This window comes from uncultured Campylobacter sp. (assembly GCF_937997595.1).
Lineage (GTDB): Bacteria > Campylobacterota > Campylobacteria > Campylobacterales > Campylobacteraceae > Campylobacter_B.
Window position 1 is genome coordinate 1 of the sequence record NZ_CALKTS010000149.1, and the last position, 46291, is coordinate 46291.

A 46291-nucleotide genomic window follows, 5' to 3' on the forward strand; every position below is an offset into this window, starting at 1 on the left:
CGTTCTCGTCAAAACGAGGCAGGAAAGCGAGCCGCTTAGACGCGATGAAATTTTAACGTCCTTGACGCGTTCGCCTAAAATTTCTTTGATCTTCGCGGCGATCTCTTTGGCTTGCGGCGTCGCGGCATCGTCGCTCGCAGCTTCTTGCTTGATCGAAGTTGCGTTTTTAACCGGCGTCTTATCAAACTCAAAAACGCCCGGCATCACTATCGTATCGATCTCATCGTCGCAGAGCAGCACCTCCGTGCCCTCGGCGTTAAATTTCTCGATCAGAGGCGAGCTTTTAAGCATCGCGGCGCTGTTTCCCGCGATGTAATAGATCTCTTTTTGCTCCGCGCCCATTTTTTCCTTATACTCGCTAAGCGTGATGAGACCGTCTCGCAGGTTTGATTTGAAAAGACAAAGCTTTAAAATTTCCTCTTTGTTTGCGCCGAAGCCGTAAAGCCCCTCTTTCAAAACCTTGCCGAATAATTCGTAAAATTTTATGTATTTTTCCCGATCGTCCTGCAAAAGTTTCTGTAGCTCGGATAGAATTTTTTTGACGCTCTGTTCGCGGACGTAGGCAAGAATTCGATTTTCTTGCAGAATTTCGCGGCTTACGTTTAGCGGCAGATCCTCGACGTCCATTATGCCGCGTACGAAGCGCAGATAGCTAGGCAGCAGCTCTTTGGCATCGTCGGTGATGAAAACGCGCTTGACGTAGAGCTTCACGCCGCTTTGATAATCGACGCGATATAGATCGAAGGGCTCGCTGCTCGGCACGTAAAAAAGCGTCGTGTACTCGTGCGTGCCCTCGGCCTTGGTGTGGATGTAAAACAGCGGATCGCCGCTATCGTGGCTGATCTGCTTATAAAATTCATTGTAATCGCTCGGCTTTAGGCTGTTTTTTGGCAGCTGCCAAAGCGCGCTCGCGCGGTTGATCTGGACGTTTTTAACTTCGCTATGTCCCTGCTCGCCCTCTTTTTGCGCAGGAATGTATTCTTCTTTATCCATAAAGATCGGATAGGGGATGTGGTTGGAGTATTTTTTGATGATGCCTTCGAGCCTATATTCGTCCAAAAACTCCTCATCTTTCATATGTAGGATTATCGTCGTGCCGAAGTCCTCTTTTTGCGCCTTTTCGATAGCGTAGTTGCTCGCATCGCTGCTCCATTTAAAAGCGTCCTGCGAGAGCGGCTTGCGGCTGATAACATCGATACGGTCCGCTACCATAAACGCCGAATAAAACCCGACGCCGAACTGCCCGATGAGGTTACTGTCCTTCGCCGCATCGCCGCTAAGGCTCGCCATAAAGCCCTTCGTGCCGCTGCGCGCGATGGTGCCTAGATTGCTCTCGAGCTCGGCTTCGTCCATGCCTATGCCGTTGTCGCCGATGCTTAGCGTTTTGGCCTCTTTGTCGATCTTTATATCGATGCGCGGCACATACGAAAGCGCCTTGTAATCGTCATTCGTAAGGCTTAGATAGTTTAATTTATCCAGCGCGTCGCTTGCGTTTGAGATCAGCTCGCGCAAAAAAATCTCCTTGTTTGAATAAAGCGAATGGATCATCAAATTTAGCAGATCATTCACTTCGGTCTTAAATTTTTTCTTTGCCATTATGCGGTCCTTTTTAAAAATTTTGGCAGATTATATCATGGAGTGCTAATCTTGTCAAGAGTAGAATAAATAAACTTGATATGAATCCTATCAAGTTTTGGAAATTTACGCGCGCCCGAAGTATATGAAATTTAAACCCGGCTGCGGATTATACAGCGAGAACCGATCCGAATTTAACGGCGCATCTGCGCTAAATTTACAAATTCTTTTTAGTCGTCGTTTTTTGAAAAATTCAAAACAAAATGATATAATTCCTCTCGATTCCGATGCGATTTTTATGATAAAAACGGGCGTTTGACTAAAACAAAATTTATCGAGCAAAAAAAGGATTTCATTTGAATAACGAAGAAATTATACAACGCATAAATGAGCTGAGAGAAAAGCGAGGCAAAAATTTAAAAAGCCCAAGTGAAAATGTCTGCGAGACAAGTTCTAATGCAGATATGGATACGGATGCTGCCGCAAATTTGGCCGAAAAATCAGGCGCAGGTTCGGCCGCAAATTTAAGCAAAAAACCGAGCCCTAAGCCCTCCGTCGCTACCGCAAGAAACGAACAATCGATCAAAGACGCGGACCTCCGTACTCCACGCAATAATCGATCTACGCCGAAAATACTCCCTCTCGTTGTCATATGTATAATCGCGATCTTTATAGCGATAAAAGCGCCTTTTCGCACAGAAATTTTGAACGAAACCCGAATTCCTATCAATCAAGCAAACGAAGACGCAAATAAAAATCCTAAAGAAATTTCTATTCGCACCAAAGACGGCACTTTAAAAATGAAAAATCCCGTAAGATTTCGCGAAGATTGCGACAGCGGGGATGGCGATGCCTGCGCCGTACTTTCGAGCCTGCTGCTATTAAATGGCGAAATTTCGCAAGATGGCGCCAAAGATCTGCTTAAAAAAGGCTGCTACGATCTTAACGGCGGCGAAAGCTGCACGAGACTCGCAGGCTACGAGGATAGAGATTCGCAAGAGGGCAGAAAATTGTACAAAAAAGCATGCAAGCTCGGTAACGGCGAGGGTTGCTTTATGTTCGGTTACGTCGCGTATTTTGACGACGATGACAAAGAAGCGGGTACGCAATGCTTTGAGCGATCGTGCGAGTTACGATTTGCGGAGGCATGCTATTTTCTAGTGGGAATTTATTCAAATGATCCGGCAAAATCGCAAAGATATCAGGCTCTGTTTGAAAAATATCAACAAGAAAACAACGATGCGATAATCAGCTTTAGGCGCAGATAATTTTATGGCTCAATGCACTTTTGCGCACTTTGTTTGCGCGCTTAAATTTGCGCAAATCAAAAAAACGTCCGTCACCTGCAAGCATGCAAATTTAAAATTTTTACTCAAACCGAAGCGCCGCGTAAAATTTACGCAAACGCAAAAGTCAAATTTAATCGGTTTATAAATTTAAAGCCTCGTGCAGAGGTCGTCTCAAATTTACACACAAAGTACGGGCATAAAAAAAACGGAGGCGCCTTAAATTTTACTCATCACGTCGTCGATTATCGCTTGTACACCGTTTCGATCCGCGAGCTCAAGCAGCCCTTTACTTGCGCGCGCCACGTCAAAGCTCTCAATCAAGCTCAAAATCCGCTCGCCGCTCGCGTCCTGCTGGCGTAAAATTTCGCAAAGTCCGCGCTCTTTAAGAAATTTCGCGTTATAAAACTGATGATCCGCCGCCGCGAACGGAAACGGCACAAATATCGCGGGCAGGCCGTTTGCGCAGAGCTCCCACAGCGTGCTGGCACCGCTGCGTCCGACGCAAAGATCGGCGCTTGCGATGAGCTCGTGCATATTTTTGCAAAAGCCCACGAGCTGTACATCCAGGCCCTGCTGCGCGTAGGTCTGCGAGATGCGCTCAAACTCGCGCTCGCCGCACTGATGGATCACGCCGTAGCCGAGGCTCAAAAGCTTGGGCGCAAGCTCCACGGCAAGCGAGTTGATAAAGCTCGCTCCCTGTGAGCCGCCCAAAAAGATGACCCTCTTAAGCGCCGTGCGCGCCCGCGCCGTCTCGAAAAAAATATCCGCGATCGGATAGGCAAACGCGGGCTTTTCATAGGAGCTGTAAAATGCGCGCGCAAAGGGCTTCAGCAAGCGGTTGAGCCTCCCGCAAACGGCGTTTTGCTCGTGGATAAAAAACGGCACGCGAGAAAGGATCGCCGCGATGGATGCGGGCGCAGAGCTGTATCCGCCCACGCTGATGAGCGCGCGGACGCCGTTTTGCTTTAAAATTTTACGCGCCGCAAGCGAGAGGCGCAGGATATTTAGCAGCGAGGCTAGCTTGGCAAAGCCCTTTTTATCGACGACGCCCGAACTTTGCAAAAAATAGGTGCGCGCAAAAAGCTCGCTATTTTCAAACCACGCGCGATCCTGCCCGCGGTTTGAGCCGATAAAGATCGCCCTGATGCCCTGCTTTGCAAGGCGGGCGGCTAAATTTTTAGCGATTATCAGATGCCCGCCGGTGCCGCCGCCGCTGATTGCTATGACCATACTTTTCCTTTAAATTTATAAAATTTCGCGCTTAAATTTAAGCCGCGGCGCGCTTCGGCGTAGAATTTTAAGCACAAATTCGGCTTTAAATTTACGTCTAAATTTAAACTACGCTCGCCCAAAACCCGCAAAAGCCTTAAAATTTAGCCCTTTTCGACGCCATCAAAACGAGCCCCACCGCAAACGACGCCGCGAGCAGATGGCTGCCGCCGTAGCTTAGAAACGGTACGGCGATGCCCTTAACCGGCGAGATTGACGTGATGCCGTAGGAGTTGATGATGAACGAAAAGAAAAACATAAAGCCGATACCCAGGCAAAAGAGGAAATTTACGTTACTCGGCGACTTGCTCGCGGTCTGAAAGATGCGAAATAGCATCGCATAAAATAGCGCCACGATGAGCAAAATCCCGATAAATCCCCACTCCTCGGCGATGCCTGCGAGCACGAAGTCGGTATGCACCTCGCTCAGATAGCCTAGCTTAAAACTTCCAAGCCCAAGCCCCTGCCCGAAAAACTCGCCGTTGTTTATCGCATTTAGCGAGTGTCCGACCTGATACGGCGCGCTAGCGTCCTCTATACGCAGCCCGGCGGCGGTCTCCGGCGACATAAACGACAGCACGAAATCCTGCACGCCGCCCCACCACGAGCGCACGCGATCGACCCTGTGCGCGCTCGTGACGATAAAAACGTAAGCAAGCCCCAAAATCCCCATAAAGCTAAAGCCGATGAGCTTAAAGCTAGTGCCTGCGAAAAGCGACATAAAAATCATCGTAAGCCCCAGCACCGCGACCTGTCCCAGATCGTTTTGCACGATGGCGACTAGGATTACGACGAAGCCGAAAAGCGCTACGTAAGGAAGCAGCGTCGCGATCTCGCGCCCGATGCTTTTTTTGGAGTGATCGAGTTTGCGCGAGAAGCTCCACGCCAAAAAGTAGATGAAGCCCACCTTGAAAAATTCCACCGGCGCGAGGTTAAAAAACGGCAGCCTGATCCAGCGCGCTGCGCCGTTTACGTCGGCGACCAAGGATTTGGGCAAAAAGCCCATCGCGAGCATCAAAATCCCCATGATCGCAAAAAGCGACATGCACACCGGCGTTAGGCATTTATCGGGATCGGCGCGCGAGACGATCCACATCACCGCGATGCAGGCGATCCCCACCGCGCACTGGCGATAAAAAAAATGTAGCGGCGTAGTGCCCAGCAGAAGCACCGTATAGGAGCTCAGCGACAGCGAAAATATCATGCCGATCGTAATGAGCGCGCAGGTGAAGTAATATAGCCATTTATCGGTTCTCAATCATCTCTCCGTTTTAAAATTTATTCGCATTTATGTGCGCCGTGCACGCTTCGTCTGCCGCGCGAGCTCAAACCTCGCATCGCGCCCGTGCCGCACGGCGCCGATCGTGGCACCGCCTTTTAAAAAGCGTACGGCACGACCACGTATTGTCTTTTGGCACGCAGCACGATCGTGCATCTTTGATGCATAGCGCAAATTTTATTCTCGCACATAAGGCGGCTTTGCGGCGTACGCTGCGGGGCAACACGCCACAAGGTACGATCTCGCGCTATCCCGCAAGCGCGTATTGCGTACGCTCTATTCTAACATATCGCGGCGACTTTCGACGCACGCTGCCGCGCCGTAGAGCGCAACCTCGCACTATCTTTTAATACACAGGCGGGTGCATTTTACTCTGGCAGGCGTATCGCGGCGGCTTTTAGCACGCGGTAGCTGCAAAATTTTAAGCCGCAACATCATTGCAAACGCGCTCACATGCCGATCGATTTTCAGCGCACGGACAACGTAAAACGCACCGCATCTTACAATAAGCGACTTCGCCGTAAAACGCGCTTGTACCGCAGGCGGTACGAAATTTCGTTTTAAATTTATTCGCCGCTACGTCGCAAATTTTATTAAATTTATGCGTACGGCGATAAATTTTCCGTTCTAAAATTTTACGCCGCAGAGCATGTAAGCACATTCGTATCGCAAAACATACCGCATGCAGCCGCACTGCGAATTATAACCCACACAAAACACCGCGCGCCAAACAGCTTTGTCGCGCCGTTCACGATCTATCGGCTTTTGGCGTGTGACACGGGTACTCGCACTGGAAATCAGCCGCTGTGAACGACAACCTCAGTACTCTGTGCATCGACCTTCAAAGTATGAAATCTTTCCGCCAATATACTCGCGCGCGGGCAAGCCAGTCTGCAGCAACTTCTTCCGCTTGCGCAGTCGCAAGACGTTTCATATCGGCGTAGCGAGATTTAAAATTCAGGTCCGCTGCGGCAAATTTTAAAATTTCAAAATGCAAGAAAACGGCGAAATTTTAAAATCAAAATTTGCGCCGCCTGTCATCCCCGTATGCAGCAGTTTCGGATAAAATTTCAAATTTACGTCGCGGATTGCCGCGGCGCCTTGAACGAAATTTATCCGCCGCAGAGCGCCTATCGCTCACGTATCGGCAGCACAGCAAGCTCTCAATTCTGCGTCGCAGATGAAATTTAAATATCGCCTAGCGTTAAAATTTAAATCTCAAAGCTCTTTCGCTCAAATTTTAGAATTTTAAATCCTGTGCTTTTTTAGCTCCGCTTGCGCCTTATAAAATTCAGACAACTCGCACGTCGCAAACGCAAGCTGCAAAACGTGCTGTTTATACCCGCCGAGCACTACTTTTAAACGCCTCCCGCACCGCAAAGAACTTTGACACATCCGCGCATCCATGTAAACCGTCCGCCTTGCTACAGCCACAGAAGCACAAGCGCGAGCTGCAAAACGCACAAATTTTAAAATTTAAAATCCGCCATGTAGATTAAAAAATTTTAAAATTCCACCGCTTCAAATCCGATCAATTTTAGAATTTTACCGACGCAGATCGATTAAATTTTAAAAATTCTAGCACCCGCAAATCCAATAAATTTCAAAATTTCGCCGCTTAAATTTTATCGAAATTTTAAAGCTTACTTGATTATGTCGCGCTGGCCTTTGGCGTTGATCTCGCTCAAAACACCCATCTGTTCGAGCTGTTCGATGATCGTCGCGGCGCGGTTATACCCGATACGCAAGCGGCGCTGCAGGTAGCTGATCGAGGTTTTCTCCTCCTCCAAGACTATCGCCTTCGCCTCGTCGTAAAGCTCGTCAAGCACGATATTTTGCGGATTGATTATACCGCCTTCTTGCTTGGCGCCCTCGTTTTCGATCAAAAATCTCTCGTCATAAACGACGCTTTCTTGCGCTTTTAAAAATTCTGCGATTTTGTTGATCTCATTCTCGGTCGTAAACGGCGCATGCAGGCGGATGAGCCCTGGCGCGGTAGGCGGCGTAAACAGCATATCGCCACGCCCAAGTAGGCTGTCCGCGCCCATCTGATCCAAAATCACCTTGCTATCGACCTTTGAGCCCACGCGGAAGCTGATGCGGCTAGGCAAATTCGCCTTTATCAGCCCCGTGACGACGTCCACGCTAGGGCGCTGCGTCGCTACGATGAGATGGATGCCGCTAGCGCGCGCCATCTGCGCCAAACGCGCGATATAGTGCTCCACATCCTTGCCGCTCGTCATCATCAGATCCGCGAGCTCGTCGATGATAACGACGATGTAAGGCAAAATTTCGCCGCCCTCGCGCAGCATCTTTTCGTTGTAGTTGTCGATATTTTTCGTCCTGTTTTGTGCCATGAGCGAGTAGCGCTGCTCCATCTCTGAAACAAGATTACTTAGTGCGATGATCGCCTGCTTAGGTTGCGTGATGACGGGCGTCAGCAGGTGCGGGATGTCGTTGTAGATGCTAAACTCGAGCATCTTGGGATCGATCATTATAAGGCGCAGGCTTTTGGGCGAGTTGCGATACAAAAGGCTAAGCAGCATGGCGTTGATGCCCACGCTCTTGCCGCTTCCCGTGGTGCCTGCGATGAGAAGGTGCGGCAGCTTCTTAAGATCGGTGACGAAAGGCTGCCCCACGATATCCTTGCCAAGTACGATGGTAAGCGGGCTGGAAGCGCTTTTAAACACGTCGCTTTCTAAAATTTCGCGCAGATATATCGTATCGATATTTTGATTCGGGATCTCGATGCCCACGACGTCTTTGCCCGGAACCGGCGCTTGGATGCGGATGGTCTGCGCCCGAAGAGCCATCGCGAGATCATCTTGCAGCGTTAGAATTTTACTTACTTTGATGTGCGCGGCGGGGCGAAACTCAAAGGTCGTAACGACCGGGCCCGAGTAGGTCCGCACCACATCGCCGTCGATCTTAAATTTACGCAGCTTATCGAGCAGGTCGTAAATTTTACGATCGATCTCGCTCTCATCGATATTGCTTTTCTTTTTCGGCGGCGGGTTTAAAAAATCAAGCGGCGGCAGCTTAAAATCCTTGGGCTTAGCCACCCTGCCCTTATCGAGCTGATCCAAAAGCCTTTTGTTTTCGGCGACCTCGCTTAGGCGCTCGACCCTTTTTAGTCTGCTCGGCTTTCCCTTTTGCGGCATTTTAAGCTCGCGTTCAGCGGAAGCCTGCAGACCCTGCGCGTCACTGAAATTCTGCTCATTCTCGGGCTCGCGAGCATCGTTTAAATTTTGTAAATTTTGCCCGCTTTCAAAACCGCGTCCGCTTGCGCCCTGCTCCGCAAAATTACCCTGTTTTGCCGAATTGTCCTCTGTGCTCAAAGCGTCATTCAAAGCGTTAAAATTTTCCGTACCTCTCAAGCCCTGCGCAGACGAATACCTTGCAAGCCCGCCCCTTTGCGCTGCATCCGCATCGCTAGCGAAATCGTCCTCAATTTCATCCTGCGAGCTTTCATCTCTTGAGCCAATGAAGCAGTTTTTGATGATGTCGGTAAAACGATCTTCGAATATAAGCACTAGCGAAAGCACAAAAATCGTAATATTAAAAATCCACACGCCGACGCTTCCAATCATTCGCCTAAGTCCGTCCACCGCGAAGCTGCCAACTGTTCCACCGCTAGCGCCAAAGAGACTCGACTGCACCATCAAAATGGTAAAAAACAGCAAAATCGCGCCGATGCTAAACTCAAAAAATCTAAAGTCAAAACCGCGAAAATGCTTATAGGCTACGTATGCTAAGGCGAGCAAAAATAGCGGATAGATGTATGCAAAATAGCCGAATAGCTGGGTATTAAATGAGCGGATGGCATTGCCTGCGCTGCCCACAAGCGCGGAATCGGGCGCAATAGTAGCAAGCCCAAAAAATATTATGATGGCCGATACGACGATAAAATATACTTCTTTGATTATGATAGATCCTTAAATTTAAAGCGGTATTTTAGCCAAATGAAGGTTAAAATTTTATTTGAAGGATGAAATTTGATGATTTGATAAAATTCCGCGCCCTCGCAGGCGCGGAATTAAAGGGGTTAGTTTTTGACGGCTTTGCCCAGATCCCACATAGGCATAAAGATACCAAGAGCCAAAAGAAGAACCATGCCCGCCATAAAAAATAGCATGATCGGCTCGACGTAGCTTGAGATATTATCGATGATATCGTCAAATTTCTCTTTATAATAATCCGTGACGTTGCCAAGCATCTTATCGAGGTTACCGGCCTGCTCGCCCGCGCTGATCATCTGAATAAGCATACTCTCGTAAAGCCCTGTATTGTTAAACGCCTCGGTTAGGCTCACGCCTTGCTGCACGGCGATTTTAACGGTAGAGAGCTTCTCTTTTAAAGTATGATTATCCACCATCAAAACAGATGTATCCAGCGCATCTGCGATAGGAATACCCGCTCGCACGAGCTCTGTAAAAATAAGCATAAATCGTGACATCGTAGAGAAAAATATAATCTTGCCGAATAGATAGACCTTTAAAATCGTCTTATCAAAGCCCTTTTTAAACTCATCGTTATTGCGATACGCCCATCTAAGAGCTATGATAGTGCCTATAATGCCTACTAAAACAAAAATTCCATAATTATTAAGCGTGCTTTCGATACCAAGTAGAATTCTAGTAGGCAGCGGCAGATCCGCGCCCAAATCCTCAAAAATCTCACGGAATTTCGGCACAACATACATCATCAAAACCGAAAACGCAATTGCCATAACGATCATAAGGATCATCGGATAGCGCATCGCCTTTTTAAATTTACGCTGGTTCTCCCAAAGCTCTTGAAGCATAGCGGCAAGCTTGGCTAGAGACTCTGCCATATTACCGGTTGCTTCACCAAGGCTTACCATCGCGACGACGACATCACCGAGCTGACCTCTAAATTTCTCCGTAGATTCGGTAAGACTAAGACCTGCGTTAAGATCGTCGTTCATAGCACTAAAAATTTCTTTTAGTGTCTTATCCTCTGCCGCTCTTGCGACCTCTTTGATCGAGTCATGAATTGAAATTCCGGCATTTGTCATAACCGAAAGCTGACGGATCGACGCTACTAACGGCAGCGTTCTAACTCTTCCGCTACCACCTAGCATGCGCGAAACCTGCGCCTTAAAATCGCCGCCCGTATTGGCTACGACCTGGGTTTCACCTCTTTTTACGATCGTCCCGCCTACACGCTGTTTCATGAGGTTGTTTGCTTGCACCTTATCGCTAGCTTGCAAAAACATCTTCTTTCTTGCGCCCTTGGCGTTGTATTCAACTTCTAATTGCTTTTTCATTGTTTAGCCACCCTATAAATTTCTTCTATACTAGTTACTCCGCGCGCAGCACGTATAACACCATCTTCAAACATATCTATAAAACCCTCCTCCTTCGCCAAGGCCCTCATATCGTCCTTTGAGCCGCCGTTAGCGATCAAGCTCTGCATTTTATCGGTAATAGGTAAAATTTCACTAATCATCTCACGCCCCATATAGCCCGTCTGACCGCATTGATCGCAACCTACGGCCTTAAAAAATGTGTATTTTTCAGGCAAGAATTCCTTCAGCTGATCAAGCATCGATTTAGGCAGATTCGTAGGCTGCTTGCAGTGCGGGCAAAGCTTTCGCACGAGACGCTGTGCCTCTACTGCAATGAGCGCACCACTTATGAGGTAGGCCTCTATACCCATATCTACTATTCGCGGGATCGCACTAACGGCGTCGTTGGTGTGTAGGGTCGAGAAAACCAAGTGTCCAGTAAGAGCAGCCTGGATCGCGATCCTAAGGGTCTCTTGATCACGGATCTCACCGATCATTATGATGTCGGGGTCTTGTCTTAAGATCGAGCGCAATGCTGAAGCAAAGGTAAGACCCGCTTTTTCGTTAACTTGGACTTGTTGGATTAAATTTACTTGATACTCGACTGGATCTTCTACGGTAATAACCTTAGTATCGATATTTTTAATATCGTTTAGCGCTGCATATAGCGTCGTAGACTTACCGCTTCCCGTAGGTCCGGTAACCAAGATAATACCATATGGAGCCTTCATAGCGTTATTAAATTTCTTAAAGCTATCAGGGTGCATACCGAGCTTTTCCAGACTTATGATAACCTTGGATTTATCGAGGATACGCATAACGGTAGATTCGCCATTGATAATAGGCAGTGTCGAAATACGAAAGTCGTATTCGCGACCTGAAATTTTCATACTAAACCTACCGTCCTGCGGCTTACGGCGCTCGGCGATATCCATATTCGAAAGTAGCTTCAATCGGCTTACTAGCGGTGGATAGATATCCTTATCAAAGATAAAAATTTCAGCGAGCATTCCGTCGATTCTGGTACGCACGACGCAGTTATTCTCGGTAGGCTCGATGTGAATATCACTACCGCGCATCTTAATAGACTGGCTGATTATCATCTCAATGAGCTTCAAAATCGCCGAGGTATCATCGCTGCTTCCGCTACCGCCGGTGTTAGCAAGCTCTTTGCGGATCTCCGCTACGAGCCCCTTAATACTCTCTGAAAGCTCAAGCTTAGATAGATATTTATTTACTTGATTTGGATCGGCTACTACGATTTTAAGCAGCTGTTTACTAAACATAGCCTGCGCTTTATCTTGCGACTCAAGGTTAAACGGATCAGAAAAAGCAACGTAAATATTCAGATCATCCGCTTTAACTGGTATTACGCCGTATCTTTTAAGCTGTGCGGTAGGAGTGCGTTCCGATAGCCTGAAGTCTATATCGATATCATCTAAATTCATATACGACAGGTTCATTTTCTTGGCTAGAATTTGCAAAAATTCCTTTGGATCCATCGAAAATTTTTCGCTTATATCGTCAAATGCTATCTGACGACGCTTGTACAGCTCAACTAAAATTGAGCAAAAATCATCCTGGCTTAGATAGTTATCTCCGACTAAAACCTCTCCTAGCGTCAAGCCGATATCCATCTTGTCCTTGATTTCCGGAACAACGGTGCTAGTAAGGATATTGTTTCGTATTAAAATCGCAACGATCTGCTCTTCAATCTTCGTCATCGCGATCACCAATAAATTTTAATCGAGCTAAGCTTATCGCCAGCATAAATTGCAATTACCATCTTTTTTACCTCTTCCTCTTCTTTGATAAAAAGCTCGGCGCGCTCGCCGTTTTCTAGGGTAAAGATATACGTATCACTCTTTTTTACGTATGCTCTCTCCGTAAATTTATCAAAAATTTCAGACAAAATATAATTAATTTTAGGCGTTCTTATATAGCTTATGTCTACGCCGTCGCAAAGCGCCAAATAAAGCATCTTTTTTTGAAAAATTATGGTCGAATAAAGAGAAGCATTCTCGCGAGCCTCTTTCGTCTTATAAAGCATCACCGTAGGCACGACGAGCTCATTTACTTTATCCATCTTGAGGCATGCCTTGGCATACATATTCGCAAGCGCCTCGCTCTGCTCCTCGATGAATAAATTTCGCACGCTTTCTTGGCAGATACGGTTATACTGACCGATCTGATCCCAGTTGCGCACGTCATCGGCGCTAACTGCAAATAACGACGCGATCGCAAAAGCTAAAATATATAAAATTTTCATAGTTTATCGCTTCTTATCTTTGAAATAAGGTTAGAAATTTCGCTATTTTTCGCCTTTGCGTTAAAGGTCTCAAGAGCGTAAAGCGCGTCTTCCTTACGACCTTTTTTATAATTGGCTTTAGCAAAAATTATCCAGCTGGCGACGTTGTCCTTATCAAGCTCATTTGACGTAAGAGCCCATTTGATTGCATTGTCGTAGTCTTTCTTATTATATGCTTCTTCGGCTAGCGATAGCGAATACTCAATCTTATTCGTTGCATAAAATTTGCTCTCCAAGCTCTGCTTATCTTCGCTTAAATTTGAAGTTTTTATCTCAATTCTAGAACTTAGCGGAGCGCTACTTGCGGTATTTGTAGAACCTCCAGAGAAATTTGATTTAGGTGGCAATGGAGCGCGTCCAAAATCTATAACCTCGTTTTTAGGCGGCTGATTTGCGAAAGCTGCGTTATTGGTATTAGGTACGTTAAATGTAGGAGCATTTTGATTGCCAAAATTCTGTCCACCAAAATTTTGACCGCCGAAATTCTGAGCCTGAGCCTGCCCGCCATAGTTTCCGCCATTTTCGTAATTATTGGTTATCTTAAACCCGCCGGAATCCTCGCTGGATAGCACACCTACGTCGTTTAAATTTAAGCTTGGGCGTTCCTTTTCGTGTTTAGAGGCGCGGGCAACTTTCGGCGCGCTGATATTATAATCTTCTTTGGAGATATTATTTTGCACTGCAAGATCTGCCGCCTGCTGTTCGGCATCATTAGCAGAATTTGTAGCTCCGCCCTTATCCTCAATATTTTGATTGATACTTGCCATGCTAACGCTATCGCTATCTTTAAGCAGCCAAAATATCGCTCCGATAGCAACCGAGATCAATATCAAAAGCCCCAAAATCGTCTTGTCAAATCTCAATACGAAATTCGGCTTAGATTTTAGGAAAGAAAACTGCTTTCTGTTTTTGTTATACTCTTCCCATTTTTTTTCAAGTTCGTTTACTTCGTAAAATTCAAGCATTTATTATCCCCGAGCCTATCGCTGCCATCTCTATAATTTTATTATTAATCTGCGAAAAACTAATTTCCGTAGGTTTATTTACTTCGTAATACTCAAAAAGCTCATACATCTTATACATAAGCTTGTTGATATTCCTCATATTACCGTCCGTTAAATTTAAAATCAAATCGAAATTATCGTCACTAAACATAAAATAGTATTGTTGAAAGCCATGAAGCACAAGCTTCTTTTCAATATATAGCTTGACTTCGCCTAAATTTGAATTAGGGAGCTCAATGCTCTCCCAAATTCTAGTTTTAAAATAATCCTTTGCGAGGCGGTCTTCCTCGTCAGTCTTATGAACCGTAAATAAAAATTTAAATAATCTCGTATCCGCCATAAGGCGAATTTTTTCTATTAAATTCCCAGGATACAGCTGAGCCTCATCAAGCAAAATAACGACCTGCTCTACCGCCCCTACGTTAGTAGAAATTCCAAATCTCTCTCTGTAAACCCGCATAAAATTTTCATAATTATCAATTGGCTCGCTAGGAGTTGAATGAAAAATCTGCGAATAAAGCTCTAAGAAAAATTCTTTCTCATCAAAAAACGGCTGCGGCACAAATACGACTCTTACCTTTTTTTCAAGATCGACCTTGATCTTATTAAGCAAAAATGTCTTGCCACAGCCCGGTTTGCCGTAAAAAAGTATAAGTTTTAACGGCTTTTGCAAAGCATTTAAAATTTTATGATAAGCAAGGGTCGATTTATCGAGATTAACGAAGTCTGAGACTTCGTTATCCTCGATAAAAATCTCCTTGATCGCCGTATAGTTATTACTCATTTTCGTAGATGGATTTTGAGTAACCTAGCTCTTTAAGAGAGGTAGCAAGCGGCGCGCCGGTATTGTCGATGATATGTGGAGTTACTACGAAGATTAACTCCGACGTTCGCAAAACATCGGCAGTACTTTTGAAAAGATTTCCGATTAATGGAATTTCAGCTAGCACAGGCACCCTAGTGTTATCTTTCGACTTAGTTGCACCAATCAAACCGCCTAAAATTACAGTATCGCCATCATCTACCCAAACTACACTCGAGAGTTTCTTTTGCAAGGTATCAGGTGCGATATCTCTTCTGCCATTCTCTCTCCTTACATTATCTTCAGCATATTTAAGAGAACTTAAAGATGGATTGATTCGTAGCATAATCCTATTATCATCTGAAATTTCAGGCAAGATATTCAAAAGAATACCTACAAAGATCGAATACTGATCATCCGACTGAGTATCTCCGCCTTGATAATCACCTGTAGTAGTAGATTTCAATACGTAGTTAATGGTATCACCTACAGAGATAATAGCAGGCTGATTATTCATCGTAGTTACCTTAGGGCTTGAAATAACCTTAGTTTTACCTTTAGTCTCTAGGAAGTTAATCAAACCGTCGATATTGAAATTTAGATTAGCTCCTATCGTCCAAGTTCCGTGAGTATCGCTAGCCTTTCCTCTATTGCCGTTATCTATATGATAGCCTGAAAGCTTAGTCGGATCTCCACCTACATAGGTATTAAATCCTAGTTGAAATTTACTCCAATCTATACCGGTGGTGTATTCGTTATTTAGCTCGACAGATATGATATTTACATCTAGCAAGACTTGACGACTAAGGCGTTTTTGCATACCGCTTAGATATCTATCGACGCGAGCTATCTGAGACTTCATAGCAGTAACGGTTACTAAACCGGCATTTTGATTTATAATAGGAGCGACTGCGACGTATTTTTCGGTACCGTTATTTAGAACGGAGGTGATTTCCTCACTAATCTTCTCCCAAAAATCAAATTTTTCTTTGGTAGTGATCTTATTATCTTCTTTATTTTCTTTATCGTCACTATCATCCACTTTCGTAGGTGCGGAATCGACAGAAGATTTAGTAACAGCAGTGCCTTCTCTAATAGAGGTGATGTAATCCACTTTAAAAGTCCTAGTCTCTAGCGCTGAAATTTTTAATATGCCATGAGAATACTCATAGCTTAGATTATTCTCTTTTATGAGTAGATCTAAAACTTCGCGTAAAGAAAGGTCTTTGATGCTTACGCCTTGTAGTGGCTTACTCATCTCCTCTTGAGCGATAGCGTCTTTTGCTACCACTGAAAAGCGGCACATATCGGATAGCTGAGTTAGCATCTCGTTTAGCGTAACGGTATCGTTAATCTTAATATTTAGCGCCTTCCTATCGCAGTTACCTGCAGTTGCGGGAGCGGCATATAGACTAGTAGCCGTAACAGACAAAGCAAGCATAGCAGCTATGCTAAGCTTTTTACTTATATGTAATAATGACATTTTGACTTCCTTGTTTTAGTGTTAGTTCGACTTTATTTTCATCGTCGTTGGTAATAATAACGCTATTGCCCGTTATTTGCACGATCTTATATGAGCCTACATATTCGCCCAAACCATACCACTTATCGTTTAGCTTAACCTTATCGCCCATAATACCTACTAGCTGATAACCTAGATCCACCTGCTGATTAGCTTCTCTAGGTGCATTAGCTTCTTTAGGATAAAACGGATCTTGCAAAGAAGCTATCTGCTCATCGCTAAGACCCACTCTAGGTTTGCTAAGATTATCAAATATAGCATCGTATCTAGCCTTATAGGCACCATTGCTAGGCGCTACCGTCTGATTATTATCTACGGCAAACAGAGCAGTAGAAAGCAGCAAAGAGCATAAAATTAACTTTTTCATTAGTAATTTACTCCCCAGATAGATATACCGATGCTTCCACCGATTTTGCCATTTTTAGTGGCATTGATATCCATCTTATTTACATCTACGATCATCTCCGATTGTTCGATTAGGTTGATATACCTAAGGACATTCGAAAATGCTCCTTCAAATTTCACATCTATATCCAGCAAAGCCTCAGGCTGAAAAATTTGTTTGATGCTAGGCTCTCTTCTATCGCTGTGAATAGCGTAAATTTTAATATTGTTATTCTCTGCGATCGTTGAGAGGCTATCCATAAACTTAGCCCAGTTCTTTTCATTATAGGTAAGCTTTGAAATTTCATTTAGCTTGTCGTCTAGATACCCACGCTCTTCAATGATATTGTTAAGGTTGGTCTTAGCACCATTGAGGATATTGCGCTTATTATCAACGAAAGCTTTAGGATCACCACCAAAAAACTCGTTATACTCTCTTTGTGCGCCCTCAAGCTTAGTCGTGGCAGTACTTAGATTTGTTTCGCTCTCTTCTAAATACGGATCCGCATAGTTACTCAAAATAAAGTAAGCTACCAAACCTACAAACAACAAAGCTATGTAAAAATAGTTATTTGCACTATTTCCCTTGGAGGCAAACCATTGATCAAGTTGATCTAATGAACTTTTCTTTTTCATTATTTAACCTCCACACTGATGTTGCTATCGTAAAATACGGTTTTATTACCCTCTTGTAGTGTGATTGTTTTGGTATCCACGCCATACACCTCTTTTTTACTGATATCCTCTAAAAGTTCGGTCATTTGCTTATCGTTTTTGGTGCGCACCTGAACAGTTAGAGTCCTATTCTCATCACCGATCCTAACCATATTGCCCTTATTTTTAACAACCATATTGGTTAGCTCGAAAATAGAAACGCCTTTCATGGCGTAATTGTTTTTCTTATCTGAGATAGCGTTAATTAGTTCGCGCCTATCGTTAAGCTCCTTACCACTCTTAGCAGCCTGGGCATTTACCTCTTTAGTCTCTTTATCCAAACGCGCACTTTCGTCTCTAGCGGGACTCATTTGTTTTTCTAATCCATCATACTCGTTGATTTTATCATTAGCTACCATATTATTATAATATCCATAGCCGAAGTTATACGCAGGATACGCAGCACCAAGTAAGCAGCCTAGCAGCATATAGCCTATCAGCTTGCCGGTTGATCTTTGAGTCAAAGGCGGAGGTCTCATAAACGGCGAGTAGTTGTGATCGTCATCTTTGGTAACCAAATAATCTTGACCTACCAAGAACATCAAAATATCTAGCTGAGTGAGCGGATAATCTTTTGCGTTGATTGCAACGTTAAAATTAAAATCCTTGTATCTTAGCTTTAGATTATTTTCTACAAAAACCTCGATCGCAGGAATTTTACCGATATCCGTTCCGATATAGACATTTTGAATATTGACGTTGTAAATTTTACTAATACCGTTCAACACGTCGTTGATATAGTAAAACATATCGTCAAAAATTTGGATCATATAATCGCGTTCGGTCGGATTTTCTAAATTTACTCCCTGTTTGGAGAGCAATCTATAAAAGCTCTCTTCATCGACCCTGCTACCGACTAGCTCGACATATTTTTCATGCAAAAATTTTAGGTTATATCTTACTTGGCGGGATTGAAAATATTCGCCGTTTTGATACACTACCAAAAACGCATCGTCGCGTTGCAAGTAGATGAAGCAGTCGATTCCGTCGCGAGTTAGGACGCCTCTATTATACAAGCCCTCGTATAAAAACGGGGCCATTGCCACGTAATCGATGTAGTTCGTCCTAGCGGCGATTGCATCGAATTCTGAAGTGAGTTTGGCATTATCTACGACAAAGACATTGAAAATTCTATCATCGCCGCCAGCGCCTATTACCTCACTATAGGTGATTTTGTAATCCAAAGCGGTGTCAAGCCCCAGCTCCTCATACACCTTAACGACGATCGCATCTAAAAGATCCGCGTCCTCTACCGATCTGCTTATCTCAACCGTCGCAGTCATTATATCCTTATACGGAATATATGAGACGTAAGTTTCCTTCGCACGATTCGCTTTTGAGAAGTCGTGCTCGAAAACTTCATTCTCACTTAGACCGAATATGGTTTGCGTGACTTTGTTAATCGCAACAATCGAACTAGCATTTTTACTATTCTTTGCCATAACACTCCACTTCCAAATGAAATTTTCTACGCTGCTAATACTAATAGAAATAAAATAAAATGTCAATAGATAAAATCGGTTTTTACCCTAAATTCGTCATTTTTCCAGCTTTTTTTTACAAAAACTGTTAATTTTAAGTAAATTTTGACCTTAGAAAAATTTGAAATTAACTTTTTTGCTCGAATTCCGATCCGCTTGATCGCCTCGCCGTTTTTGCCGATCAGCATCTCTTTATGAGAATTAGTGTCCGTTATGACCCGCGCATATACCGAGATCAGACCCGGTTTTTCGACCACTTTTTCCATCACGACATCGCTGCAATACGGGATCTCGTCGCTCATGCCCTCAAAGATCGCCTCGAGTATGAAGTCGCGGTAAATTTCACGCTCGTTGGTTGCGCTTAAAATTTCGGGGTCGTAAAAATACTCGTGCTCGGGCAAAATTTTACAAATTTCGTCCAAAACTTGCTTTTTATAGACCTTTTTTTTGATGCTAACGGGGATTATTGCTTCGAATTTATCGGTAAATTTTTGATATTGCAGCAGCTTTTGCACGATCTTTTCGTCGTTTGCTTCGTCAATTTTAGTTAAAATCACGATGTGTTTGGCGCCTGCGTTTAAATTTAAAAATTTTTCGTATTCAGATGTATCATCGTGCACGGGCGCTAAAAACAGCACCAAATCGCAACCCTCAATCGCTCCGAGCGCCACTTCGACCATCAGCTTATTCATCAGCTTGGCGCTTTCGTGCAGCCCGGGCGTGTCCGTGAAAATCACCTGATCGGCGCCGTTCATCGCGATGCCGTTAATCTTACGACGCGTGGCATTGATCTTGTGTGAGACGAGCGAAATTTTCTCGCCGCAGAGATAGTTTAACAGCGAGCTCTTGCCCGCATTCGTCCGCCCGATGAGCGTTACAAATCCGCTTTTCATATTTTCCTTAAATTTATAAAATTTTATCCTGCTCGCGGCCGCAGCGTTAAGCTCCGATGGGCAAATTTAAAATCTCGTTTTGCGCAGGCCAGCTCTTGCACAAGCGGTTGAAATTTGAAATTCTGCCATCACATAAGCGGATAAAATTTAAAATTTCAAGCTGCGCGGTAGCGATAAAATCTTACCCGTCGCAGCACAGAATTTTATCTATCCAGAATCTCGCGAGCCGCGAATTCTGCAGCTTCGTAAATTGATCGCGAAATTTTAAATTCTATCCTGCCATGCGCTACGGCTTGGCATATAACCCACGCAGCACAGAATTTCGATCATTCCTGAATTTTAGAGACTTAAAATTTCAAAGTATCACCAAATTTAAAAGGATGGAATTCTGCGCATTTTAAAATTTCGCTAAATTTCATACTTAAAATTCTAAATTGCTTTGCAAATTTAAAAACCGTAAAATTCCGCGACTCTGCAGAATTCTAAGAGTAGCTACCGCGCCGCCTTATAAAATGTATTTCGCCAGATCCTCGTCGCTTGCGATGCCTGCGAGCTTTTCGCTTACGAGCTTCTCATCCACGACGATCTTTTGCCCTTTAAACTTATCCGCTTCGAAGCTGATATCCTCAAGCACCTTTTCCATTATCGTATGCAGCCTTCTAGCGCCGATATCCTCGACCTTTTCGTTCGTGCTTGCCGCAAATTTCGCGATCGCTTTAACCCCGTCCTCGCTAAATTCCAGCTCGACGCCCTCGGTCTTTAAAAGCGCCGAGTACTGCTTAAGAAGCGAATTTTTTGGCTTCGTTAAAATTTCACACAGCGCCGCCTCGTCCAAGCTGTCAAGCTCGACGCGAAGCGGGAAGCGCCCCTGAAGCTCGGGTATGAGATCGCTCGGCTTGCTGATATGAAAGGCGCCCGCGGCGATAAAAAGGATGTGATCGGTGTCGATATTGCCGAATTTCGTGCTTACGCTGCTGCCCTCCACGATCGGAAGCAGATCGCGCTGCACCCCCTCTTTGCTCGGATCCTGCCTGCCGCTATTGCCGCTTGAGACAGCCACCTTATCGATCTCGTCGATAAAGATAATGCCCTCGTTTTGCGCGCGTCTAACGGCTTCGGCTTTGATGCTCTCCATATCTAAGACCTTTTCGCTAGCCTCGCTTTTAAGGGCAACCTTAGCGTCTTTGACCTTCATCTCTTTTTTGCTTTTACGCGTCGAAATTCCGATTACTTTGATGAAGCTTTCCTGCATATTCGCCATCTCGGGCGGCAAATTTGGATTTGACTCAAGTGCGTTTTCGCTCACTTCAATCTCGATGCCAAGATCGTCCAGATCGCCGCGTTCGAGCTTGGCTGCCATCTTTTCGTAGCTTTTTTCGTAATCTGCGATCTTCTCATCGCTCGCTCCGCGCGGAAGCGGCGGAAGGACTTTTTCTAAAATTTTACGCTTGATGTAATCATCGATCTTATCTTTGTTCTTTTCAAATTCCTCGCCGCGCACTAAATTTACCGACGCAGCGGCCAGATCGCGCACCATGCTCTCCACGTCGCGCCCCACGAAGCCCACTTCGGTGTATTTGCTAGCCTCGACCTTGATAAAAGGAAGCCCGAACATCTTCGAAAGCCTGCGCGCGATCTCGGTCTTACCCACGCCGGTAGAGCCGATCATCAGGATGTTTTTGGGCATCACCTCGTTTTTCATCTCATCTTCGAGCGCCATTCTGCGGTAGCGATTTCGCAAAGCCACCGCTATCGTGCGTTTGGCGCTATTTTGTCCGATTATATATTCGTCTAGTTTCTCTACGATCTGCTTTGGCGTCATCATCTCTTTTCGTCCCAAATTGCGTATGTTTTGATGTTTTCGTTCGTGTAAATGCAAATCTCGCCCGCGATCTTAAGGCTTTGCTTTACGAGCTCCTCTTCGTCTAGACTAGCAAATTTATCCAAAGCTCGCGCCGCGCTAAGAGCGTAATTCCCGCCGCTTCCGATCGCCGCGATCTTGCCGTCGTCCGGCTCTACCACATCGCCCGTACCGCTAAGCAGAAAGATATTTTTGCGGTCCAGCACCAGCATCATCGCTTCGAGCTTTCGCAGATACTTATCCTTGCGCCACTGCTTGCTAAATTCTATCACGGCCCTTAAAAGATCGCCCTTTGCGCCATCTAAGCACTTCTCAAACATATCAAAAAGATTAAACGCATCGGCGGTGCTGCCCGCAAAGCCCGCCAAGACGTTACCCTCTTTGCCGATCTTTCGAATTTTAGTCGCGTTGCCCTTTAAGACGGTGTTTCCAAACGTTACCTGCCCGTCGCCGCCGATGACAGAGCCCTTCGCGCCTTTATAAGCTAAAATGGTAGTCGCTTCAAACACTAGCCACCTCTATCTCAAATTTAGCGCTTATACCGTGCTTTAGCTTGGCATTTACGTCGTAGATCCCGGTCGTTTTGATAGCCTCGGTCTCTAAAATTTTCTTATCAATTTCGATCCCCTTTTGCTCTTTTAGCGCGGTTGCGATCTCATCTTTGGTAACCGAACCGAAAAGCGCGCCGCTCTCGCCCGTCTGTTTTACGATCTTTACGCGGATCTTAGCTAGCTCCTCGGCTAGTTTTTGCAAGCTTGCGACCTCGTATTTTTCAAGTTCGGCTTGCTTTTTCTTATCCGCTTCAAATTTACGCAAAACCTCCGTCGTAGCGGCTTTGGCGTAGCCTTTGCCGATTAGGAAGTTATTGCCGTAGCCATCCTTGACCTCCTTTACCTCGCCCGCCTTTCCGAGCCCCTTAACGTCTTTTATCAATAATACTTTCATCCATTATCCTTTTAAATTTAGCTTTAAATTTATAAAATTTTATAAGCGGCGCGGGCGTATCTAAAATTTCGTGAAATTTTATGAAATTTGCCCGCAGCCGCTCGCTACTTTTCCGATAAATTTTAAAATTTCGTTTTGTGAAATTTGCCTACACACCTTGCCGCTATAGGCAAAATTTCATCTAAAGCTTGCGTCCGTTCTTGCCCGCGATGATAAATCTTAGCGCGCTTAGCTTGATAAATCCGTCGCCGTCTTTTTGATTGAAAACTTTATCCTCTTCAAACGTCACAAAATCTGTATTGAACAAGCTATCACTCTTGCTCTCCCTGCCCAGCACGGTCACGTTGCCCTTATAAAGCTCTAGCTTAACCTTACCGTTTACGTGCTCTTGGGATTTGTTTATCAGCTCTTGAAGCAGCAAGCGCTCCGGGCTGAACCAAAAGCCGTTGTAGATAAGCTCGGCGTAGCGCGGCATCAGATCGTCTTTTAGATGCGCTGCGCCGCGATCCAGCGTGATGCTCTCGATCGCGCGGTGAGCCTTTAGCATGATCGTGCCGCCCGGAGTTTCGTAGCAGCCGCGACTCTTCATGCCGACATAGCGGTTTTCAACAAGATCGAGCCTACCGATGCCGTTTTTAGCGCCGAGCTCGTTAAGCGCTGCTAGCATCTCGTGCGGCTTAAGCGCTTTGCCGTTTAGCTTTGCGGGATCGCCGTGTTTATATTCGATCTCGATGATCTCGCTCTTATCTGGCGCATTTTTAGGGCTTACGGTCCATCGCCACATATCCTCCTCGGGCGCATGAGCGGGATCTTCTAGCACCAAGCCCTCGTAGGAGATATGAAGGATATTCGCATCCATTGAATATGGCGATTTGCCAGGCTTTGAGGCGATGTCGATGCCGTTTTTCTTAGCGTAAGCAAGCAGCTTCTCGCGAGAGTTCAGATCCCACAACCTCCACGGCGCAATCACCTTAATATCGGGATTTAGCGCGTATGCGCCAAGCTCGAAGCGGACTTGGTCGTTACCCTTACCGGTCGCGCCGTGGCTTACGGCATCCGCACCAGTTTTTTTAGCAATTTCGACTAACTTTTTAGCGATCAACGGGCGCGCGATCGACGTGCCTAAAAGATACTCGCCCTCATAGACGGCATTTGCGCGAAACATCGGAAATACGTAATCGCGCACGAATTCCTCGCGCAAATCCTCTACGAAGATATTTTCCTTTTTGATGCCCAGTTTCACAGCTTTATTTTTAATAGGCTCCAAATCCTCATTCTGACCGATATCTGCGGTAAAAGTCACCACATCGCAGCCGTAAGTATCGCCGAGCCACTTTAAAATAATACTAGTATCTAGTCCTCCGGAATACGCCAAAACGACCTTTTTTACATCTTTTGCCATCTCAAATCCTTTACGTAAAATTTGGCGAAATTCTACCAAAAATAGTTTAATAGTTGCTTTTAAGGCAAATATCGCTAAACTCACGCTTATGAGAATCGATAAATTTTTAAACGCAGTAAATATCACCAAGCGGCGCGCCATCAGCGAAGATATGTGCAAAAGCGGCGTCGTAGCCGTAAACGGCGCGGTAGTAAAGCCCGCCAAAGAGCTTAAAATCGGCGACGTAATCACGATAAGCTTTTTAGATAGAAAACAAAGCTTTAAGGTTCTAGCCTTTCCTAGCGCGAAAAATACGCCCAAAAACGAGCAGGCGAAGTATGTCCAAGAGCTTTAAACTCATCTGCGGCGAGGATGAAATTTCACGCCTCGTGCAGGCGTTGCCAAAAAGCGGCATAATCTTGCTCATCGGCGATCTTGCCAGCGGCAAAACGACGCTTGCGCGCGCGATCGTGCGGGCGCACGGATTAGACGAGCACGTGAGCTCACCTACGTTTTCGATCATGCAAAACTATGGCGAAATTTATCATTACGACATCTATAACGGCGGCTGCGAAGGGATTTTAAAAAACGGGCTATTTGAAAATTTATTTGAAGAGGGGCTTCATCTGATCGAATGGGCGGATGAAAATTTGATAAATTTACTTAAAAAATATGAGCTTGATTTTTGCGTAGTGAGGATCACGCCGCACGCGCAAGGGCGAAAATACGAGGTAAGCTATGCATAAACTGGAAGTCAGGAGTCTAAAAAAAACCATAAAAGGCACGCCGATCATTAAGGGCATCTCGCTGGAGCTTTACAACGGCGAGATCGTGGGGCTGCTAGGGCCCAATGGCGCGGGCAAAACCACGACGTTTTATATGATCTGCGGGCTGATAAGCGCTAGCGGCGGCGATATCTTGCTTAATGAAAATAGCATCGCAAAAGTTCCGCTTCACAAACGCGCCAAGCTCGGCATCGGCTACCTGCCACAAGAAAGCAGCATCTTTAAGGAGCTTAGCGTTGAAGAAAATTTAATGCTCGCCGCGGAGATCACCTACAAAAACAAAACGGAGGCCTCACGAAAGGTCGATGAGATGCTAAATCTGCTCAATATCGAGCCGATCAGATTGCGCAAAGGCGTGAGCCTAAGCGGCGGCGAGCGCAGACGCTGCGAGATCGCGCGGAGCCTGATGATAACGCCGAAATTCCTACTTTTAGATGAGCCGTTTGCAGGCGTCGATCCGATCGCCGTTAACGACATCCAAAGCATCGTGCGCGATTTAAGCGATCTTGGCATCGGCGTGCTCATCACCGATCACAATGTCCGCGAAACGCTTGCGATCTGCGACCGCGCCTACGTCATCAAAGACGGCGAGCTGTTCGCCGGCGGCACCGCAAAAGAGATAGCCAGCGATCCAAATGTGCGCAAATTCTACCTCGGCGAGGATTTTAGCATCTAAGTCAGCCAGAGCGCTTTAGATTTTCAGCTCCCGCTTCGGCGCGCGCATTAATTTCTGCAATTTAAATTTTACGATTTAAAATTCAAGTGTACGGCTGCGACTGGCTGTACGCGTGCCTCTCGACCTAAATCTGCGTATTAAAATTTTAAAGCCCGTAAAGCCTCGGCGCTCAATAATTTCACGCCCGTTTTAATTTACATATTAAATTTTGAGGCGTAGCGCTTCGGTGCGAGGCGCGTATTAGTATGGTTTGAATTTTGTGCTTAAAATTTTGAAATAGTTATGACGGCGAGATTTAAACTCGGCGTCTAAATCTCGCGCATCAATTTTTGAAGTGCGTCTCGGGCTCGTTTTTAAATTTCAAAAGGCGTTTTGTACACTGTAAATTTTAAATAATTTAGGCTCAATTAAACTTAAGCGGATTCTCTCTTATCAATTTTAATAGTTTCTGATATAGGTTTTCCTGTGTAGTTTTAGTATTATATCTAAATTCACATTCCTTTAGGTGCAACAGAAAATTCTCTTTCTTTATCCCTTTAAATTTAGCTAGTCTATGTTTAGCATAACCCCAGAAGTTTTCTATGCCGTTTATATGATTTTCACCATTAGCAAATTCATTCTTTGAGTGCTTTACCCTGTAGTGTGCTTTGGCTCCGTAATCTACCAAACCGTCATAAGCCTTCCAACAATCAGAATAGATAGTAGAGCTATCAAGCTCGCTATATTGAGATAATATAGGTATCAACTCACTAGCAGAGCAGTTCTTAACTACTTGAGTATAGACCTTACCGTCACGCTTTAGCATTCTCTCTAAATTTAGCTTCAGAAATTCCTGAACGGACTATATACTTATTTTTCATAGCTCTCATCGTAACTTACTGCTCCTTTGTGTGAGCTTAAGTTAAAGAAAGCCTAAATTTAATTTAAAAAAAATCCAAATATCTATGGAATTTAAGCAAAAGCGTAGTATAATTGCCCATAAATATCTAATGGACTAATATTAGTTGTTATGGACTATTTATGAACATTAGATATTCAATATTAAATCCAAGGAGAATATCATGAAATTAAATGATATCAAAAATGATAGTTGGCTAACGCCCGACCAGCTTCAAGAACAGTACGGCATTTCTAGGACTCAACAGGCAAAACTTAGGATGCGGCGTAACTATAAAGATGGTGCTACAAAGTATCCTATTCCGTTTGTAAAGATAGGTAAACATATTTTGTATCTAAAAACAGATATAGAAAAATGGCTATTATCTCAAAGAAAAGGAGCGATATGCGATGAGTAGGAGATCGAAAAAGAAAAGAGCTCCGTATTCTTATGAGAAGGTGAATACGGAGCGAGTAAAAAGCAGAATAGAATGCTTAAATACGAGTATAAGTATACCCAACTATCCTTTAAATGCCCCTGAAATCATCGTAAGCGAGGGGCAGAAAGAAAAGCTTGCGGCTATTTATAAAACCCCGTTTGGCTTTAGCTCGGAAGCTTTGGAAAGGTGGTGCAAGTTCTCATTCGAGCATGTTCCTTCTAACTACCGACAGATTGAGTTAGTTGCCTTGCAGACACTATCGGCTATTCTAGTCTTTCATTGCGATTTAAACATAAATCCTTTTTGGGTTTTAGACATAAGCGATAGCGGAACGGGTAAAGGCACAAATTTGCGCTTTCAAAAGAAATTGTTTAAAAGCGTAATCGATAAGCTGAAAGAAAACGCAAAGTTCAACGAAGAGCATAAAAACGCGATCAAAGACAATAAAAGCTTGCTTCGCCCCACTTTATTTTTTGGCGACATTAAGGCTACGCAAGAGGGCTTTTATGCTACTCTTACTGAAGCGAATGTGCTTTATTTTCTATTCGGTGAAATAGCCGATACCCTAAAGAATCCAGCAAGATCGGAGCTACTTAATACTTTAACGGAGCAACACGGATCTATCTCTAAATTTACCCCCGGTATATATAAAAATGCGCAGAACCTGCCGCCTGAAGTAAGCGGCAAAATCTATATCTATGCCGATACCAATATACAACAGCTAGGTGGAGACGATAAGCTCGTTAAGGCTTTTGCGGGTGGTTTTATCAATCGCTTTATACTTATTTATACTAAGAACATACTTAAGTATGAAGATAGCAGATATAAAGAGGCTAGTGACTTGGAGTTAGAGCCTTATTTAAAGTGGGTAGATGACATGGTGGATTTTTTTATGACGGTGCGTCCTAGCCCCGATATAGATATAAATTCCGTTTACGACGATCCGAGTTTTGATAAATTCGCTAGACAGATTCATTCTAGCTTGCAAGATGGCAAATTAGAATTCAAAGAATTCTATAATCGCCAAATCTACAATTTACAGGCTATCATTCAAATTTTGCATTGTGTCACAGAATACGATCGCTATCAAGGCTCTACGCAAGAAATTTGGGAGTTTGAATTTAACAATATCCCTTCTAGCGATACCATTAAGGAAGCGATAAGATTTTGTGGCTTTTATTTTGATGTCAAACCCTTTCTGCAAGAGTTAGACAGTGCAGCAGAAGGTATTTTTAACCTTAGAAATGAACTTCTAGAGAGAATAAAAGCCAATCCAAGCCTAACGCCTAGAGATATTTTAATGAGTAGAAAATATAGGAAATATGGGCTAACTAATAGTTCTTTATCAAATATACTTGATGGCTTTGTAAAACCTTGGAGAGGACAACAAGAATGCTTTATTTTAATCTAATATTAAAGTTTTTGTGGCAAGTGGCAGCTTTGTGGCAACTTTTTGCCACACGACTTCGCCACGATTATAAGGGAGCTAGAAGCACCTTTGTGGCAATGTGGCAGCTTTCTTATAAAAGTAGAAAAAAGAATGAATTTAGGCGAAATTTTAAATATATTAAAGGATAAAGTTATGACAAATAATCTTAATTTTAGTGCTCCATGCGAGGGTAGCAGCTCGGAGTTTGATTTGGGCTGCTTGAATTATGATGAAAAGAATAAGCGTTGTATGTGTGCGGCAACCGATATAGGGCGTTTAAAAATATGCGAAGATTATCGCAAAGCCGTTTATAGCGTTTTGGCTGATTTTGAGAAAAGCGAGATTTCTCAAGGAAATAGTCTTGATCTAGGTGAGCGTTGCTTTTATGAAAGTTAAAATTATGAAAAAGCTTTGACCGGTAGGAGCGAGCGTCGCTGCGCTCCGCTCGGGGGAACGAAAGATCGATTAAATTCTTTTCTTTCCTGGATTGTGATATTCCCCCAGCGCAAGCGATAGCGCAGCGCTGCCCCTAACGGTAAATGAGCTTTCTCATCATAACCGATCAAATCGGAGAAAGGATTTTTTATATGAGATTATACATTGCTCTAAAAATATTTTACGATCCGAAAAAGCCCATAAGCGAAAAGAACGATCCAAATATTGCAAAAGATAAGATGAAAAGCAGAGCAACGTATTTTACAAATTATTGCTTAAATGTCTCATCTATTAGCGGTTTAGAAAGCTTACTTAGTAGCTCTGCTGCCTTTGCTATGAATAAGTGCTATCGAACGGAGAAGAATAAACATCTTTTTATCCGTCACGGCAAGAGCGGAGTCATATACTTTTACGGCGAAAAGAGTAAAGAGCCCGCTCGTAGCCAAGAGCCTAAGGATAGAGCTTATCGTAGTAATGATACTACCGAATTATTCCCGATCGTAGTTTTAGTATTGGACGTAGATTATCACGAAGGCGATACAAAACCCCTTAGCGATCAGCAAATGCACGACAAGCTAAAGGCTATGAATATAAACCACATCATCTGTCGCACGTTTGATCCAAATAACCAATATGCTTATCGTATCTTTATCGAAACTCTGCCGATAGAACAAACCGCCGAAAATTTAAAAGCAATCTACGCAGTAGCTAATGAAAAGTTAGGAATAAACTCCGACTTAGCCGTAACCGATAAGGCAAGAATGTTTTTTTGCTATGCAAGTTCTCGACCTTCTTTAAAATCTTTTTATGATGGAAAGGCTTTCGAAATTACGAGCGATGAAATTTCAAAAAAGCAAAGCGAGCTTAAAACTTTGCCCGTTAAAATTTTATCCACTCAAAACGATGAGCCTAGAAAAAATTCAGTCGCAAAAGATTTTTCATCTCTAGGCGATATTAAAATTTATCGTGAGCCAGAGGTGATAAGAAAAAATGATTGGGTAGATTTTTCAGCTCTTAAAAAATCAAAAGCTCTCAACGACGAAGACAACATCAGAAAATTTTTGATCGAAAAGATGGATGCATTTTTTTCAGAGTCTTATGCTTTTAGTATCAGAGTAAACGATAAAAATCCAAGCGGACATTTTAAAAAAGTGAACGACCATTTTATTTTTACAGACTTCGGCGAAACTCAAAACGGCAATGACCTTTTAGAATTTTATAGCACTCATAAAGGATTAAGTTTATCCCAAGCCGCTAAAGAAATCTGTGATTATTTTTGGGGGCGAAAATGGATCGGCGGAGAATATGACGATAATATAGAGGGATTAGAATGAAAGAAATTTATATAGTGCACAGAATGGCGAATTACCGCTTTGGTTAAACCAAAGCTATATTCGCACTATGTCCTGCCGACGGCTTGATGTGCTATCGCACTTGCTACGCAAAACGCTTACGCGTAAATTTCATAATGAAAGGAAGGCGCCAAAATGATAAACAACTCTCAAAACACAGAGCCGAAGAAAAAGAGAATTCGAAAAACATCTCACGTTGAAATTTCACAAGCAGAAATGGAAATTTTTAAAAAAGAGACATACCCGCACGAAAAACTAAGCAACAAAGATTTTATACTTCGATTGTATTTAGACGTAAATTCAAAGAAAGCAAACATTACATTTCCACCTGAAAATTTTGCCAATAATAAGCGCCTTCAAATCACAATTTCCATATATGAAAACGAAAAAGCAGAGATCGAACACAAAGGCATGAACCCCCGAGAATATATTGCAAACGCTTTTCGTAGCGCTCTTTATGGCGACAACTATATATCGTCAGACTACTGTGTAAATATGGCTGAAATTTCAAAGTTTTTTAAAAAACTATCGGTGCAGCTAAGAAATTTAAGAGTTCTTTTTGAAGAATGCCCGCCTGAAGAAAGAGCCCTTCTAATCGAAAACACTTTCAAGCTTGAAGAAAAAATCTCAAAATTTGCAGACTCTCCGAATCTAAAACATTTCTTTGAACCTTTACAAATTAGGCGTAAATTCACAAGTCGAAAACGAAATTTAAAGGCTAAGTGATGGATACTAAAAGAAAAAAGTATTGGGACAGTCTTTCACGGTCTTGGGTTGATGATGACGATCCGTTTGCTGCTGCAATTCATATATCGACGGGAGCTCGATATTTTCCAAAACCTAAAACGACTTTTAACACAAGCCGCTACAGACCTAAAAGAAGTTTAAAAACCCCTTTCGCATCGCCTAGACGTGTGAAATCTAACGACTTCAGGAGATCTAATCAAGTAGTACGTCATTCAATTAATCATAGCAAAGGTTCAAATCAACTGATTTTTTGCAAGAAAAGCGTGCAGCATAATCAAAACCAAATTTTAAAAGTTGCAAAATATATCGCTGGGCTTTCTAACGATAAAAACGAAAATGTAGATCTCGTCCTTACGGGTCCGAATTTAGAAATCAACCTGCTCTATAACGATCCTATAAATAAAAACGCCATAATAGAAGATTTTCTTGCAAGTTTTGATGAAGAATCAAAGCGCGCTCAAACTATGCATCTAATATTTCACGTCAAAGCTGAAGGTAAAGATCCTAAAGCTGCTACTTTGGCTTTAACTCAATCTTGGTTTAAATGTTTGCGAAAATTCAAAGCAGATTGGGGTTTTGATGAAGAATGCTTGATCGCTCAACACCCCGAGCAAAAGAAATCCCTTGATGGGAAACGCGACTATCCGCATATACACGTACTTTGTCGCTATATGGATCTAAGCCCGGTTAAAATGCTTGAAATTCGCAAAGAAATGACAAACCAAATGCGTGAATGGGGTTTCGAGCTTGACGATCCTAAGGAAAAAACACATAAAATACCTGATAGACAAATGGAAATCACAAATTTCATTTATCGCGATGATGGTAAAATAGATCAAATTAAATTGCGTTCGTCCAACGGGATTGAAACGAGCGTTAAAGGCGTGGATCTTGATCGACTTTGTAAAAAACATAACCTAAAAGTAGGCGATCGAATTCGACTCAAAACAACGAAAGAGCCACCGCTAAAAAAGGGTTTTAAGCCAAAAAACATCTTTGAATTAGTTGAATACGCGCCGTTTGTAGAGAAATCACAAATCAAATCCGAATTGGACGACTTCTTTGACCGCTTTACTGAAAAATATAGTCGCAAAAAAGAAAAAGATGCTGAATTTGAGACTACTGCAGAAAGATCGAAAAAACTTTGCGCAGCCGAGACTAACGACGAAAACGCATCAAAACAGAGCTCTGAAGCGACGATCGCACCTAAAGACATATCAGAGCCTACCCCAACCATTCAAAACGCTCCTACGCAATCGCAGAACGATTCAGATACGTATTTCATAGAACGCAACGGCAAAAAAATCGAAGTAACAGAAATTAAAGGTGTGCTTTACCAAGTATTTACAGAACGAGATGGAGCGAAAATAATAAGCCCTTTAAACGGAACGCGAGGCTCTTTACTTGATAGGCTGCGAGATACGAAAACCAAAACACCGCCTACGACTGAGACGCCTAAGATAAAACCGGGCAACAGCAAGGATCTCGGCGGACGATAGCCCCCGAGCGGAGCACAGCATAGGCACCCTACCGGTATCATCTGTAGCGCATCGATGATAGCCGATATTTGCCGTTGCTTCCTAGCCTTGGCGCGCTACCCCTACCGGGATAATATCCGCTATGCTGCATCTATAAAGCTTTTGCCTGAATTTATAGCATTTTTAACGATTTTAGAGCTTTTAAAATAGATGATTGGAATGCTTTTAAAGCTATTTTCCAAATTTTCTTTTAAGAAAGATAGTTCTGCGTCATCTTTATAATCCGTTGCTAGGATGATAATATTTGGATTGATCTTTTTAATTTCATCAATCGTTTCCATCGTGCGGAGTAAGCTATTAAATTCAGGCAAGCATGGAACGATTACGTAGTCGCTTTCAGATATAATTTTTAATACGCCAGCACTTTTGAAGCCGCCAAAATCATATACGCAGTTATCTATTAGTTTAGGTGTATCGGTAATAACTGCATAATTTGGATAGATCTGTTCTATGCAGCTAGTATCGTTGCTTTGTAGATATAGCGATAGGTCTTTTGCTATGCTAAAGGCGAAGGGGGTTTTACCTACTCCGCCTTTTTTATTTAGAATTGAGATAATCATTTGTGCGTATCCTTTTTGTTTATTTTTTTTATTGATATTGATTGTTGTTATTTTTTTTAAAATCCATGATATTTAAGTTTACAAGTTCCTCCTCCAAAACCCATGCTTTTATGAAATTCCATTGGTCTTATTAATTTAACCTTTTCATTTGGCTTATATGGATCATATTCTGATGGAGAGAATGCTTTCATTCCATAATTGATATAGTTGTCGGAATTTTCTGCCTCAATTGTGATTTCGTTTTTTGAATTAGAAACAAATAAAATTTCTGCTACGCTTCCTGCGAATTGTCCTCTTTTTAGATCTGGTAATGCTGTAATTATAAAAGGAACTCCATCGGGTGAATTTTTGCAGAAATTTTCTAGTTGTGTTACAGTTGCAAGATTTTTTGTTTCCATTTTTGAATTTGTTGATTTATTAGTTGTTCCACTTGGTGTGGTAATAGAGTCAATAGTGCTAGTTACACTATTTAATGCGCTATCTAGGGCGCAACCCGTAAGCGCCAAAGCTAAAGTTGTAGCTAAAGCTAAACTTGATAGTTTCATTTTATATCCTTTATTTTTTAATTTAGTTTATTTGAAAAAATGTTTGAAAATATTTGATTTTTAGATTGAGTTTTTAATCAGATATTTGTCAAACATATATTTCAAATCTTGTGAAAGATTTTAAAAGATCGTTAAGCTCTGCTGCTAAATTTTGCGACAAGGCTTAATGTGCGTCTTTTAAAGTCAACTATTTAAAGAACTCCTCGTATTCTTTTCGATATTCTTGTTTTAAATCGTATACTTTGTCCTTGATCTTTTCCGTGTCTACATTGTAAACTGTGTAATTCGAAAATATCTTTGGAACATAATAATCTTTTGTCCTTTGAGATGCTTCTAATATGGAATTAAACAATACGATGGTTAAAACAACATCCAATATAGCACTAAACAACACCGCACTAATCCCTAAAGGATCTTTCTTCTCTTTAGAAAATATACCCATTTTTGCTGCAACTGCCGAATAGACATAGCAAAGAATAATTAGGACAATGATAGAAGCTATAGCAAAAAAGCCTATATCGTCATTGTTTGCCATTACCACAATCCTCGTCCATATAAAAAATGCGATAGCGCATATTACAAAATTAAGAGCCGCAACGGCTAAAACATAGTATTTCCTTAGTTTTTCCATGATTTTCCCTTTCTTGATTAGATTGACAAGTAGCCGTTTTTTCCAAAATTTTCGTGGATAAAAAGACTAATCTATAAGTATCTTAATAGGCATATATCGCCGACTTTTTTCGTCATTTTGACTATTCTCCCACCATTTTTAAAGATTACTATCTGCATAACTCATATGCACTCCTTTGAAAAATTTCTTGGAATATTAATCACGTATGACTTAACTTAAAACAAAGAAACAATTCCTTTGTAAAAGTTAAAAGTCGGGAATTATTCCTTTGTTGAATAGATAGTAAATTTTCTTGAAAATTCCCATTTAAAAGGTAAAAAATGAGACATAACTTATCACAAAGAGATATAGCGGGAATTTTAAAAATCGATACAAAAACGCTTTATAATTGGCGTAAGAATAAACCCGAGCTTTATCGTATCGTAATGCTCGGGTTTAAATTCGACGAGCTGTTAAAGCAGGCGCAAAAGAATTTAGACGAGCTTCAAGACCTCGCGGAAGGGAATGCCGATTTGCGCCTAAAATGATTTTGTTTATTTCAGGCGCAGCCCACATATTTGAATAATTCGGGATGGGGTAGAGTAAGTCTTATTCCAACGCGGAGATTGATATCAAAACAGCGGCGTTATGGAATTTAAATAATCCCCATACCATTGCATAAGCGTTGCAATCTGCTCTATGGTAGCCTTTTTACGCTCGTATGATCTTTTCACTTCGTTTGGCTCTACGTGCGCTAAAGCGCTTTCTATGGCTTCTTCTGTTACGCCCAAGCTATATAGCTCCGCCTTATGCGTAGAGCAAATGGTGCGGAAGGTGGCTCTAAAGCCGTGAGAAGTAGCTCTATCCTTATACTTACCCTTACCGCCTAAATTTCTTATAGCCTTGCTTAGGCTGTCTCTATGCAAATGACCTGCCGCATTGGTGGATGGAAAGACGAATTTATCATTTCTGCTAAATAGCTGCTGCTCTTTTAAAATCTCTTTGGCATATGAGCTTGGAGGTATTTGATGAGTGGTCCTAGATTTCATTTCAACCGCCTTTATAGTCCAAATTCCTTTTTCTAAGTCTATATCATCCCACTTAGCGCTTGCGGTATTGCCAGGACGATTGACGCAAAGGATTTGCAGATATATAGCTCGCTTAGTAGCCAGCTCTAACTTATCGTCCATTTTTAGATCGTCAAGGAATTCCTTTATATCCGCCTCCTCTGTTAAGGCGGGGTATTCGGTATTGATCTCATGGTTTTTATTATGTTTATGGGAGGTAGGAAATTCTTTGTGTAACATAGCGCAAGGATTGCGTCCGATATATTCATCGTTTATGGCTATATCGAAAACTGCACCACAATAATATATTAAGCGACGAATGGTCTCTAATCTGCTTTTTTTATTATTCGGATTAAAAATCGCATTAAGAACTTCTAAAAGCTCACTTCTTTTTATAGTTTTAACGTCTCTATCACCGAATTCGGGTAGGATATAAGTAGAAACCATACTAATGATTTTGGCGATATAGCCTTCACTATCTCCGCTTCTATGTTTCTGCTCTATAACCTTATCAAATAGGCTTTTAAATTTATACTTATTCGACTTGCCTAAGATTACATCTAGCTCCTTGCCTTGTGCTAGTTGAGCTAAAAGAGCGTTGGCTTCCTTGCGTGCTTCTGCTACGGAGTAGATACCCGGGCGGAATTCCTTTAGACTGACTATCTTATCGCCTGCTAAACGCAAGAAAAAGGTTTTTGTGCCGCTAGGATGGACGAAAAGATAAAGCTCTTTTGGCGATCCGACGGCTACTTTGTATCTTTTATCCTTTGCCTTAAGGTCTCTAATATCCTTATCGGAAAGATGCGCCTTCGATATATTTGCCATAATACCCTCCTAAAATGGGAAAGTCCCTTAATGGGGAAAGAGTCCCTGAATTAGTCCCTTATTTTTTCAGAAATAATTATACTATAAACAAAAATAAAAGGAAAGAAAAATAATCTGGATATAAGATAAGTGCCTATATGCAGGAATTAAAGAGAAGTAAAAAGAAGTGATTAAAACTTAAAAATAGCTTAAATGGTGGTCCCGATTGGACTCGAACCAACGACTTCCACCATGTCAAGGTGACACTCTACCAACTGAGTTACGGGGCCAAAAAAGAAACGGCAGTATATCAAAAAAATCTCTCAATAGCAAGCAAATTTTAATTTTTCGTAAAATTCCGCCAAAATTTTATCATCTTATCCTCGCCGAAATTCTATACAAGATTTCGCCGTGACGCAAAATCGCATCGAAATTCTACGCGAAATTTCATGATCTTTCCAAAATCCACGTAAAATTTAATGGCGCAAACTTGCGGCGCAGCGTAAATTTACGCCAGATACGGCGCGATTTTGGTGCGTTCCGCTTGGATGCCGCAAATTACGGCTCCTTGCGCGAACCGCACGTTCCGTTTGTTCGCTATACCTTACCTTGTTTTGCCCCGCTTGCCTCGCTCCGCCTTGCGCCCGTTAAGACGTCCAAATTTTTTCATTCAGCTTTAGAATTTTTACGATTTGCAGCATCGCGTCCAGATCCGCTTTGATATCCTTTGCGATACGAGCATTGAGTATCGGCTGATCCAAACTCGGCTCGAAACTATCGGCGCCGCGAGCTATCGCGATGTAAATTTTATTTTGCTTGAAGCTCAGCGAGATATTCGATTTTACGAGCTGTTTAAGAGATAAAATTTTATCCATCAGCGCGGGCGTCAGGACATACATAACCGTCATTGCGTCGTTTGCATAAATCGTAAAATTTTGATTGAAGTCCGCGTTATCTATTGGTATTTCGCGACCACCCAGTAGTTTGTGCCGCAACTCAGACGGCGGCAGTGTCGTATTCGATAAGACAAAAATGTCGGAGCAGATTTTTTTATTAAAATTTGCCACGAAAAAGGGTCCTTCGAAAAATGTGGCGTAATTATTTTTAAAAATAAATGGAATTCCCGTACCGATGTCTTTTTCCAGCCTTATGTCGCAAAACATAAAATCCACGCCGTCCACGTTTGCGCAAACCAGATCATCCGCGCGAAATCTATCAAATCCGTCAAATATCTCGCTTTGCCTTACCTCTTTTTCCTGAAAAAGCGCGCCCATTTTATATGAAAAGCCCAGGCTTTCGATATAGGGCTTGAGATAAAGCTCTTTGTAGCGCATCAAAAACCGCTCGGTTTTACGCTCAAAAATCCACTCGTAAAATTCGTCCCGCATGGCGATTATTGCTAAAATAGACATGACCAAAAAAGATAAGCTTTCTATGCCAAGATCGAGTTTGGGAAAATCGAGAAAGATGATTATCAATGCGAGCGCAAGCATCGGACCGAAAACCACGAACGCTACGAGATAACTTAAAATTTTCCAAAGCTTGCGACTTTTCTTAAGCTGCTTGCGCTGCTTTTCTAAATCTATGACGGTTTTAATATCCACGCCAAACCTCTATTTATTAAATTTAATGGCGCAACCTTGCGGCACAGCGTAAATCTGCGCCCGATACGACGTAATAGGTGCGCGCTGTTTTAGAGCCGCTAAATTTTACGGCTACTTGCGCGAGCCGCGCGCAGTGAAATTTGCCGCCAAGCTTAACTTGCAGTATAAATCCCGTGATTAAAAAACTTATTTCAGCAGCTCGTTTGCATACGCTCGCACGCTCGCATCCACCGCCGCAAGCGCTTCTGCGTCCGTCACGCTAGGCGAGTTAAATTTCTCCGCGCACTTTAACACCACGCGCGCAATGTCGGTAAAGCGGCAGCGCTGCTGCAAAAACGCATTTACGCCCACTTCGTTTGCGGCGTTGATGACGACGCCGAGATCGGGGTTTGCTAACAGCGCGTCTTTGAGGGTAAAAATTTGAAATTTCATCTCGTCGATCGGCTTAAGCTCTATCGGTCGCAGTGCGCACAGATCCACGGGTGCGGTGATCTGCTCCCGTACGTCGCCGCTAAACATCGCGTGTGCGATGGCTAGGCGCATATCGGCTCTGCTAATGTGCGCCGTCGTAGAGCCGTCTGCGAATTCGACCAGCGCGTGGATCTGCGAGGTGCGCTCGATGAGCGCATCGATCTCGCGCGTGCCGTAGAGCCAAAACGCCTCGATCACCTCAAAGAGTTTATTCGCCATCGTGGCGCTGTCGATCGTGATCTTTGCGCCCATCTTCCAGTTGGGGTGCTTGAGGGCGTTTTGCGGCGTGAGCGAGCCCAGCTGCGTTAACGGCACATCGTAAAACGCGCCGCCGCTAGCCGTGATGATTAGGCGCGAAACAGGGATTTTGGCGTTGCTAAGTAAAAATTTCAGCCCGAAATGCTCGCTGTCGATCGGGTAAATTTTATCCGTTTGCAGAAATTTCCCGCCGACGACAAGGCTTTCTTTGTTGGCGAGACACAGTCTCTTTCCGAGCTCTTGGGTTTTTAGGCTAGGCATCATGCCCGCAAAGCCTACGAGAGCATTTACTACGGTCGTGCTTTTGCACTCCGCAAGCATCTGCAAAATTCCATCCGCACCGCAAAATACGCGCTCGTGATCTACCTCGCTTTTCTGCTGCGCGTCCGCGATACAGACGAGCTTTGGATGAAATTTTGCGATCTGTTCGTTTAAAAGCTTGATATTACGCCCGCAGCTAAGCGCTTCGATCATACTGCCGCTGCGAGCGGCTACGTCTAGGGTGTTTGTGCCGATAGAGCCCGTGGAGCCTAAAACTACCATGAATAGACTATCGCCATCGCGATTGCGCCGAACATATAGCCGTCGATGCGGTCTAAGATCCCGCCGTGTCCGGGAAAGAGCGCGCCGCTGTCTTTAAGACCCGCCGCGCGTTTTAGGTAGCTCTCAAACAGATCGCCGAACACGCCAAAAATTGCTATGATGATGGTCTTTCCTAAAATTTCAAGCGGCGGCATATTGGTAAAGATGCGCGCATAAATGAGGCTAACTATAAGCGCGAGCGCAAGACCGCCTAGTACACCTTCTACGGTTTTATTCGGCGAGCTAGCGCTTAGCGGAGTTTTGCCAAAGGCTCTACCGATAAAATATGCGCCACTATCGCTAGCTACGATAATAAAGATCAGCCAAACGAAGTGAAAAACTTCCCCGAAATCATCATAAGCCGCCCACATAAAAAATATCGGCGCAACGGGATAGATAAAAGGAAGCGTGATCTTTAGGCTAGGGCCCTTGGTAAAGGCTACGACAGAGGCGACGCATAGGATCATCAGGATGCTAACTTTTAGCGCTGAGACGAAGGGCTCATCAGTCTGCGTAAATGGTAGCAGCGCAAAAAACGCGATTGCTAGCGCGAGCCACTTTTTGCTAGTTTCCTCTAGACCCCATAACTTGAGGCTTTCAAAAAACGCAAGCACGAGTATCAGCGCAAATACGGCGAAATTTAGCCACCTGGCGTTTATGAGAATTAGAGCCAAAAATACGGCGAGTAAAATTCCTGCCGTGATTATTCTTTGCTTCATAAAATTTCCTTAAAATTTATTTTACGAATTATACATCAAGCTCGCTTATTACGGCTTTAAAACGCTGATTGTTTTAAAATTTACGTAGTTTACGAAAGCACCTTCGTTGATTTTGACATTTTGACGTTTGGTGTAATCGACGAGATATTTTCCGCTGCCGCTTGCACTGAAGCTAACGCAAATTTTAGCAGCAAATTCGATCACCTCTTCGCTTAGACTTTGTTTATTTGTCTTTACGATGACGTGTGCGCTTGGAATGTCCTTAAGATGAAACCAATAGTCGGATTTGGAGCTATTTTTTAGTAAGAACTCATTGCCTTTTTCGTTTTTACCGACGCTGATTTTAAAATCCTCGAGATAAAAGCTCGCTACATATTCGCTATTTTTTTCCTTGCTTTTTTGCCTAGTTTGCGTGCGCTTAGGCATTAGAATTTCGATCTCGTGTGCATCCTGTGCGGCAAGAATGAGCGATTTTAAATTCTCATAAAACGCGAGTTTCTCCTTTAAATTTTGCTCTTCGATATGGATATTAGCAGCCTTTTGGCGCAGACGCTTTGCCTCGGAGTAAAGCTCGCCCAAAGCGGCGCTTGCAGGCTTTTGCAGTTTAAATTCTACCGCTTCGGTGTCTCCTTTTTGCAGCGTAAATTCTCGCGCGCTAGTTGGAATTTTATAGATATTTTCTTTTAGCAAGGCAGCTTTCGCACCTAAAAGCTCGGCGCTTCGCAGTAGTTCGGCGCTGCTTTGCAAAGAGCCTAAAGCCTCACGCACCGAGTCTAGCTTTTTATTTAGCGCCGTGATTTTTGCGGATTTGAGCGAGTTTAAGCGATCCGCATTTAGCGCGTTAAATTCCGCGCGAAAAAATGCCCTAAAGTCCGAAATTCTTGGCACGGGGGCTTCTTTAATATTTGCAGGCGGCAGATGACGGAGTTTTCTTCCTACCTTGATCTGTCTAAATTCCGTCTCGAAGTGGCGTAGCGCCTCTAAAATCACATCGTTTTCATCGGTGATTATTACGTTGGTAAATCGCCCGGTAAATTCGAAGTAGATATTTGAGCTTTGGGTTTTGTAGCTTGCGTTTTGGCTTACGCTAAGGCATAAAATTCTATTATTTTCTGGCACGCTAACGGAGGTGATGCGCGATTTTACAAAGCGCTTGGCAAGTAGCACATCAAAGGGCGCCGCGTAAACCTTACCTTCGGTAAAAGCGTCATTTTCGTGGATATTGCAGCCTGATTTATTCATATCAAAAAACAGCGTCTCGTTGCCGTCAAAGCAGACTTTAAAAAGGTTATCTCCTACGCGCTTAATGTGCGAAAGGAAGCGTTTGGCGCGTAGATACTCGCAAATTTGAATTAAATTTTGATACTTCATACGCGTTAAAATTTCTCTTTGTGGATTTTGCTCAAATTTAGCTTTTGCAGATCGTGCGAGCTCGGGTGCTGTTGCAGCACGCCGAGGGCCAGTATCGCTTCTGCTTTAAAATTTAGCGGAAAGCCCAGCGCCTCGCGCAAAAACTCCTCGCAGCTGCGTCCGTCCGCAGCGGCGCGCAATCTTACCTGCACCCAGCAGCTACCGAGATTTAGCGCACTTGCGGCAAGGTGCATGTAGCCTAGCGCTACCGAGCAGTCCTCGATCCAGACGTCCTGCTTCTGCGTATCTGCGATCACGACGATCGCGGCCGCGGCCTGTTTTAGCATATTCGCTCCGCTGCTGCGACATCCGCTTAGTCGCTCAAGCATCTGTTTGTCGCACACAAGGATGAACTCCCACGGGCGGCGTGCATGCCCCGACGGCGCAAGCAGGCCCGCTTTTAAAATTTTATCCAGTGCCTCGTCCTCAAGCGGCCCCTGCGCGTATTTTCTTACGCTTCTGCGGTTTGCAAAAATATCTAAAATTTCCATCGTCTCGCTCCTTGCGGCTCAATTATACATAAAATTGCAAAAATTTATGATTTTTTAGCTAAAATCGCGCAAATTTAACCGATACGAAGGAGATTTTATGAAGCAAACGATCACGGAGAAAATTTTTAGCGAGCACGTGGGCGAGGCGGTTTTCGCGGGACAGATCATCGAAAGCGCCATCGATATGGTCATCGGCAACGACATCACGACGCCAATTTCGATCAAGCAGTTTGAGCTTAGCGGCGCAAAAAAGCTCGCCAATCCGGACGGCTTTGCGATCGTGATGGATCACTATATCCCTACGAAGGATATTTTAAGCGCAAACCAAGCTAAAATTTCACGCGAGTTTGCTTACAAGCACGATTTGAAAAATTATTTCGACGAAAAAGATATGGGTATCGAACACGCTCTGATGCCTGAAAAAGGGCTCGTAGTGCCCGGCGACGTCATCATCGGCGCGGACAGCCACACCTGTACCCACGGCGCGCTTGGGGCATTTGCGACGGGTATGGGCAGCACCGATCTTGCTTTTGCGATGATAACGGGTAGGAATTGGTTTAAAGTACCTCCTACGATCAAAGTGATCTTTCGCGGCAAGCCCGCGCCGCACATCTACGGCAAGGATCTGATCCTAGAAGTTATCCGCCTCATCGGCGTGGACGGCGCGCGCTACAAGGCTTTGGAGTTCTGCGGCGACGCGCTGGAGTATCTGGATATGGATAGCAGATTTTCGCTTTGCAATATGGCGATCGAAGCGGGCGGCAAGAGCGGTATCGTCGCAGTCGATGAGATCACGAAGGAATTTTTGGCGGATAAAAGCTTGCGCGCCGAGCCGAAATTTCACTACTCCGACGAGGGCGCGAATTATGAGCAAATTTTGCAGATCGATGTGAGTAAGCTTGATCCGGTGATTGCCTATCCGTTTCTGCCTAGCAATGGCAAGAGCGTGCGCGAGGCAGTGCGCGACGATATCGCCGTCGATCAGGTCTTTATCGGCAGCTGCACCAACGGCAGGCTCTCTGATCTGCGGATCGCCGCGCAAATTTTAAAAGGTCGCAAGGTTGCGCGCAAAACCCGCCTCATCATCACGCCTGCGACGCAAAAGATCGCTCTGGCCGCGCAAAAAGAGGGGCTGTGGGATATTTTCGTAGAAGCGGGCGCAGTCGTCAGCAACCCGACCTGCGGCGCGTGCTTGGGCGGATATATGGGGATTTTGGGCGTGGGCGAGCGCTGCGTAAGCACGACTAATCGAAATTTCGTCGGCCGCATGGGCGATAGAACAAGCGAAGTATATCTAGCAAACTCCGCCGTCGCCGCAGCTAGCGCCGTCGCAGGAAAGATCGCCGATCCGAGGGATTTGTAGGTTTAAGATTTGAATTTTAACAATAATTTGGTTTTCTATGTGTGATCTTAATGGGTTTATGGGTTTACATGAACGTGGCTAAATACCAATCGCTATAAACGCTGCAAAAAGTTATATGTATAGCGGAGGTGCGGTAGTCCGGTAAAATAAAAGCAGACTGCAACCAAACGCAAAACGCGCTTCAAAACCAGAAATTAGATCGCCTTATAATTACCCAAAATACACAGATTTTGTTTGCGAGTAACGAAATTTGAGCTTGCTCACCATAAAAGCCGCGATCGTTGTGCCTATAAATACGCGATCGGTATCAGCCCTTGAAACGAGTTGGTTGCCGTTGAGATTCGTAAACTCGCAGTATGAGTAGCCGCTAATAGCCATACTCAAAAGAAAAGCTCCAAAAGCTCACCGCCCCATCGCACCCATAACCGCCCGGCTGCCGCTGAAAATGCTGAAAGATATAGTCACAATAATAGCAAGATAATCATCCCCCACCTGACGTTTTAGGAATTTAAGTCCAAAAAAATATCTGTGCATTTATCCCAAAAATATGACTGTCAAATTTAAAATTGAAAGGTGAAATTATAGTTAATTATTAATCAAATGCTATTAAATATACCGGCTTTAATTGACAATATTCTTTTCCGAAACCCAAAACCTGTAATTATCTATTTCACTTTCGTTCCTATCCTTGGATGCGACCTCAAGCCAATATTTACCGTCTGATTTCAATTTTACTAGAATATTTTTAAATTTTATCGCCAGACCCGACTTATCGTCTAATATACAAGTGTATTTTATAAACTCTATATCTTCGCTTGCTTTACTTTGGCATTTGATATTTAAATTTAGAATATACTCTGGAATATTGTCTTTTCGAATGTCGAGATCGATTTGGTAGTTTGCTAAACCTACAGCCCTCACAAAAAATCCACTAGCAGATGACAAAAGTACGAAAACAACAAAGGATAATACAAACAGTATATACCGATATGAGAATTTTTTACTAATTTGAAGAAATCTTATCATAAAAGAAAGAAGCACCATAGGAATTACTACAAGGATGTAGTCATCTGTATAGTTAAAATAAATAACTAATAATATCAGCAAATCAGAGATAAATATTAAAAGGGCGGCTAGAAGAATATCGCTCAGTTCATCTTTATTATCCCTCCAAAATTTATAGGAAAATGATAACAAAAATATTGCATGTAAAGTCAAACATATCTTAAGCAAACAACCTGCATCTCTAATGTGCTCATACGAAGAAGATGATAAATTTAATTTATCATGAATAACCGGTATAAAAGTCATTAGCAATATCATACTGAAATCTATTCCCATAAAACATAGCTTAACCTTATTTTTACTTTCGTACCAACCTCTAAATAAAAAGTAATTTTGTAAAAATACAAGAATATATAAATATAAAGTTAAAGATATACCGATAGCAAAAACTGCAACTAAAGATATAGGTATGCTTCCTGCAGAAATTTCCGGTACTCTTTTTAACTCTAAAAAATATGGTATACAAAGAAGCGCTCCAAAAACTACAAAATTTAATACAGAAAATATTTTATATTTTATACTTTTTGCTATGATTTCTTTCGCGTCACTTAACATAGAATTTGAAAGATGGCTTATATATGTTTTTTTATCTTTGATAAATTTATCCGGTAAATTATTATAAATTCTATATATTTCACCCTCGTTTTTAAGAAATTTTATATAAAGTTTCTTTTTGTCCTCAATATCTATACTTTTTATTGATTTTTTAACAATTTCTTTTTGTATTTTTAATATTCTAATAGATTTAATATATTTTATGATAATGCCTCTAAACATAATTTTATTTGTATAATAAATATCTTTTTGTTCTAAAATCAGTAAATGTTGTTCTATTTCATCAATAAGATCGCGAGCTGTATTAGATAAAATTTTAAAATCTTTTCGTTTTGTAAATTTTTGTAGAAAATTGATGGTTTCATTAGTTCTATTCATACACTTGACATATCTCGACTCAAATACGTCTATTAAATATTCTTCCTCGCTAGAAAAATTTGAATTTTTTAATTTGTCAAGAGTTCTACTAATTTTCCAAATACATGACTTATTATTATAGACATTAGCTAGCGCCTCATGTATATTTTCTATTTCAGTCTCTACTTGCTCTAAATCCTTATAGGTAAAATTCCTCTCAAACATAAAAATCATTCCTTATTTAAATTTTTAAAACTACAATACCTACCGATTTTAAATTTCTACGCCTCCAAAATCGCTCCGTTGCTAGCATTGGTCACCAGCTTGCGATACATTCGCAGCCAGCGATACGGCAGCGGTTTTTCAATCGGCTTAAATTTAGCCCTGCGCTCAGCGATCTCCTCCTCGCTTAGGCGCACGTTTATCGCGTACGTATCCACGTCGATATCGATGACGTCGCCGTCTTGTAGCAATCCGATCATGCCGCCCTCAGCAGCTTCGGGACTCACGTGTCCGACGCTTAACCCCCTCGTCGCTCCGCTAAATCTACCGTCCGTGATCAGCGCCACGTCCGCGCCCAATCCTCGCCCCATGATTAGGCTCGTAGGGCTTAGCATCTCCTGCATACCCGGGCCTCCGCGCGGCCCTTCGTAGCGGATGACGACCACATCGCCTTTGTTTACCTTGCCGCTTGAGATGCCCTCTATCGCTTCGTCTTGGCTGTTAAAGCAGACCGCCTTGCCGCTAAATTTGCGCTCGCCGATGATGCCCGCGGTCTTGATGACGCAGCCCTGCTCGGCTAAATTTCCAAACAAAACCGCCAGTCCGCCGACCTGCGAGTAGGCGTTTTCGACCTTGCGGATGACAGATTCGTCTTTTATGACACTAGCTCCGACGCGCTCGCCCAGGCTTTCGCCGCTTATCGTTAGCGCGTCTAGGCCCAGTAGTCCGTTATCGCGGCGCGAAATTTCATTTATCACGGCGCTTAGACCGCCCGCGCGGTCGATGTCCTCCATATGCACGTTTGGCAGGCTAGGGCTGATTTTGGCGATGTGAGCGATCTTGCGGCTGATGTCGTTTAGGCTTGCGATCTGCAAATTTACTCCCGCTTCGCGCGCGATAGCCAGGATATGCAGCACGGTGTTGCTGCTGCCGCCCATCGCCATATCTACGACTAGGGCGTTTTGGATCGATTTTTCGTTCACGATATTTCGGATTTTGTATTTTTCATCGAGCACTATCTCGCAGATGCGGCGTCCCGCCTCGCGGATAAGCTCCTCACGCTCAGGCGTAAGCGCAGGCACCGTGCCGTTGCCTTTTAGCGCGATACCCATCGCTTCACACAGCGTATTCATCGAGTTTGCCGTAAACATCCCCGAGCAGCTGCCTCCGCTCGGACAGGCGGCGCACTCGATCTCTTTTAGCTCCTCGGCGCTGATCTCTTTGGTTTCAAATTTACCCACCGCCTCAAACGCCGTAGATAGGTCAATCGGCTCGCCTTTTTTAGTGTAGCCCTTTTTCATCGGGCCGCCGC

41 protein-coding genes, 1 tRNA gene and 1 pseudogene are annotated in these 46291 nt (G+C 43.4%); 12 read left to right on the forward strand and 31 right to left on the reverse strand.

The features are described 5' to 3' along the window. The coding region (gene htpG, locus Q0614_RS05135) for a molecular chaperone HtpG (protein WP_298787017.1) at window positions 1-1596 on the reverse strand (1596 nt) is incomplete at its 3' end. A 335-nt stretch (window positions 1597-1931) separates the two neighbouring features. Here htpG and Q0614_RS05140 point away from each other — a divergent pair. Then, a complete protein-coding gene (locus tag Q0614_RS05140) occupies window positions 1932-2843 on the forward strand; it encodes a hypothetical protein (protein WP_298787019.1) in 912 nt (303 codons plus the stop codon). 237 nt (window positions 2844-3080) lie between these two features. Here the strand turns inward: Q0614_RS05140 and murG are convergent, their stop codons facing one another. From murG to Q0614_RS05225, 17 genes are all read right to left on the reverse strand, one after another. Next, the gene (gene murG / locus Q0614_RS05145; RefSeq protein WP_298787021.1) at window positions 3081-4094 is read right to left on the reverse strand and encodes an undecaprenyldiphospho-muramoylpentapeptide beta-N-acetylglucosaminyltransferase; all 1014 of its coding nucleotides are present in this window, start codon (window positions 4092-4094) and stop codon (window positions 3081-3083) included. A 136-nt stretch (window positions 4095-4230) separates the two neighbouring features. Next, window positions 4231-5391, reverse strand: coding sequence for an FtsW/RodA/SpoVE family cell cycle protein (locus tag Q0614_RS05150; protein WP_298787023.1), 1161 nt, complete (start codon window positions 5389-5391; stop codon window positions 4231-4233). A 1664-nt stretch (window positions 5392-7055) separates the two neighbouring features. Further along, window positions 7056-9299: a DNA translocase FtsK gene (locus Q0614_RS05155; RefSeq protein WP_298787059.1), complete on the reverse strand. Its 2244-nt coding sequence runs from the start codon at window positions 9297-9299 to the stop codon at window positions 7056-7058. A gap of 158 nt (window positions 9300-9457) precedes the next feature. Next, window positions 9458-10702 (reverse strand): type II secretion system F family protein, encoded by a 1245-nt coding sequence (locus Q0614_RS05160; RefSeq protein ID WP_298098915.1) that lies wholly within the window; start codon window positions 10700-10702, stop codon window positions 9458-9460. After that, a complete protein-coding gene (locus Q0614_RS05165) occupies window positions 10699-12447 on the reverse strand; it encodes a GspE/PulE family protein (protein ID WP_177389147.1) in 1749 nt (582 codons plus the stop codon). Before Q0614_RS05165 ends, Q0614_RS05160 begins: the two co-directional genes overlap by 4 nt. A gap of 5 nt (window positions 12448-12452) precedes the next feature. Further along, window positions 12453-12992 carry a hypothetical protein gene (locus tag Q0614_RS05170; protein WP_298787025.1) on the reverse strand — a complete coding sequence of 180 codons (540 nt, stop codon included), beginning with the start codon at window positions 12990-12992 and terminating at the stop codon, window positions 12453-12455. Continuing rightward, window positions 12989-13996 (reverse strand): hypothetical protein, encoded by a 1008-nt coding sequence (locus Q0614_RS05175; RefSeq protein WP_297951164.1) that lies wholly within the window; start codon window positions 13994-13996, stop codon window positions 12989-12991. Before Q0614_RS05175 ends, Q0614_RS05170 begins: the two co-directional genes overlap by 4 nt. Next, window positions 13989-14819: an ATP-binding protein gene (locus tag Q0614_RS05180; RefSeq protein ID WP_005870282.1), complete on the reverse strand. Its 831-nt coding sequence runs from the start codon at window positions 14817-14819 to the stop codon at window positions 13989-13991. The genes Q0614_RS05175 and Q0614_RS05180 overlap by 8 nt, the downstream gene beginning before the upstream one ends. Beyond that, the gene (gene mshL, locus Q0614_RS05185) at window positions 14812-16320 is read right to left on the reverse strand and encodes a pilus (MSHA type) biogenesis protein MshL (protein WP_298787027.1); all 1509 of its coding nucleotides are present in this window, start codon (window positions 16318-16320) and stop codon (window positions 14812-14814) included. Before mshL ends, Q0614_RS05180 begins: the two co-directional genes overlap by 8 nt. After that, on the reverse strand, window positions 16298-16702 hold the full coding sequence (locus Q0614_RS05190; RefSeq protein WP_298787029.1) for a hypothetical protein: 405 nt from the start codon (window positions 16700-16702) through the stop codon (window positions 16298-16300). The genes mshL and Q0614_RS05190 overlap by 23 nt, the downstream gene beginning before the upstream one ends. Before the next feature lie 23 nt (window positions 16703-16725). Further along, a complete protein-coding gene (locus Q0614_RS05195; protein WP_298787030.1) occupies window positions 16726-17262 on the reverse strand; it encodes a hypothetical protein in 537 nt (178 codons plus the stop codon). A 116-nt stretch (window positions 17263-17378) separates the two neighbouring features. Beyond that, window positions 17379-18899, reverse strand: a complete 1521-nt coding sequence (locus Q0614_RS05200; RefSeq protein ID WP_298787031.1) for a hypothetical protein — start codon at window positions 18897-18899, stop codon at window positions 17379-17381. Between the two features lie 62 nt (window positions 18900-18961). Beyond that, entirely contained in the window at window positions 18962-19831 is an 870-nt protein-coding gene (era, locus tag Q0614_RS05205; protein ID WP_298787032.1) for a GTPase Era, read from the reverse strand. Between the two features lie 505 nt (window positions 19832-20336). Next, window positions 20337-21656 carry an HslU--HslV peptidase ATPase subunit gene (hslU, locus tag Q0614_RS05210; protein WP_298787033.1) on the reverse strand — a complete coding sequence of 440 codons (1320 nt, stop codon included), beginning with the start codon at window positions 21654-21656 and terminating at the stop codon, window positions 20337-20339. Then, window positions 21653-22201 carry an ATP-dependent protease subunit HslV gene (gene hslV, locus Q0614_RS05215; RefSeq protein WP_005870266.1) on the reverse strand — a complete coding sequence of 183 codons (549 nt, stop codon included), beginning with the start codon at window positions 22199-22201 and terminating at the stop codon, window positions 21653-21655. Before hslV ends, hslU begins: the two co-directional genes overlap by 4 nt. After that, window positions 22194-22637, reverse strand: coding sequence for a 50S ribosomal protein L9 (gene rplI / locus Q0614_RS05220; RefSeq protein ID WP_295152082.1), 444 nt, complete (start codon window positions 22635-22637; stop codon window positions 22194-22196). The genes hslV and rplI overlap by 8 nt, the downstream gene beginning before the upstream one ends. Before the next feature lie 181 nt (window positions 22638-22818). Then, the gene (locus Q0614_RS05225; protein WP_298787034.1) at window positions 22819-24039 is read right to left on the reverse strand and encodes an argininosuccinate synthase; all 1221 of its coding nucleotides are present in this window, start codon (window positions 24037-24039) and stop codon (window positions 22819-22821) included. An 88-nt stretch (window positions 24040-24127) separates the two neighbouring features. Here Q0614_RS05225 and Q0614_RS05230 point away from each other — a divergent pair, with 88 nt between their 5' ends. The 3 genes from Q0614_RS05230 to lptB are packed head-to-tail and all read left to right on the forward strand — an operon-like array spanning window position 24128 to window position 25479. Beyond that, window positions 24128-24373 (forward strand): S4 domain-containing protein, encoded by a 246-nt coding sequence (locus tag Q0614_RS05230; RefSeq protein ID WP_298787036.1) that lies wholly within the window; start codon window positions 24128-24130, stop codon window positions 24371-24373. Next, window positions 24357-24764 (forward strand): tRNA (adenosine(37)-N6)-threonylcarbamoyltransferase complex ATPase subunit type 1 TsaE, encoded by a 408-nt coding sequence (gene tsaE, locus Q0614_RS05235; protein WP_298787037.1) that lies wholly within the window; start codon window positions 24357-24359, stop codon window positions 24762-24764. The genes Q0614_RS05230 and tsaE overlap by 17 nt, the downstream gene beginning before the upstream one ends. Then, window positions 24757-25479: an LPS export ABC transporter ATP-binding protein gene (gene lptB / locus Q0614_RS05240; protein ID WP_298787038.1), complete on the forward strand. Its 723-nt coding sequence runs from the start codon at window positions 24757-24759 to the stop codon at window positions 25477-25479. Before tsaE ends, lptB begins: the two co-directional genes overlap by 8 nt. 403 nt (window positions 25480-25882) lie before the next feature. Here lptB and Q0614_RS05245 read toward each other — a convergent pair. Beyond that, window positions 25883-26284: pseudogene (locus Q0614_RS05245) on the reverse strand (IS1595 family transposase); the annotation flags it as partial. Between the two features lie 256 nt (window positions 26285-26540). Between Q0614_RS05245 and Q0614_RS05250 the strand changes: the two are divergent. The 6 genes from Q0614_RS05250 to Q0614_RS05275 all read left to right on the forward strand — a co-directional run bounded on the left by Q0614_RS05250 (window position 26541) and on the right by Q0614_RS05275 (window position 32257). Next, window positions 26541-26774 (forward strand): helix-turn-helix domain-containing protein, encoded by a 234-nt coding sequence (locus Q0614_RS05250; RefSeq protein WP_298787040.1) that lies wholly within the window; start codon window positions 26541-26543, stop codon window positions 26772-26774. Next, entirely contained in the window at window positions 26767-28206 is a 1440-nt protein-coding gene (locus Q0614_RS05255; RefSeq protein WP_298787042.1) for a hypothetical protein, read from the forward strand. The genes Q0614_RS05250 and Q0614_RS05255 overlap by 8 nt, the downstream gene beginning before the upstream one ends. Before the next feature lie 87 nt (window positions 28207-28293). Beyond that, window positions 28294-28620 (forward strand): hypothetical protein, encoded by a 327-nt coding sequence (locus Q0614_RS05260; RefSeq protein ID WP_298787043.1) that lies wholly within the window; start codon window positions 28294-28296, stop codon window positions 28618-28620. 191 nt (window positions 28621-28811) lie between these two features. Then, the gene (locus Q0614_RS05265) at window positions 28812-29993 is read left to right on the forward strand and encodes a hypothetical protein (RefSeq protein ID WP_298787044.1); all 1182 of its coding nucleotides are present in this window, start codon (window positions 28812-28814) and stop codon (window positions 29991-29993) included. Window positions 29994-30146: 153 nt separating this feature from the next. After that, window positions 30147-30737, forward strand: coding sequence for a hypothetical protein (locus Q0614_RS05270; RefSeq protein WP_298787045.1), 591 nt, complete (start codon window positions 30147-30149; stop codon window positions 30735-30737). After that, window positions 30737-32257 carry a hypothetical protein gene (locus tag Q0614_RS05275; RefSeq protein WP_298787046.1) on the forward strand — a complete coding sequence of 507 codons (1521 nt, stop codon included), beginning with the start codon at window positions 30737-30739 and terminating at the stop codon, window positions 32255-32257. Before Q0614_RS05270 ends, Q0614_RS05275 begins: the two co-directional genes overlap by 1 nt. A 119-nt stretch (window positions 32258-32376) precedes the next feature. On the opposite strand, the gene Q0614_RS05280 is transcribed toward Q0614_RS05275, so the two are convergent. From Q0614_RS05280 to Q0614_RS05290, 3 genes are all read right to left on the reverse strand, one after another. Further along, complete coding sequence (locus Q0614_RS05280; RefSeq protein WP_298787047.1) at window positions 32377-32856, reverse strand: hypothetical protein; 480 nt, start codon at window positions 32854-32856, stop codon at window positions 32377-32379. Between the two features lie 56 nt (window positions 32857-32912). Continuing rightward, window positions 32913-33401 (reverse strand): hypothetical protein, encoded by a 489-nt coding sequence (locus Q0614_RS05285; protein ID WP_298787048.1) that lies wholly within the window; start codon window positions 33399-33401, stop codon window positions 32913-32915. A gap of 187 nt (window positions 33402-33588) precedes the next feature. Then, on the reverse strand, window positions 33589-34032 hold the full coding sequence (locus tag Q0614_RS05290) for a hypothetical protein (protein WP_297962189.1): 444 nt from the start codon (window positions 34030-34032) through the stop codon (window positions 33589-33591). 320 nt (window positions 34033-34352) lie between these two features. Here Q0614_RS05290 and Q0614_RS05295 point away from each other — a divergent pair, with 320 nt between their 5' ends. Further along, a complete protein-coding gene (locus Q0614_RS05295) occupies window positions 34353-34559 on the forward strand; it encodes a transcriptional regulator (protein WP_297962191.1) in 207 nt (68 codons plus the stop codon). Between the two features lie 84 nt (window positions 34560-34643). On the opposite strand, the gene Q0614_RS05300 is transcribed toward Q0614_RS05295, so the two are convergent. From Q0614_RS05300 to Q0614_RS05330, 7 genes are all read right to left on the reverse strand, one after another. Continuing rightward, window positions 34644-35903 carry a site-specific integrase gene (locus Q0614_RS05300; protein WP_298787050.1) on the reverse strand — a complete coding sequence of 420 codons (1260 nt, stop codon included), beginning with the start codon at window positions 35901-35903 and terminating at the stop codon, window positions 34644-34646. 193 nt (window positions 35904-36096) lie between these two features. Then, window positions 36097-36172: transfer RNA gene (locus Q0614_RS05305), tRNA-Val, on the reverse strand. A gap of 357 nt (window positions 36173-36529) precedes the next feature. Next, the gene (locus Q0614_RS05310) at window positions 36530-37486 is read right to left on the reverse strand and encodes a DUF3137 domain-containing protein (protein WP_298787051.1); all 957 of its coding nucleotides are present in this window, start codon (window positions 37484-37486) and stop codon (window positions 36530-36532) included. Between the two features lie 186 nt (window positions 37487-37672). Then, entirely contained in the window at window positions 37673-38758 is a 1086-nt protein-coding gene (dxr, locus tag Q0614_RS05315; protein ID WP_298787052.1) for a 1-deoxy-D-xylulose-5-phosphate reductoisomerase, read from the reverse strand. Next, entirely contained in the window at window positions 38752-39516 is a 765-nt protein-coding gene (locus tag Q0614_RS05320) for a phosphatidate cytidylyltransferase (protein ID WP_298102655.1), read from the reverse strand. Before Q0614_RS05320 ends, dxr begins: the two co-directional genes overlap by 7 nt. Window positions 39517-39564: 48 nt before the next feature. Further along, window positions 39565-40887, reverse strand: coding sequence for an NFACT RNA binding domain-containing protein (locus tag Q0614_RS05325; protein WP_298787053.1), 1323 nt, complete (start codon window positions 40885-40887; stop codon window positions 39565-39567). 5 nt (window positions 40888-40892) lie between these two features. Continuing rightward, window positions 40893-41417 (reverse strand): nitroreductase family protein, encoded by a 525-nt coding sequence (locus Q0614_RS05330; RefSeq protein WP_298787054.1) that lies wholly within the window; start codon window positions 41415-41417, stop codon window positions 40893-40895. Window positions 41418-41514: 97 nt separating this feature from the next. Here Q0614_RS05330 and Q0614_RS05335 point away from each other — a divergent pair, with 97 nt between their 5' ends. Beyond that, window positions 41515-42780 carry a 3-isopropylmalate dehydratase large subunit gene (locus Q0614_RS05335; protein WP_298787055.1) on the forward strand — a complete coding sequence of 422 codons (1266 nt, stop codon included), beginning with the start codon at window positions 41515-41517 and terminating at the stop codon, window positions 42778-42780. A gap of 621 nt (window positions 42781-43401) precedes the next feature. Here the strand turns inward: Q0614_RS05335 and Q0614_RS05340 are convergent. Beyond that, the gene (locus Q0614_RS05340; protein ID WP_298787056.1) at window positions 43402-44982 is read right to left on the reverse strand and encodes a hypothetical protein; all 1581 of its coding nucleotides are present in this window, start codon (window positions 44980-44982) and stop codon (window positions 43402-43404) included. 56 nt (window positions 44983-45038) lie between these two features. Further along, window positions 45039-46291: dihydroxy-acid dehydratase (locus Q0614_RS05345; protein ID WP_298787057.1), on the reverse strand; the 1253-nt coding region annotated here is incomplete at its 5' end.

Bases quoted from the DNA above. Each gene is read 5' to 3' on its own strand.
- murG (WP_298787021.1), bottom strand. From the start codon at position 4,094: ATGGTCATAGCAATCAGCGGCGGCGGCACCGGCGGGCATCTGATAATC.
- Q0614_RS05160 (WP_298098915.1), bottom strand. From the start codon at position 10,702: ATGAAAAAGCAATTAGAAGTTGAATACAACGCCAAGGGCGCAAGAAAG.
- Q0614_RS05165 (WP_177389147.1), bottom strand. From the start codon at position 12,447: ATGACGAAGATTGAAGAGCAGATCGTTGCGATTTTAATACGAAACAAT.
- Q0614_RS05170 (WP_298787025.1), bottom strand. From the start codon at position 12,992: ATGAAAATTTTATATATTTTAGCTTTTGCGATCGCGTCGTTATTTGCA.
- Q0614_RS05175 (WP_297951164.1), bottom strand. From the start codon at position 13,996: ATGCTTGAATTTTACGAAGTAAACGAACTTGAAAAAAAATGGGAAGAG.
- Q0614_RS05180 (WP_005870282.1), bottom strand. From the start codon at position 14,819: ATGAGTAATAACTATACGGCGATCAAGGAGATTTTTATCGAGGATAAC.
- mshL (WP_298787027.1), bottom strand. From the start codon at position 16,320: ATGTCATTATTACATATAAGTAAAAAGCTTAGCATAGCTGCTATGCTT.
- Q0614_RS05200 (WP_298787031.1), bottom strand. From the start codon at position 18,899: ATGGCAAAGAATAGTAAAAATGCTAGTTCGATTGTTGCGATTAACAAA.
- era (WP_298787032.1), bottom strand. From the start codon at position 19,831: ATGAAAAGCGGATTTGTAACGCTCATCGGGCGGACGAATGCGGGCAAG.
- hslU (WP_298787033.1), bottom strand. From the start codon at position 21,656: ATGATGACGCCAAAGCAGATCGTAGAGAAACTAGACGAATATATAATC.
- rplI (WP_295152082.1), bottom strand. From the start codon at position 22,637: ATGAAAGTATTATTGATAAAAGACGTTAAGGGGCTCGGAAAGGCGGGC.
- Q0614_RS05225 (WP_298787034.1), bottom strand. From the start codon at position 24,039: ATGGCAAAAGATGTAAAAAAGGTCGTTTTGGCGTATTCCGGAGGACTA.
- Q0614_RS05230 (WP_298787036.1), top strand. From the start codon at position 24,128: ATGAGAATCGATAAATTTTTAAACGCAGTAAATATCACCAAGCGGCGC.
- tsaE (WP_298787037.1), top strand. From the start codon at position 24,357: ATGTCCAAGAGCTTTAAACTCATCTGCGGCGAGGATGAAATTTCACGC.
- lptB (WP_298787038.1), top strand. From the start codon at position 24,757: ATGCATAAACTGGAAGTCAGGAGTCTAAAAAAAACCATAAAAGGCACG.
- Q0614_RS05250 (WP_298787040.1), top strand. From the start codon at position 26,541: ATGAAATTAAATGATATCAAAAATGATAGTTGGCTAACGCCCGACCAG.
- Q0614_RS05255 (WP_298787042.1), top strand. From the start codon at position 26,767: ATGAGTAGGAGATCGAAAAAGAAAAGAGCTCCGTATTCTTATGAGAAG.
- Q0614_RS05265 (WP_298787044.1), top strand. From the start codon at position 28,812: ATGAGATTATACATTGCTCTAAAAATATTTTACGATCCGAAAAAGCCC.
- Q0614_RS05270 (WP_298787045.1), top strand. From the start codon at position 30,147: ATGATAAACAACTCTCAAAACACAGAGCCGAAGAAAAAGAGAATTCGA.
- Q0614_RS05275 (WP_298787046.1), top strand. From the start codon at position 30,737: ATGGATACTAAAAGAAAAAAGTATTGGGACAGTCTTTCACGGTCTTGG.
- Q0614_RS05280 (WP_298787047.1), bottom strand. From the start codon at position 32,856: ATGATTATCTCAATTCTAAATAAAAAAGGCGGAGTAGGTAAAACCCCC.
- Q0614_RS05285 (WP_298787048.1), bottom strand. From the start codon at position 33,401: ATGAAACTATCAAGTTTAGCTTTAGCTACAACTTTAGCTTTGGCGCTT.
- Q0614_RS05290 (WP_297962189.1), bottom strand. From the start codon at position 34,032: ATGGAAAAACTAAGGAAATACTATGTTTTAGCCGTTGCGGCTCTTAAT.
- Q0614_RS05295 (WP_297962191.1), top strand. From the start codon at position 34,353: ATGAGACATAACTTATCACAAAGAGATATAGCGGGAATTTTAAAAATC.
- Q0614_RS05300 (WP_298787050.1), bottom strand. From the start codon at position 35,903: ATGGCAAATATATCGAAGGCGCATCTTTCCGATAAGGATATTAGAGAC.
- dxr (WP_298787052.1), bottom strand. From the start codon at position 38,758: ATGGTAGTTTTAGGCTCCACGGGCTCTATCGGCACAAACACCCTAGAC.
- Q0614_RS05320 (WP_298102655.1), bottom strand. From the start codon at position 39,516: ATGAAGCAAAGAATAATCACGGCAGGAATTTTACTCGCCGTATTTTTG.
- Q0614_RS05325 (WP_298787053.1), bottom strand. From the start codon at position 40,887: ATGAAGTATCAAAATTTAATTCAAATTTGCGAGTATCTACGCGCCAAA.
- Q0614_RS05330 (WP_298787054.1), bottom strand. From the start codon at position 41,417: ATGGAAATTTTAGATATTTTTGCAAACCGCAGAAGCGTAAGAAAATAC.
- Q0614_RS05335 (WP_298787055.1), top strand. From the start codon at position 41,515: ATGAAGCAAACGATCACGGAGAAAATTTTTAGCGAGCACGTGGGCGAG.
- Q0614_RS05340 (WP_298787056.1), bottom strand. From the start codon at position 44,982: ATGTTTGAGAGGAATTTTACCTATAAGGATTTAGAGCAAGTAGAGACT.